The following is a 57,671-nucleotide window of genomic DNA, read 5'->3' on the forward strand; positions in this document are numbered from 1 at the left end:
GCCCTCGCCAAGGAGGGCCTGTCGCTCACCAACATGGGCGACATCATGGAGCAGACGGTCTCGGGCGCCACCAGCACCGGCACCCACGGGACCGGCCGCGACTCGGCCTCCATCGCCGCCCAGATCCGCGGCCTGGAGCTGGTCACGGCCGACGGACAGCTGCTGGCCTGCTCCGAGAAGGAGAATCCCGAGGTCTTCGCGGCGGCCCGGCTGGGCATCGGCGCGCTCGGCGTCGTCACCGCCCTCACCTTCGCCGTGGAGCCGCTCTTCTTCCTGACCGCCCGTGAGGAGCCCATGGCCTTCGACCGGGTGACCGCCGAGTTCGACCAGCTCCACGCGGAGAACGAGCACTTCGAGTTCTACTGGTTCCCGCACACCGGCAACTGCAACACCAAGCGCAACAACCGCAGCCAGGGCCCGGCCGCCCCGCCCGGAGCGGTCTCCGCCTGGGTCGAGGACGAGCTGCTGTCCAACGGCCTCTTCCAGGCCGTCAACTCCTTCGGCCGCGCCGTCCCGGCGGCCATCCCCTCCATCGCCCGGATCGCGAGCCGCGCCCTGTCGGCGCGCACCTACACGGACATCCCGTACAAGGTGTTCACCAGCCCGCGCCGGGTGCGGTTCGTGGAGATGGAGTACGCCCTTCCGCGCGAGCGCGTCGTCGAGGCGCTGCGGGAGCTGAAGGCCATGGTGGACCGCTCCGGGCTGCGGATCAGCTTCCCGGTGGAGGTGCGGACGGCTCCGGCGGACGACATCACCCTGTCGACCGCCTCGGGCCGCGAGAGCGCGTACATCGCGGTGCACATGTACAAGGGCACCCCGTACCAGGCCTACTTCACGGCCGCCGAGCGCATCTTCACCGAGTACGGCGGGCGCCCGCACTGGGGCAAGGTGCACACGCGGGACGCGGAGTACTTCAACGGGGTGTACCCGCGCTTCGGGGAGTTCACCGCGCTCCGGGACCGGCTGGACCCGGACCGGGTCTTCGGCAACGACTACCTGCGGCGGGTGCTTGGGGACTGAGCGGGGGCGCCGGGGCCGCCTCAGGGAGCCGCAGTGGCGGCGCTGGTGCCGCCCGTACCGGTGCCGCCCGGCGTCGCCCGGCCGCTGCTCGGCGTCGGGGACTTCGAGGGCGTGGTGCTCGGCGAAGGGTCGGGCTTCGGCGGGGTCGGGCTGGGGCTGGCCGACGGGCCGGGGGACGGCGAGGCGTCCGGGTCGGGCTTCGGGCTCCGACCGCCGTCCGACTGCGAGGGGTTCGGGGAGTTCCCGGTGTCCGGGGTCTTCCCGCCCTTCCCGCCCTTCTCGCCGGCGCCGGTTCCGGTGCCCTTGTCCGACGGGTCCTTGGGCGGGTCCGGCTTGTAGTCGCGGGCCTTGCCGACTCCGGCGGTGAAGATCGTGTCGCCACCGGCGCTGACCGAGGTGCCGGCCACCGCCTCGTAGGTGCCCAGCCCGCCGAGCGCTATCGCGAAGGCCGCACCGGATGCCACGGCCGTCCGCTTCCAGCCCCGTACCCGGGTGCCGTGGACGGTGGCCTCGCCGAAATCCTCGTCGGGCTGCGGGCCGCCGGCGGAGACGGTGCCCAGCAGCATCGTGCCGTCCGGCGCCCGCCCCGCGGGGGCGGACCCGGGCTCCTCGACGGGGACCTGACGGGCCTTCGGCCGGGCCGTCTCGCGGAGCTGGTCGCCGGTGCGGCGGAAGAAGTGCTGGATGACGGGTCCGCCCGCGGTGGCCACCACGCTCACCACGCCGGCGCCGAGGATGGTTCCGTAGACGCCCATCTGCGAGGCGAGCAGGGCCGCGGCGACCGTGGCGAGGGAGGAGCCCGCTACCTGAGCCGCACTCAGATCGAGCTTCTTCTTCTCCTTCTCCTGCTCCGGTCCCACGTCCAGCAGCGTCTTCTGACCCATCGCCATCCTCTGCGTGTCCTGCCCCTTGCGCTCCAACGCCTTCTCCCGTTACTGACACATCAGCGAAACGGATAGTTCCGTTTCCGGAGATTCTGTGAAGCAAGACACCCGAAAACGGGTGCACGCGCAGGTCCGGCCGGATGTGGACCCGATCCAGGGCAGCCCAACTCCCGCCGTCCGGGACAAGTTCGGCGGCGCGGCGGTCCACCCAGGTGGCCCGAATGGAGTACTGTGGCGAGCCCTGGGGCCGTCCTTCCTTTCGGATGTCCGGACTCGGGAGAGGGGGCCGGCAGATGGAAAAACGGCACTCGAGACCGGCGATGCCGCGGTATTGCACGGGATCCTGCTGCGCACAGTAATCATTCGGTCACTGTGCGTGCCCAACAGGTAACCGTGCCATAACAGCGATCAAGGGCGCATGCCCGACACGCCGGTTTAACTCGGCAAGGTAGTGGCAGGCTGCACCCGGGCAGGCCACACTCGACTAGCGGAAGCAGCGACGCACGTGACGTCGGCAGGCACCACCCGGGAGGTCCCCATGCCCGAACTGCGTGTCGTGGCCGTCTCAAATGACGGCACACGACTGGTGCTCAAGGCTGCGGACAGCACGGAGTACACGCTTCCGATCGACGAGCGTCTCCGGGCTGCCGTGCGCAACGACCGTGCGCGCCTGAACCAGATCGAGATCGAGGTGGAGAGCCACCTCCGCCCCCGCGACATCCAGGCCCGCATACGGGCCGGTGCCTCCGCTGAGGAGGTCGCTCAGCTCGCCGGCATCCCCGTCGACCGCGTACGCCGCTTCGAGGGCCCCGTCCTCGCCGAGCGCGCGTTCATGGCGGAGCGGGCCCGCAAGACCCCCGTGCGGCGGCCCGGCGAGAACACCGGACCCCAGCTCGGCGAGGCAGTGCAGGAACGGCTCTCGCTGCGCGGGGCCGAGAAGGAATCCGTCCAGTGGGACTCCTGGCGCCGCGACGACGGCACCTGGGAGGTCCTGCTGGTCTACCGGGTCGCGGGCGAACCGCACTCGGCGAGCTGGACGTACGACCCGCCGCGCCGGCTGGTCGTGGCCGTGGACGACGAGGCCCGCTCGCTGATCGGCGAATCGGACGACCTGCCGGCGACCCCGGAGCCGAGCTTCCCGTTCGTGCCGAGGATCGCGCGGCTGCCCCGCGACCGACCGCTGGACCGGGCGCTCGACCGGCAGATGGAACGACCCCCCAGCCATACGGCGCCCGCTCCCCCGCCGGAGCCGGAGCCCGAGGAAGAGCGGGACACGCTGACGGCACTGCTGGAGGCGGTACCGAGCTTCCGCGGCGACCTGGTGGTCCCGGAGCCGGTGTCCGAACCGGAGGTGGAGGAGCCGCCCGCCGCTTCGGCGTCGGCCGGTGCGGGTTCCGCGTACGCGGACGTCCTGATGCCGCGCACCGTGGCAGGACACCGGGACCGGCTGACGGGCACGACCGACCGGCAGGCGGAGGCCGACGGGGTGCGTCCCGGCCGCCGCGCGGCGGTGCCGAGCTGGGACGAGATCGTCTTCGGCACCCGCCGCAAGAAGCAGGAGTAACCCCGGACCCCCGGTCCGCGGCGGCGGACACAGCCGCCGCGGACCGACCCGGTGCGGTCCCGCCGCCAGGGGGTGTCCGCCTAGCCCGGCAGCTCGCCGACCGCCACCTCGCGCGTCGGGTCAGCCGACCATTCCGACCAGCTGCCCGCGTACAGCGCCGCCGGGATGCCCGCCGCCGCCAGCGCCAGCACCTCGTGGGCCCCCGAGACGCCCGAGCCGCAGTACACCCCGACCGGGGTGGAGGTGTCGGCGTGCACGCCGAGGCCTTCGAAGCGGGCCCGCAGGGCGTCGCGGTCCAGGAGCAGGCCGTCGGATCCCGTGTTCTCGGTGGTCGGCGCCGACAGCGCCCCCGGGATGTGGCCCCCGACCGGATCGATCGGTTCGACCTCGCCCCGGTACCGCTCGCCCGCCCGTGCGTCCAGCAGCACACCCGTCCGGGCCAGCGCCGCCGCTCCGTCCGCGTCCAGCAGTCCGATGGCACCGGGATTTGGCTTGAAATCACCCTCGCTCACAGGAGTGACCTCGGCCGACAGCGGACCGTCACCGGCCTGCCATGCGGCCAGTCCCCCGTCCAGGACCCGCACCCGCGGGTGACCCGTCCAGCGCAACAGCCACCACGCGCGCGCCGCCGCCCAGCCCAGGCCGCCGTCGTACACGACCACGGGCGTGTCCGCCGAGACGCCGGCCCGCCGCATCACCGCCCCGAACTCCTCGGGATCCGGCAGCGGGTGGCGGCCACCGGAGCCCGCCTGGCCTGCCAGTTCCGAGTCGAGGTCGACATAGACGGCGTTCGGGAGGTGTCCGGCCTCGTACGCGGGCCGCAGGTTCGGGCCGCCGAGCTGCCAGCGGACGTCGAGGAGCACCGGGGGTAGCGGGCCGGCCAGCTCCTCCTTCAGGTCGGCGGCGGAGACGAGCGGTGAGCGGGGCGGGTTCGCAGTCATGCGGGCCATTTTGCTCCCCGCCGCACACCCCGCGTAACAAGCCGGACATCAGCGGGGCCCGACGGGCCGCACTGATCCGGTCATCTCTCCCGGCTCCCGGAAAACCCGGCCGGTCGGGGCGCGCCGGGCCCGCCGGAGTGGAAGCATCAGCTCCGGGAAGGGTCACGATCGTGACGACGGAGGAGACGGCTGACATGACCGAGGCATCGGAAGCAACGCGGCGCACGCCCGGCACGCCGTGCTGGGCGAGCCTGATGGTGCACGGCCTCGGCACCACCGAGGAGTTCTACGCCGACCTGTTCGGCTGGGAGTACGAGCCCGGCCCCGAGCAGCTCGGCCCGTACGTCCGGGCCATGCTCGGCGGGCGGGAGGTGGCCGGCATCGGCGAGATGCCGCCGGACCGGCAGCTCCCGGTGGCCTGGACCACGTACCTCGCCACGGACGACGCCGACGCGACGGCCGAATCCATCCGCTCCTGCGGCGGCACCGTCGCGGTGGGCCCGCTCGATGCCGGGGTCGCGGGACGGGTGGCGATCTGCTCGGACCCGCTGGGCGCGATCTTCGGGCTCTGGCAGGCGGCGTCCCACCTCGGGACCCGCCTGGCCGGAGGTCCGGGCACCCCGGTGTGGCACGAGCTGGTCACGCAGGACACCTCGACGGTCGGCAAGTTCTACGAGCACGTCTTCGGCCACGAGGCCCGCGCGCACGCCGACTCCGGCGAGGACTTCGACTACCTCACCCTGTCCCTGCAGGGCGTGCCGGTGGCCGCCGTGCACGGGGTGGGCCGCTCCCTGCCCCACGACCGGGGGCCGCACTGGATGACGTACTTCGAGGTGGAGGACACCGACGCGGCCGCCGCCCGGGTCCAGCGGCTCGGCGGCGGGGTCGTCCAGCCGCCGCGCGACGGCCTGAGCGGCCGGCTGGCCGTGGTCACGGACCCGGAGGGCGCGGTGTTCACGCTCGTCCGCGGCCGGGGCTGACCGGCCCGGCCGCCTAGCGGGGCAGCCCGGCGGCCCGTTCCCCGGGGCCCTGGGGCTCCCTGGCGGTGACCAGCAGGCCGCCGATCAGGGCCGCGAGCAGCAGCGCGCCGAACCCGCACCAGAGCACCGTCGAGTAGCCGCCCAGCAGCGTGCGGTCCAGGTTCTGCGCCGCCTCGGCACGGGAGAGGGAGGCGAGGACGAGGGAGAGCAGCATGCCGCCGATCGCTTCGCCCAGGTGCTGGGCCGTGGCGATGGCGGCCGAGGCCCCACCGGCGTGCCGGGGTGCGACGCGGGCGGTCACGGTGGCGAAGAGCGGCACGAGGGCCATGCCGAGACCGAGGCCGGTGAGGACCATGCTGGGCAGGGACCGCTCCACGGAGAGGGGCCCGGGGTCGCCCGTCAGGAGCAGCAACCCGGCGGCCACGAGCACCAGCCCGCCCGCGATCAGGACCTGGGGCGCGGCACGGTGGGCCAGCCGGGCGGACACCTGGGTGGAGCCGATGACGATCGAGGCGATCAGCAGCAGGAGGGCGATCCAGGACGCGCCCGAGAGGTAGCCATGGAGCCGCCCCAGGTCGAAGGCCAGGGCCGAGAACAGGGCGAGGGTGCCGGTGCCCGCCAGGAGCAGGGCGAGGAGGGCGCCGATCCGGTTGCGGTCCGTGAAGACGTACGGCGCGAGGAGCGGGCTCGCCGTCCTGGTCTGCGACCACAGGAAGGCCACGAGGAGGGCGACGCCGACGGCGAGCAGGATCAGCACCAGGGGGTTGACCCCGCCGCTGGACCCGATCTCGCCGAGGCCGAAGGTGAGGGCGGCGAGTCCGCCGGAACCGAGCAGCACGCCGGGCACGTCGAGGCGGGAGCCGGCGGCGTCAGAACGGTCCTGCGGCAGGGTGAGCGTGCCGATCAGGGCGAGCACGGCGAGGGCGAGGGGGGCGTACAGGCACCAGCGCCAGCCCAGGCTTCCGAGGATCGATGCGCCCGCGAGCAGCGCGAGCACCGAACTGCCGCCTGCGAACGTCGCGTAGACCCCGAAGGCCCGGGCCCGCTCCTTGGGGTCGGTGAGGCCGGCGGTGACCAGGGAGAGCGCGGCCGGCGTCAACAGGGCGGCGGAAACGCCCTGCAGGACGCGGGCCGCGATCAGCAGGCCGGAATCGCCGGCCGTGCCTCCGAGCAGGCAGGCCGCCGCGAACCCGGCCAGGCCGATGAGCAGAGTCCGCTTGCGTCCCACGAGGTCCGCGAGGTGCCCGCCGAGCAGGAGCAGTGCGCCGAAGGAGACCACGTAGGCGGTGAACATCGCGCTCAGGCCGCCGGATCCGATGTCGAGGTCCGCCTGGACGTCCGGCAGCGCCATGCCGAAGACCGTCGCGGTGAGCACCACCATCAGCTGCACCAGGGCGGCCACCGCCAGGCCCCGCCGGCGCCCGGTGTGCGGGGCGGCGGAGTCCTGGGGGGCCGCGGAAGGGGCCGCGCTCCAGGCGCCGGCGGGTGCGCCCGGCGGCGGGCCGAAGCCCTGCGCAGGGCCGAACTGAGCCGGGGCCGTGGGGGCGTACGCGGGCGGCGGGGGGAGGTGGGGACGCGGTGAAGGGACCCTGGGGTCCGGCCGCCCCGCGGGGGCCTCGTCGGGGGTCGCGGGGGCGTAGTCCAGCAACTGAGCCGCGTGGCGGCCGAGTTGGGCCAGAACCGCGCCCGGCAGCCACTCCCCCGCGTGGTCCGCCGCCGTACGCTCGGCCACCTGCGCGGGGGTGGGCCGCCGGGTCGGGTCCTTGTGCAGGCAGTCGCGGACGAGCTCGACCAGCTCCTCCGGCACGCCGGTCAGGTCCGGCTCCTCCTCGGCGACCCGGAAGAGGTGGGCGTTCAGGCCGGTGTCCGCGGCGCCGAAGAGGAGCCGTCCGGTGGCGGCGTAGACGAGGACGGCTCCGAGGCAGAAGACGTCGCTGGCGGGCGTGAGTTCGAGGCCGCGGACCTGCTCCGGCGACATGAACCCGGCCGATCCGATCAGCATGCCGGTATGCGTCAGCAGACTGTCCCCGGCAAGGCTGTCCATCGCGCGGGCGATGCCGAAGTCGATGACGCGCGGGCCGTCGACGGTGATCAGGACGTTGGAGGGCTTGAGGTCGCGGTGGATCAGGCCCGCCTCGTGCACGGCCCGCAGGGCGAGGGCGAGCCGGTTGGCGAGGGTGCGCACGGAGTGCTCGGGCAGCGGCCCGAAGTCCTTGGCGACCACGGCGTGCAGGTCGGGCCCGGGGATGTACCGGGTCGCCACCCAGGGCACGGCGGCCTCGGGGTCGGCGTCGAGCACGGCCGCGGTCCAACTCCCGCCCACCCGCCGCGCGGCGGCCACCTCCCGGGCGAAGCGCCTGCGGAACTCCGGGTTGCCGGCGTACTCGGCCTGGACGACCTTCACGGCGACGGTGCGCCCGCCCTCGGACCGCCCCAGGTAGACCAGCCCCATGCCGCCGGCCCCCAGCCGGGCGATCAGACGGTACGGGCCGATACGGGCCGGGTCTTCGACGATCAGCTGATCCACGCGCCGAGGATAGTGGAGCTATCCAACACGCGGGGTCGCATCGGCGGAATCGATGGAATCAACACATTCGGTCAAGTGATCAGATACCAGACCGACGGTACGAAGCTCTTCGAATAGCCGCGCGCGGGGCACGCCCACGGGGACGGCCGGCGTCGTGCGTGCGGTCGGTCCTCGGCGCTGGGGCTGCGTGCGCCGTCCAGGGCGAGGACCGCGCTGTCCGTGCCAGTAGGGCGTGCGGGGACCGCTCGTGGCGCCGGGCGCGCCGTCGCGGGAGTCAGTTGTGGGGGGCCGTTCCGCTGACCCGGTGGTCGGCGTGGCTGAGGGCTTCGAGGACGAGTCGGCGCAGATGCCCGTCGCGCAGGCTGTAGTGGATGCGCCGGCCCTCGCGGCGGGTGTCCACGAGCCCCGCCAGCCGCAGTTTCGCCAGGTGTTGGCTCACCGCGGTCCTCGACGCGTCGCACCGCTCGGCGAGCGAGCCGACGTCCGACTCCTCCCGGGCGAGCAGCCACAGGAGGTGCAGCCGGGTGACGTCCGAAAGCATCGCGAAGACCTCGGTCGCCTCGATGAGGCGCGCCCTGTCGGGATCCCGCAGGTGCGCATCGGGTGCAGGTGGCTGGGGTTCGCGAGCGGGCATACCCCACAGAGTAGGCCGCTCCGGGGAGGGCCGGGGCGAGGGCGGAGCCGCAATCCACCAGACATGTGCGCAGGTGCGCAAGTGTGGATACATTGGAGGCCCCACCCCACCACCGGCTCGGAGAGGGATCGCATGCCGAGCGTGCTGCGCGACCGCACCTACCGCCGCCTGTTCGGCGCCCAGGTCATCGCCCTGACCGGCACGGGCCTGGCCACCGTGGCCCTCGGCCTGCTCGCGTACGAGCTGGCCGGCGCCGACGCCGGTTCGGTGCTCGGCACGGCGCTCGCGATCAAGATGGTGGCGTACGTGGTCATCGCCCCGGCGATCGCCGCGGTGGCCGACCGGCTGCCGCGCCGGGCCCTCCTGGCCGGCTCCGATCTGGTCCGGGCGGGGGTCGCGCTCTCCCTGCCGTTCGTGGGCCAGGTGTGGCAGGTCTACGTCCTGATCTTCCTGCTGCAAACCGCCTCGGCCGCCTTCACGCCGGCCTTCCAGGCCCTGATCCCCGAGGTCCTGCCCGAGGAGCGCGACTACACGCGGGCCCTGTCCCTGTCCCGGCTCGCCTACGACCTGGAGAGCCTCTTCAGCCCCGCACTCGCTGCCGCACTGCTGTCGGTGGTCACCTACGACCGGCTGTTCCTCGGTACGGCGGCCGGATTCCTCGGCTCGTCCGCGCTCATGCTGTCCGCCGTCCTGCCCCGCCGGGCGCGCGCCTCCGCCGGGTCCGGGCCGGGTGCGTACGCCAAGGCCACCGCGGGGACGCGCCTGTTCCTCGGCGCTCCGCAGCTGCGGTCCCTACTGGCGATGAACCTCGCGGTCGCGGCCGCCGGAGCCGTGGTCACGGTCAACTCCGTCGTGTACGTGCGGGATTTCCTGGGGCTGTCTCCCGAATCCGTCGCCCTCGCCCTCGGCGCGTACGGAGCCGGGTCCATGTCCGTGGCCCTGGCCCTGCCGCGGATCCTGGAGCACCGCCCGGACCGGCGGGTGATGCTCACCGGCGCCCTGCTGCTCCCCGCGGCGTTCGGCGCCCTCGGCGCCATCACCTCGGCGCACGGCGGCGGTTGGCGGTGGCCCGCGCTGCTGGGCACGTGGGCGGTGTTCGGGGCGGCGTGCTCGATGGTGCTCACGCCCGCCGGCCGGGTGCTCCGGCGGGCCGCGCCCGAGGGGGACCGCACCGCGGTGTTCGCCGCGCAGTTCTCCCTGTCGCACGCCGCCTGGCTGCTGACGTACCCGCTCGCGGGCTGGGTCGGCGCGAAGGCCGGGCTCGGGTGGGCGACGGCGGCCCTGGGCGCGATCGCGCTCGCCGCCGCGGCCCTCGCCGCCCGCCTCTGGCCGGCCGGGGCGGCGACGGAGGAGGCCCCGGGCCACGTACACGAGCACGAGCACCGGGGGCTGAGCCCCGGACATCCGCACCTCCGTGGGGCACGCCCGGCCGGTGCGGGGTGGCGGCACAGCCACCACCACTTCACGGACGAACTGCACGCCGCCCACGGCTGAGCCGGGCCGGGCGGCGACATAGGGCCGACGGACTGAATTCGATCACCCGTTAGTCATAAGCGATCACGGCAGCCGCACCCTTTCCGCCTATTTGTGTGAATAGATCACCGCACTGGTCCTCCTTGGGGCGAGTCCTCCTTCCCCGAAGGGCAGCCGATGCGACGTGTCGTGAGAAGCCGCGCCGGTGGCCCGTACCGGCGCCGGCGCACGGTGGCCGCGCTCTCCGCGGTGGCGGCGTGCTGTTTCCTCTCCACGGCTCCTTCCGCGGCATCGGGTCCGTCGGACCCCGGTACGGCCACGTCCGAGTCCCCCGAGTCCCCGGAGCCCGCCGCGTCCCCGGAGCCCGCCGCGTCCGCCGTACCGGCAGCGCCGGCTGCCGGTACGGGGCAGCCGTCCTCGGAAACGGCACCCGGCGGCGACGCGGGACGGGTGGAGGAGCCCGGGGAAGCGGACATCGGAGCCGCCGCCGCGCAGCTCCGGCTCCGGGAGAGCGCGGATCTGGCGGTGTCGGGCACCCTGCGGCCGACGGCGGCCGCCGACCGGGAAAGCGCCGCTTCGGCGGGGCGGGAGACCTTCGACTACGTCGTGACGGTGACCAACCGGGGTCCGTCCACCGCCCGGCAGGTGCGCGTCACCGACCGGTTGCCGCTCGCCCTGGAATTCGTCTCGTCCCGCGACGGCTGCACCGCGAGCGGCCGGACGGCGGTGTGCGGGCCGCTGGCCGCGCTGGCGGTGGGCGCCTCGCACGCGTGGGTGATCACCGTACGGCTCGCCGCCGGCTACCGCGGAGACGGCACGGACATCGTCAACGAAGCGGTCGTCGACTCGGCCACGTCGGACCCGGACTCCCGGAACAACACCGCCTCCCTGACCGGCCTGGAGATCCCGCCCAGTGCGCGGACGGCGGACCTGTCGCTCCGGAAGACGGCGGTGCTCCCGAGGGGACGGGAGCACGTCCGGCCGGGCGAGAAGTTCACGTACCTGATCACGGTGCGCAACGAGGGCCCGGCGACGGCGCGGCAGGTCCAGGTCACCGACCGGCTGCCCTCCTCGCTGGCCCTGCTCTCCTCACCCGACGACTGTGCGGTCGCGCAGGACGGGCAGGGGCTGGTGGTCTGCCCGCCGCTGGACCGTCTGGCGGCCGGAGCGAAGGCGGAGTACCGGATCACGGTGCGGGCCGTCACCGAGGACCGGGCTGCCCGGCCGCCGGCCGGCACGTGCACGCCCATCGAGAACGTCGCCCGCGTCACGTCGGCGAGCTTCGACCCCGACCTCTCGGACAACGCCAACCGGCCGGGGACCACCGGGCCGGGCGGCGGGCGGCTGTGTCTGGTGCCCGAAGGGCGCGGGGAGCAGCACGACGGGCATGGCGGACACGACGGACACGACGGTCGCGGGGACGGCCACCACGGCCACCACGGCCGCGACGACCACCACGACGGCCGGGAGCAGCACGGAGGTCGCGGCGACCTGGCCGACTCCGGGGCCACGGTCCCGGCCTGGCTGCTGTGGGCCTCCACCGCGCTGGTGGCCGCGGGAGCGGCGCTGCGGACGGCGTTCCGGGTGCGGCGCCCGTGACCGGCGGTTCGCCGCGGCCCCCGCGGCGGACGACCTCCGCACGCCCCGCCTCCGCCCGCCCCGCCTCAGCGCGAGAAGACGAGGAACGTTCCGGTATGACGATGCCCCGGAGTGCCCGGTGGCGCAGGGCCGCCGCCGCCCTGCTGTGCACGGCTGCGCTCGTCCTGCCCGCCGCCCTCGCCACGCCCGTGACGGCGGCCCCGGGCGCCGGGGCCGACCCTGCCGGGGGCGGTCCCGGACCCCGCGCGCTCGCCTTCCCCGTCAACGAGACCTTCGACAGTTCCACCAACCTGGGCAGCACCAGCGGCAACGCGGGCTATCCGGAGGGCGGCGGCTGGCTGCGGCTGACGTCCGCGAGCTCCACCCAGGCCGGCACCTGGAAGCTGAAGGACTCCTTCCCCTCCAGCCTCGGCATCCTCGCCGAGTTCAGCTACGCCACCTACGGGGGAACGGCCTTCGAGGGCAAGCGCGGTGACGGCCTGTCGTTCTACCTGGCCGACGGCGCGGCGGCCGACGGGGTCGGCGCTTCCGGCGGAGCCCTCGGCTACGCCTGCTCGGGCGCCGCGGACTCCTGCGCCGCCTCGGGCGTACCGGGCGCGTACCTCGGCATCGGGCTGGACGAGTTCGGCAACTTCTCCTCGAACACCGTCGGCAACGGCGGCCCGGGCGCCCAGCCCAACAAGATCGTGGTGCGCGGCGGAGGCAGCGGAAGGACGGGGTACCGCTTCGCGACGTCGGCCGACGGGCCGGGCAAGACCGTGGAGACCGGCAGCCGCGCCAAGGAGCGCACGGTGCGCGTGTCCCTCCTGCCCAGCGGTACGAAGATGCTGCTGTCGGTGTGGTCCGACAGCGGCCCCGGCACGGCCATGACCCAGCTGATCACGGACTTCGACGTCACGGGCATCACCGGCCAGCCGAAGCTTCCGGCCACCCTCAAGGTCGGATTCTCCGGGAGCACCGGTGGCGCGACGAACGTGCACGAGATCGACGGCCTCAAGATCAACGTGCCGGCCGACCTGACCCTCGCGAAGACGGGCTCCCCCGCGACCGTGCCCGCCGGCGGCGGACCGGTGACCTACACCCTGGCCGTCTCCAACAGCCAGGCCAACGAGGTCACCGGCGCCGCCGTGCGTGACACCGTGCCCGGGCTGACCGACGTGACCTGGACCTGCCGCGCCGGCACCGGCGGGACCTGTGGGCAGGCTTCCGGCAGCGGGAACGTCCTGAACACCACGGCCGACTTCCAGCGGGGCGGCTCCGTCACCTACACGGTCACCGGTACGGCCCCGGCCCAGCCCGTCACGCTGTCCAACACGGCCACCGTGACCGCCCCGGCGGACCGTACGGACACCAATCCGGCGGACAACAGCTCCACGGCCGCGGCCACCGTGGTGACGGCGCGCGCCGACGTGGCGGCGGAGAAGGAGGGGGTCGGCTCCGGACCGGTGGTCCCGGGCCAGGAGTTCGCGTACCGGATCACCGCACGGAACCTGGGGCCCTCCCACACGAGCGCCGTCCAGGTCTCCGACACCCTTCCCGGGCCGCTGCGGTTCGTCTCCTCCGCCGACGGGTGCACCGCCTCGGGACAGCAGCTGTCCTGCCCGGTCCGCGAGCAGCTGAGCGCCGGGACGAGCGCCTCGTGGACCGTACGGGTACGGCTGGACCCGGCCTACCAGGGGGACGGCTCGGACCTCGGGAACGTCGCCTCGGTCCGGCACGCCGTCCCCGATCCGCAGCGCGCGAACGACACCAGCGCGGCCGCCGCTCCGCCGGGCGGGGTGGCGGCCGCCCGGGCCGACCTCTCGCTGGTGAAGGCCGTCGAGGCCCGGTCGCCCGTGGCGCCCGGGGAGACCTTCACGTACACGGTGACCGTACGCAACGCCGGCCCGTCGGTGGCCCGGGAGGTCACGGTCGCCGACCCGCTGCCGGCGGCGCTCGCCTTCGTCGCGTCGGCCGGGGGCTGCACCGCCGTCGGCCGGGACGTCACCTGCGGTACGGCGGCGACGCTCGACCCGGGCGGGGAACGGTCGTGGACCTTCACCGTGCGCCTCGACCCGGCGTACACCGGCGACGGGACGGGCCTGCGGAACACGGCGACCGCCCGCGCGGACACGGCCGATCCGAACCCCCTCGACAACAGCGGCTCCGCCGGTGTGCCCGGCGGGCGCGTCCGCCCGCCGACCGCCGACATCGAGCTCGCCAAGCGCGCGACGGCGGGCTGACGGGGCGGCCCGCCCCTGCCCGCCCTCCCCGAACTCCCGTACAGCTCTCTCTGTACGGTCCTCTCCCGCACGAAACGGAAACGATGCGCGATGACGACGACACCAGGCCGGCGGCCGGCGGTGTGGGCCCTGGCTCCGCTGCTCTGCGCCGCGGCCCTGTGGGCCGGCCCGGTCCCCGGGGCCGCCGCCCTGACCGGCGGAGGGCCCAGGATCGAGGTGACGGCACAGCGGGCCAAGGCTCCCGGTGACCTGATCACCTACACGCTGACCGCGAGGAACAAGGGCCCGTCGGTGGCCCGCAAGGTCACCGCGACGGACAAGCTCCCCAACGGGATCTCCTTCGTCGGTTCCTCCGACGGCTGCACCGCCGTCGGCCAGACCGTCACGTGCGGGCCGGAACCGCAGCTCTCCGCCGGGGAGACCAAGAGCTGGAGCTTCCAGGCCCGGCTGAGCCCCTCGTACCAGGGCGACGGCTCCGACCTCGGCAACAGCGCCACGGGCAGCTCCGAGGCCACCGATCCCGACCCGGCCAACAACAAGCCGGATCCGGTGCTGCCTCCGGGGCCGTTCGATCCCGTGTCGGACCTGGCCACCGTCAAGACCCCGCTGGGCGCGGGACCGACGGTGCCGGGCCAGGAGTACGAGTACGAGGTCCGTACGACCAACAAGGGCCCCTCCGACGCGCGCAACGTCGTCGTGACCGACACCCTGCCCGTCGGGCTGGACTTCGTGTCCTCCGCCGACCCGTGCGCGGTGTCCGGGCGGACCGTCACCTGCGGTCCGCTGGCCCGGCTCGTCCCCGGCGGCGAGGTGGTGTGGACCTTCAAGGTGAAGCTGGACGCCGCCTACTCCGGTGACGGCAGCGACCTGCGCAACACGGCGACCTCCGCGTCCGCCTCCAAGGACCCGGAGCCCGCCGACAACACCTCGCGCGCCGTGCTGCCGCCGGGCGGGGTCACCGACCCGCAGGCCGACGTGTGGACGACCAAGCGGCCGGCCGACGACACCCCGGTCGCGCCCGGGCAGACCTTCGCGTACGTGGTGACCGCGACCAACGACGGCCCGTCCCGGGCGCTGGGCACCACCGTCACCGACAAGCTGCCCGCGCAGCTCGCCTTCGTCTCCTCCCCCGACGGCTGCTCGGTCACCGACGGTACGGTCAGCTGCGGCCCCGTGGCCGTACTCGAGCCCTCGGGGGCCCGGACCTGGCGGTTCGTCGTCCGGCTGGACAGCGGGTACACCGGCAACGGATCCGACATCCGCAATACGGCGACCGCCGCCTCGCGGACCAAGGACCCCAAGCCGGAGAACAACACGAGCAGCCCGGCGGGCCTGCCCGGCAGCACCGTCAACAAGCCGACCGCGGACCTGGAAGTGGTCAAGGAAGCCGTCGGCACCAAGCCTCCGGTGCCGGGCGAGGCCTTCGACTACCGCATCCGGATCACCAACAACGGCCCGTCGGCCGACGCCTTCAACGTCAAGCTCACCGACTCCCTTCCCGAGGGCCTCTCGTACGTGGCGTCCTCCCCGGCCGGGTGCACCGTCGCCGGTCGTCTGGTGGCGTGCAAGCGCACCAGCCCGCTCAGGGTGGGCGACACGGTCGAGTACCTGCTCACCGTGAAGGTGGATCCCGCCTACGCCGGAGACGGCAGCGACCTGCAGAACACCGCCCAGGTGACGGCCGACAACATCGACCCGGCGAGCGGGAACGACAAGAGCACCGCGACCGTGCCCGGCGGGCACGTCGCGGCTCCCGCCGCGGACCTCGCGATCACCAAGAAGCCCGTCCAGACCAGCCCCGTGGCCCCGGGCGAGACCTTCGACTACGCCCTGACCGCCACCAACAACGGCCCCTCCCAGGCCGAGCAGATCACGGTCTCCGACACGCTGCCGACCGCGCTGAGCTTCGTGTCCGGCGACGCCACCTGCACCTCGGGGCGGGCCGTCACCTGCGGCGCCCTGCCGCGGCTGGCGCCCGGAGCCTCGATGACCTGGGTGATCACGGTGAAGCTGGACCCGGAGTACACGGGGAACGGATCCGACATCCGCAACACCGCCACCGTCGACTCCCTGACCGGCGACCCCAAGCCCGCGAACAACACGAGCGCGGCCGCCGGCCCGCCCGGCGGCACGGTCAAGGACCCGACGGCCGACCTGGAGGTCGGCAAGACGACCCCCTGACCCCGTCCCCCACGGAAGGCCGGCAGGGCACCCCGCCCTGCCGGCCTTCCGGCGCACGCGGAGCCGTCCCGCCCTACGGATTCACCCGAACGGCGGCGCTCGAATGTCCCATCCCTCCCCCGCCACGGACGCTGGGCGCAACGCAGGACCCTCGGCGTCCCGCCCGACGAAGGAGCCTCTCGTGGCACAGGCAACGCCCCCCAGCAGGGCCCCCGGCAGCAGGTACACCGACGAGAACCCGTGGGCGGCGAGCGGCACCGTGTTCGCCGCAGTGCTGATGCTCGTGGAAGGCGTCCTCGGCATCCTGAAGGGAATCGTCGGCATCGCGAACGACGACGTCTACGCGAGGGTGGGCGACTACACCTTCAAGTTCGACGTCACCGCCTGGGGCTGGATCCACCTCGTCCTGGGCATCGTGCTCGTGGTCGTCGGCGCGGGCATCCTCAAGGGCGCGGACTGGGCCAGGGCCACGGGTGTGGTGCTCGTCGCGCTGGACATCATCCTCAACTTCCTGTGGCTGCCCTACACGCCGCTCTGGGGCCTCATCTCGATCGCCATCGGCGTCTTCATCATCTGGGCCCTGTGCACGGCGAAGGGCTCCCGCTCCCCCGTCTCCTGAACGGCGTACCGGCGTACCGGCGTACCGGGCGTCCTTCCCGATCCGCGCACCGAGCCGGCCACCAGCCGGACACGGCGGACGGGAAGGGCGCCCGCGGCGCGTTCATACCTCTGAGTGAGCCCGGTCCGGTTCGCGAGGGGCGCGGGCGATCATCGGCCTAGGGTGGCTTCCGGCGGCGGGCAGCCGCCCCAGATCGGCGCTTCGACTCATGTACGGGAGCCTGTGTGACGCAGCAGCACACGACGTCACTGCGGCTACGGCTCCGGTACCGCTTCGACCATCTGGTCTCGGGCGGAACGACCGCGCTCATCGGCTGGCTCGCCCTGGCCTGCCTGGCCGTCGTCGTTCCGGCGAGCACGGTCCTGGTCTGGTCCGACCGGTCCGCTCCGACCACGCTCTCCGGCCGGCTCACCGCCGTGTGGGTCAGCGTCGGCCAGACCCTGAAGATCGGGGGCGCCGTCGGCTCCCCGATCTACGTACTGGCCTCCGTGTCCCTCGCCCTCGTGGCGCTGCTCTTCGTGTCGACGCTGGTCAGTCTGATCACCACGGGGATCAACCGGCGCATCATGTCGCTGCGCCTGGGGCACTCCACCGTGCTGGAGACGCGGCACACGGTCGTACTGGGCTGGTCGGACCAGGTCTTTCCGGTGATCGGGGAGCTGGTGGCCGCGAACGCCAACCAGCGCAGGTCCGCCATCGCCGTGCTCGCCCCGCAGGACAAGGTGTGGATGGAGACCGAGATCTCCACCCGCGTCGGCGACAGTGGCCGGACACGGATCGTCTGCCGCAACGGGAGCACCACCGACCCCATCGAGCTGTGCCGGGTGAGTCCGCACACCGCGAAGGCCGTGCTGGTGCTGCCCCCCACCGGGGACGGCGGTGACGCCCACGTGGTGAAGACGCTCCTCGCCCTCGACGCGGCCGTCCCCGGTCCCGGTCCGGGGGAAGCGGTGGCGGGCCGGGGGCAAGCGGTGGTGGTCGCCGCCGTCCGTGACTCCCGCAACCACGTCACCGCCAGGCTGGCCGCCGGGCCCGCGGGGCACGTCCTGTGCGTCGACGACATCGTCGCGCGGCTGCTCGTCCAGACCGCCCGGCAGCCCGGACTCTCCCTCGTCTACTCGGAGTTGCTGGACTTCGCGGGAGACGAGTTCTACCCGGTCGACGCGGGGGACCTCGTGGGACGGACCTTCGGCGAGGCGCTGTTGTCGTTCGCCACGTCCTGCGCGGTCGGTCTGCTGCACGGCGACGGAAGCGTCGCCCTCAATCCTGATCCGGGGGCGGTGATCGGCCCGGCCGACCGGATCGTCGTCATCTCCCGGGACGACGACACGGCCGTACGGGAGGACCCGGCCCGCCTCGCCTCCCTGGTCGACGAGGAGGCGATCGCGTCGGCCGGGCCCAGACCCGCCCCGGCCGAACGCCTCCTCCTGCTCGGCTGGAACCGTCGCGCCCCGCTCGTCATCGAGCAGCTCGACCAGTACGTGAGCCCGGGGACGACCCTGGACGTCGTGGCGCTCGGCGAGTACGCGGCCACGCACGCCGCCCGCGCCGTCACGGCCGCCCGGTCCCGCCTCGAAGTCGCCCTCCACACCGGCGACATCACCGACCCGCTCACCCTGGCCAAGCTGGACGTGCCCTCGTACGACGCCGTGATCGTGATCGGTGAGACGGAGCACGCGGCCCCGGACGCGCCCGGCGCCCTGCTCCCTGCGGCGCCGGATCCGGATCCGGAGGGACGTGCGGACGACAGGACGCTGGTGACCCTGCTGCACCTGCGGGCCATCGGGGACGCCGCGCAGCGGGAACTCGCGCTCACCACCGAGATGTCCGACGACGGCAACCGTCTCCTCGCACCTGCCCGGGGCGGCGCGGACTTCATCGTGAGCGGCCGGCTGATCAGTCTGCTGATGACCCAGATCTCGGAAAGCCCCTATCTCGCCGAGGTCTTCGAGGAGCTCTTCAAGGCGGAGGGCCACGAGTTCCACCTCAAGCCGGCCGCGGACTACGTCCGAACCGGCTCCGAGGTCTCGTTCGCCACGGTCGTCGAGTCGGCGCGAAGGCGCCGCGCATGCGCGGTCGGCTACCGCCTGCGCGCCCGGAGCGCCACGGCCCCCGACCACGGGGTCCGCATCAACCCCGACAAGCGGCACCGCATCCGGTTCTCCGAGGACGACTGGGTGATCGTGCTCGCCGAAAGCTGAGGCTGCACCGGAGTCACCGGTGCAGCCGGGGCCGTCGCTATGCGGTGTGGACCTCCAGGGCGGTGCGGATTGCCGATTCGAGGGCGCCTTCGATCCATGCGGGCTTGATGGACGTGTGGCAGCCGGCGAAGTGGAGGTTGCCCTCGGCCTTTCGGACGTGGGGGAAGAGCTCGGTGTGCTGGCCGGGCAGGAGGACGGAGGCCTCTCCGTAGGCGTACGGGTCGCGCATCCAGGACTGGGTGCGGCCGACGCCGGTGTAGAACACCTCGATGCGCTGTCCGAACACCTCCTGGACACCCGCGAGGGCGCGCGGGTAGCGCTCCTCGTCGTCCAGGGAGTCCCACTTCAGGGCGTCGTCCGACCAGCTGTAGGAGGCGAGGACGACTCCGCCGGCGCTGCCTTCGACGGGGTACGAGGGCTGGAACATGAAGCGGTTGGGGTTGTCCGTGGCCGAGCCGCCGCCGATGACGCCGGCCGCTTCGGGCTGGTCGCGGGCGACGACGCGGCAGGCGGCGTAATGGGCGCGCTGGGCGTCGGAGATGTGGCCGTCGGGTACGGAGGGGTGGGCGCCCAGCAGGGCCCCGTCCGCCGGGGTCTTCGCGACCTGGTAGCTCCGGTAGAGGCCGGTCTTCACGGCCTCCAGTTCGCGCTTCCAGTCGGCCTCGTCGAACTCCCACCAGCGGCGGCTGAATTCGAGCAGCACCTTGGTGGCGGCGTCGTAGTGCAGCTCGGTGACCGCCCGCCGCTTGCCGTAGGAGAGGGCGGGGGTGATGGGGATGTGGCGCAGCCCGGAGAAGGGGACCGTGATGATGGCGGAGTCCGCGGTGAAGGTCTCGCGGCGTACGGGACTGCCGCCGCGCCCCTCGGAGACGGTCTCGACGGTGACCTTGCCCTCGCCGTGGGTGATGCGGGTGGCGCGGCGGTCGAGCCGTACGAGGTCCTTGACGCGGGCGTACATGGCGTCGGCCAAGGTGGCGGTGCCGTCGGGCAGTTCGTAGAAGGCGGTGTCGGGGCTGATCAGCGAGGCACCGATGAAGCTGTGCACGAAGGCGAGGTGCAAGCGGGAGGTGAGGTTCTCGACGGTTCCGATCAGGTCGATGGTCCGCTCGTCGAGCTTGGCCTCCTCCGTGAGGAAGCGATACATCGACATGTGGCCATAGCGCTGGATGACGCGTGCCCAGCCCTCGACGAGTTCCTTGTCCTTCTTGCCCTCGATCTCCTTGCGTACGGGGGCGAAGGCCTCGCGGACGATCTGCGAGGCGGGCACGGACTCGTAGGCCTGCGGCACTCCGAAGGAACGATTGAGCGTCTGCGGGGCGCGCGCGTAGTCGGCGCGGCGGACGCGGATGCCGTTGACGTGGATCCACGTCCGGTACGCGGGGCGGCCGGTGGCGTCCACGTCGACCAGGTGGAAGCGCCTGCGCTTGAGGCCGAGGCCGTCCATCAGGCCGGTGACCAGCGGGTGGCTGTCGGGGATGCGCATCGCGCCGGCCTCGGCGTACTGCTTCGGGTCGGCGAAGGGCTGGGCGGCGTTCTCGTGGCCGCCGGTGCGGAAGGTTTTGATCCGGCCGCCCACCCGGTTGCCGTTGGCCTCGATGACGGTGACCTGGTGGCCGGCTTCGCGCAGGAGGTGTGCGGCGGTGAGGCCGGCCGGCCCGGCGCCGACGATCAGCACCTTCTTCCCGGGCCGGCGCGAGCGGGGCAGGCCGTTCTTCAGGAGGATGTCGGCGTAGCGCGGTACGAGCGGCTGGTCCTCCTCGTCACGGACGAGGATGGCCCGCGCGATCGTCAGGCAGGTGCCCCAGTCGGCGACCGCGGCGCCTGGGACGGCCTGCGAGGTCTCGGCGGAGGTGACGGCGACCGTCAGCCCGCCGGTCGCGGCGACGGCGGCCGCGCCGGCGATGACGGTCCGGCGGGAGGGACGGCGGGAGGGACGGCCGGAGAGTGCCGGTGCACCGTCGCCCGAGGTTCCGGACGGTTCGGGGGATTCGGAGCGGGAATCGGGATCCATGATCATGAACCCACCTTCGCCCTCCGCGCGGGCCCGATCGGCCGGATCGCGCCCGCGCGGGCAAGGACCACCCGGACGTGCGTAGCGCGCTGCCCCGTGCTGACGAACTGGGTTTCGTACGGGCACTCTTGGGGCCGTCCGGCGCGGTGGACCGGGACGGCGCCCAACCCGCCCCGGCTACAGGGGAGGCAGCAAGCCGAACCGGCCGAGCACCCCGGCGAGCGTCAGGAGGGCGAGGTCGTCCGCAGGATGGACGAGAGGGTGCGGTCCAGGATGTCGGGGACGTCCTTGACCTTGAGGTGCCGTGCGTCGGTCTCGGCGCCCGCCGCGTGCAGCAGGCTGTAGAAGGTGGTGACCAGCCAGGGGAGCGGGAGGTCGGTGCGGAACACGCCCTCCGCCTGACCGCGGACCAGGACCCGTTCCACGCGCGCGAGGACCTTCTCGTGGTGCGCACGCCGGCGGGCCGGCGTGATGACCCCTTCGGAGGCGGCGAGCAGGAACGCGTGGCGCTCCAGGATCCGCCAGCCGGACCGGACGAGGCGGGAGAACGCCTCGTCCGCCGGGCCCTCGTCGAGGCCCTGGGCCTGGAGGGCGGCGTCCGCCTGTCCGACGGAGTGGTCCAGTACCGCGTCGACCAGCGCCTCGCGGGACGGGAAGTGCGCGTACAGCGTGACCCGGCTGACCCCGGCCGCACTGGCGACGGCGGTCAGACTCACGTTGGGGTCCTGCCGGAAGCAGTCGATCGCGGCGGCGACGATGGCCGCGATGCTCCGCTCCGCATCCGCCCGGCGGCGGGGTTCCTCACGGTCTGCTGCAGGGGTGCGGCGGGCTTTCTGAGACGGCGTGGACATGGGTCGGAGCGTATGTCACCTCCTTCGCGGCGCGCCAGGTCGCTCCCTCCCCCCTGCGTGCCGGGCCGGCGGGGGCGTACGGCCGGCACGCGGGAGCATCCCGGCGGATCCTTGCCGCGCAGCCCTTCACTGGACTCCTCGAACTCCCGCCCAGCAATGGACCGTTCGACGATCCCCGGCACGGCGCCGCCGCAGAGCTAACCTGAACAGCACTGTACAAAATACGGGCGACGTGGCCTACAGTAACTCTGACAGCACTGTTCAAGTTAAGGGAGTGTGCGGTGAACCTGGAGAGTCATACCCACGCCACGAGCGCGCACCACGGGCACGCGGAGGCCGGAGTACCCCCGGTCCCGCACCGGTGGCTGATCCTCGCGCTACTGTGCACGGCGCAGTTCATGCTCATCGTCGACGTCACCGTGGTGAACGTCGCACTGCCCACCATCGGCGCCGAACTGGAGCTGAACGCGGGCGCGTTGACCTGGGTCGTCACCGCGTACACGCTGTTCTTCGGCAGCCTGCTGCTCCTCGGCGGCCGACTCGGCGACCTGCTCGGCCGGCGCCGGATGTTCCTGGCGGGCCTCACGCTCTTCACCGCGGCCTCGCTCGCCTCCGGGCTGGCCGAGAGCGGCGGCGTACTGATCACCGCGAGGGCCGTGCAGGGCATCGGCGCGGCCGTGATGTCGCCCGCGGCCATGGCGCTGATCATGACGGTGTTCCAAGGGCCCGAACGCAACCGGGCGCTCGGCGTCTGGGCCGCGATCGGCGCCACCGGCGCCGCCTTCGGCGTCCTGCTGGGCGGGGTGCTGGTGTCCGGTCCGGGCTGGGAGTCGATCTTCTTCGTCAACGTGCCGATCGGCCTCGCCGTCCTGGCGGCGGTTCCCGCCCTCGCCAAGGAGGCGACGACCGCCCGGCACGGAACAGGCCACGGACACGGACACGCCGCCGCCCCCACCGGGTTCGACATGCCGGGCGCGCTGACGATGACGGCAACCCCCGCCCTGCTCATCTACGGCCTCGCCCAGGCCCGGGACAACGGATTCGGCGACATCGGCACGTGGCTCCCGCTCCTGGGCGCGCTCGTCGGAGCCGTGCTGTTCGTCGTCGCGGAGCGCTCCGCCGCCGCACCCCTGGTACGGCTTCCATTCCTGGCCCGGCGCTCGCTCATCGGTGGCTGCCTGCTGATGCTCGCCGCGTCCGGGGTCCTGATCTCGGCGTTCTTCCTCTGCTCGCTCTACCTCCAGCACGTCCTCGGCTTCAGCGCACTGCGCACCGGCCTGACGTTCCTGCCGGCCGCCCTGGCCACCCTCGTCGGCGCACACTTCGGCTCGCGGGCCGTGGCGCGGCTGGGATGGCGGGCGACCGCCGCCGGCGGCATGGCGGTCACCGTGGCCGGTGCACTCCTGCTGACCGGCCTGGAGCGGGACGGCAACGCGTGGACCCAGGTCATGCCGGGCTTCATCCTGCTCTCGTTCGGGCTGGGCATCGGCTTCGTCTGCGCCATCACCAGCTCCGTGCACGGCGTCGAGCACAAGGACGCGGGGCTGGGCTCCGGCCTGGTCAACACCTGCCACGAGCTGGGCGCGTCCCTGGGCATCGCCCTGGTCGCGGCGGTGGCCGGCGCGAGCCTCGAGGGCACCACCCCGTCGGTCGACGGTTTCGGCAGCGCCTTCGCCACCTGCGCGGTCATCGCCGCCGTGGCGGCCGGGGCCGGCCTGACGCTGCTCCCCAAGGGTCGGCCCGACCCCTCGGCCGGGCCGGTGTTCGCCCACTGAACCAGCTGAACTAGGAGAGCGGGACGGCGGCGGTCAGGACGGCGCCCTCTCCCGGTGCCGACTCGATGGTCAGGGTTCCGCCGAGTTGGCGTATCCGGGCCCGCATCGCCGGGACGCCGTGTCCGCGCACGCCCGACGGGGCCTCGGGGAGGGCGGTGGGGTCGAACCCGTGCCCGTTGTCGGCCACGTCGAGGACGACCTGGTCGTCGAGCCGGGTGAGGGTGAGCGCGGCGGCGGTGGCGCCGGAGTGCTCCCGTACGTTGGCCAGCGCGCCCTGGGCGATGCGGAGCAGTGCGGACTGCACGCGTTCGGGCAGCGGCGTGGTCCGCCCGCCCCCGTCGATGTGGACGCGCACCGTGAGGCCGGCGCCGGATTCCCGTTCCGCGAGGGCGTGCAGCGCGGCGTCGAGCCCGCCGCCGTGGGCGAGGTCGGCGGGTGCGAGGTCGTGCACGAAGCGGCGGGCTTCGGCGAGGTTGAGCTCGGCGATGGACGCGGCAGCACGGACATGGCCACGGGCCTTGGCCGGGTCGGTGTCCCAGGTCCGGTCGGCGGCCTGGAGCAGCATCTGCTGGCTGGACAGGCCCTGAGCGAGCGTGTCGTGGATCTCCATCGACAGCCGTTGGCGTTCGGCGAGGGTGCCTTCGCGGCGCTCGGTGGCGGCGAGCTCGCGGCGGGTGCGGACGAGGTCGTCGATGAGGGCGTGCTGGCGGGCGGCTTGCCGCTGCATGTGGAGGAAGACGGCGGTGGTGAGCGCAGAGACGGCGGCCGGTCCGATCACCAGGTCGAGGTTGAAGCGGGGGGCCAGCGTCAGCTGCGCGAAGATCACGAAGAGCGTCAGGAGCGCGACGAGGACGTACGCGGCCACCGGCGGCAGGGTGCGCAGCACGGAGTAGAAGAGGGGGACCGCGACCCACGCGAAGCTGGGCGCGAGGAGGACGAGGACCGCCCACGCGGTGACGACCATGCCCAGCCAGGCCAGCCGGGGGGCCGGGGGCCACGGCGCGCGGCCGCGGGCCGGGTGCGCCTTGACCTCGGTGGCGGGGCCCAGCAGGTAGAGGACGGCGAGCACGACGGCGAGGGCGATCACCCAGGGGGCGCGGGCTTCCTCGGTGTGCCGCTGGACGAAGCGGGCCATCGACGTGCCGATCAGCACGAAGAAGGTGACGCGCATGACCAGCGCCAGCCACCGGTCGTCAGGGGCGCTGCCGGAGCCGGAGGGGTCGCTGGGGTCGGGCCGCACGTGCACCTCTTGACATAGGGTCCCTGAACTGGACAAACAGTCACATTGTCGCCGAGTCGGACCGTGCCGGGTCGACCGATCGGATGACCCGCGTGTCCCCCTCCTGCCTGCCGCACGCAGCCGCCCAGTCGACGGGTCGGGGCCGCCGCCGGGCCCAGGATTGATCTCAGAGCGGGGCAGCCGGAACGGACGCCCCCCACCCCCCATCAAGGAGTCGGTCCACATGAAGCAGGTCAAGAAGGTCTCCCAGCGCACCCGTGCGATCACCGGCGGCGCCCTGGTCGCGGCCCTCGCCCTCGGCGGCTTCGGCGCCTACGCCGCCAGCGCCGCCCCGGCCCAGGCCCAGGCCCAGGCCCAGGCCCCGGCCGCCCAGGCCGACGCGAAGACGGATGCCAAGAACAAGAACCTGACCGAGTCGACCCACCTGACCATCGACGCCGCCACGAAGGCCGCCCAGACGGCGCTCGACGCCGCGAAGAAGGAGAACCAGCGCGTCACCGTCGCGGTGGTGGACCGCAACGGCAACACCATCGTCACGCTCCGCGGCGACGGCGCCGGCCCGCAGTCCTACGACGCCGCCCAGCGCAAGGCCTACACCGCCGTGTCCTGGAACGCCCCGACCTCCGTACTGGCCGGCCGCCTCGCCCAGACGCCGACCCTGAAGGACATCCCCGGCACCCTCTTCCTCGGCGGCGGGGCCCCGGTCACCGCCAAGAACGCCCCCGTCGCGGGCATCGGTGTCGCGGGCGCACCCTCCGGCGACCTGGACGAGAAGTTCGCGCAGGCCGGTGTCGCGGCGCTGAACAAGTAGGCGCGGTCGCTGAACACGTAGGCGCGGCGCTGAACAAGTAGCCGTGCGAGCCTGACGGCGCGACTCACCCCGACCCACCCGAGGAGGACCCCCATGCCCGCTGCCGACCGAGGCCTGCTGGCCGCCGCCGACGAGGGCGACGCCGACGCCGTGAGGGCGGCACTCGCCGCCGGCGCCGCCGTCGAGGCGCGCGACGAACACCGCCGCACCCCGCTCCTGCTCGCCGCCCTCGGCGACCACGTGGAGGCGGCCGAGGTCCTCGTCGCCGCCGGCGCCGACCCGAACGCCCAGGACGACCGCGACGACAGCGCCTGGCTGGTCACCGGTGTCACCGGCAGCGTCCGCATGATGCGCACCCTGCTCCCGGCCCGTCCCGACCTCACCCGGCGCAACCGCTTCGGCGGCATCGCCCTGATCCCCGCCGCCGAACGCGGCCACGTCGACTACGTGCGGGCCCTGCTCCGGGAAACTGACATCGACGTCGACCACGTCAACCGGCTCGGCTGGACCGCACTGCTCGAAGCCGTCATCCTCGGCGACGGCGGCCGCGCGCATGAGGAGATCGTGGAACTGCTCGTCACCGCCGGCGCCACGGCGCACCTTCCGGACGGCGACGGGGTGACCGCGCTCGAACACGCGGAACGCCGCGGATTCACCCGGATCGCCGGCCTGCTCAGGTCCGTACGGTAGGAACGGCCACGGGACGAGCGAGGGGCGGGCGAGGGGCGGGACGGACCTCGGCGGACGCTCCCGAGCGCGCTCTGTCCTGTGTAGGACATGTCGATTCCAGGACACCCAGGAACCCTGGAACACCCCTTTCACCTGCGGCAATCTGATCGAGCACCCGGCGCTTGTGCCCCGTCCCCGCCCCGGGGCCTGAGCACATGGGCGAGTTGCTCGTTCTCCCTCCTCATTGCCGCCGCGGCACCGCCCGCTCGGTGCCTACTTCCTGGAGCCTGTCTTGAAGAGATCTGCTGTGGCCGTCGCGATGGCCGCGGGCCTCCTGCTCGGCGCCCTGCCGGTGGGCCTGGTGCCCCTGGTCGGGGCGGCCCCGGCGGCGGCCGAAGAGGTCCCGGTGGACCCGGCGTTGGAGACCGGGACCGACGGCACGGGCACGGTCCGGGTGAACGTGGTGACCCAGACCCGCTCCGACGTGGCCGCGGCCGCCGCGGCGGGCGAGACGGAAGTGGCGTACGACCGGCTGCCGATGGTCACCCTCACGGTGGACCGCGCGGGGCTCACCGCACTCCGCTCCAACCCGGACGTGGTGAGCGTGACGGAGGACGTCCCGGTTCCCCCGATGCTGGACAGCTCGACGGTCCGGATCGGCGCGGACAAGGCGTTCGCCGGCGGTGCCACCGGGGCGGGCACCGCGGTCGCGGTCATCGACACCGGTGTCGCGAAGAACCACCCCTTCCTGAGCGGCCGGGTGACGGCCGAGGCCTGCTTCTCGGTGAACGACGAGACTTACGGCGCGACCAGCCTCTGCCCGAACGGCGGGACCGCCCAGGAGGGCACCGGCAGCGCCGACGCCGACGCCGGCAGCTGCGCCGAACTGGGCGCGGGCTGCTCGCACGGCACCCACGTGGCGGGCATAGCCGCCGGCAACGGGACGGGCCTGAGCGGCGCCCCGAAGCGCGGGGTGGCCCCGGGCGCGAACATCGTGGCGATGCAGGTGTTCTCCCGCGTCAACTCCGACGCCTACTGCGGCGCCGGCAAGAGCCCCTGCGTGCTGAGCTTCACCAGCTCGCAGATCAAGGCGCTGGAGAAGGTGTACGCGCTGAAGCAGTCCGGCATGGACATCGTCGCGGCCAACATGTCGCTGGGCGCGGGCCGTTGGACCGCGGCCTGCAACACCGACCCCCGCAAGTCCGCGATCGACAGCCTGTACGCGGTGGGCGTGGCGACGGTGGTCGCGGCCGGCAACAACGGGTACGGCGACGCGGTCAACGCCCCCGGCTGCGTCCCGTCGGCGGTGACGGTCGGCGCGACGACCAACGACGACCAGGTGGCCACGTTCAGCAACCGCGGCCCGCTGCTGGACGTGATGGCACCCGGCGCGGCCGTGGTGTCCTCGGTCCCGGGCGGCGGCTACGCGGCGAAGAGCGGCACCTCGATGGCGGCCCCGCACGTGGCGGGATCCCTGGCGGTGCTGCGCCAGAAGCACCCCGCGAAGAACATCGGGGACCTGGTGGCGATGCTGGGCACCACCGGTACGCCGATCACGTACACCGGGGCCGTCACCCCCCGGACCGACCTCGGCAAGGCCGTCGGCGGCACGCCCGCCCCGGAGCCGGCGCCGGCCGCCCGGCCGCGTCCCTCCCAGGTCTTCGACGACACCGACCGGCCGATCCCGGACCCGGGCACCGTGGAGGCCCCGCTGACCGTCACCGGGGTGCCCGGCAACGCGCCCAAGGCGCTCCGGGTCGAGCTGGAGGGCACCCACTCCTGGCGCGGTGACCTCAAGATCGACCTGGTGGCCCCCGACGGGAAGCTGTACCGCCTGAAGTCCGCCTCCGGCACCGAGGAGGCCGGCGCGCTCGGCGGCTTCACCGTAGACGCCTCCGCCTCCCCCGCCTCCGGCACCTGGAAGCTCCAGGTCCAGGACACCTCGGCCGGCTCCTCCGGCACCCTCCTCGGCTGGTCGCTGGACTTCTCCACCCCCTTCGCCATGACCGGCAACCTCAGCATCCCGGACGGCGGCTCGGTCAACTCCGCCCTCGCGGTGGCCGGCATCGGCGGCCAGGCCCCTGCAGCCCTCCAGGTCTCGGTGGACATCACCCACGAATGGCGCGGCGACGTCCTGATCGACCTGGTCTCCCCGGACGGCAGGACCTACCCGCTGCGTTCGGCCTCCACCGCCGCCACCGAGAACGGCGGGGTGCTCCGCGAGACCTACCGGGTGGACGCCTCCGCGTCGCCCGCGGACGGCACGTGGACGCTGAAGGTCTCCGACCCGTCCACCGGCGCCGTCGGCACCCTCAACGCCTGGTCGATGAAGTTCCCCTCGTACGAGGTGCAGACCCCGCACTCGGTCCCGGACCCGGGCACCGTCGAGGTCCCGGTCACCGTCACCGGCATCGCGGGCAACGCGCCGAAGAACCTCCAGGTGTACGTGCACGCCACCCACGAATGGCGCGGTGACCTGGACGTCAACCTGGTCGCGCCGGACGGCAAGGTGTACGTGGTCAAGGACTCCGTGGAGGACGAGGGCGAGGGCGTGATCCAGCAGATCTACACCGTGGACGCCTCCGCCTCCCCGGCGAGCGGGGTCTGGAAGCTCCGGGTCGAGGACATCTCGGCCGGCTCCGCCGGGACGCTCGACCACTGGACCCTGAAGTTCTGACCGGTCCCGACCGGACCACTCCCGAACCACTCCCGCACTCCCGAACCACTCCCGAACGCGCGGCCCCCGGCATCCCCCGCCGGGGGCCACTGCTGCATCCGGCACACAATCCTTCCCCCAGTCCCTACGATCTGGGGCATGGGGGATGACATGTTCGCGCCGGGCGGTTACGTGGCCGGCGGGCGTTACCGCATCGACGGGGCACTAGGGAGCGGGGGCATGGCCGCGGTCCACCGGGCCTGGGACACCTCGCTGTCCCGGCCCGTCGCGATCAAGACCTTGCTGGTGCGCCCGGAGGCGGACAGCGAGGCCGCGACCCGCTTCCAGCGCGAGGCCCGGGCCATGGCAGGGCTGGCGCACCCGCACGTGGTCACCGTGTTCGACACCGGCGCGGAGCCGCAGGCGGACGGGCCGCCCGTACCGTACTTCGTCATGGAACTGGTGACGGGGCCGTCCCTCGCCGACTCGCTTCGCGAGCGGGGTGCGTTACCCGTCGCCGAGGCGGTGCGGATCGCGGACCAGGTGCTGGCAGCGCTGGAGGCCAGCCACGCGCGCGGGATGGTGCACCGGGACATCAAGCCCGCGAACGTCCTGCTCTCCGAGGACGGCACCGCGAAGGTCGCCGATTTCGGCATCGTCCGCGCGGGCGCGGGCGACGGCACCGCCCTGACCGGCACGGGATTCACCATCGGCACACCGGAGTACATGTCTCCCGAGCAGATCCAAGGGCTGGCGGAGATCGACGGCCGCTCGGACCTGTACGCCGTCGGGTTGCTGCTGTTCGAGATGCTGACCGGCCTCCGGCCCTTCGCCGGGGCGAACCGGCTGACGATCGGCTACCACCACGTGCACGAGCCCCCGCCGACGCTCACGGCCGCAGGTCTACCGGGCCAACCCGGCCTGGAGCGCATACTCACCGCCGCCCTGGCCAAGCTTCCCGAACACCGCCCGCGTGACGCCGCCACGCTGCGCACCGCACTCACGGCGGCGACTGCGCCCCACCCGGCCACGGAGCTCGCCCGCCCGGCCACGGAACCCGCCCACCCGGCTCCGCTTGCCGAAACCCTGACCGCCGCGGCCGCCGCCCCGCAGTCCCTCGGAGCCCTCGCGCCCCCACCCCGGCCCCCGTTCCCGCCCACCCCGACGGCGACCGCCTGGCAGCCGCCGGGCCGCCCCGGCCGATGGCGCCCGCGCTTGCGGACACCCCGCGCCCTCTGGGCCAGGGCCCTCTTCCTCCTGGTCGCACTGCTGCTGGCCTTCGTGCACCTCGCGGAAGCCGGCACGCTGGACGGGCCGCCCCGCCCGGCCGTGTTCCTCCTCGCCGGCATACTCGGGCTGCTCTGCACTTTCTACGGCAGGTCCCGCTCCCGGAAGGGGCCCTCCACCGGCTGCTTGATCATGCTGTACGACACCCTCACCGGAGTCATCCTGGTCGGGCACTGCATCGCGGTGCTGTGGGCACTGGCCACGCTCGGCGGGCTGGAATGAGGCACGGCCCCCACCGTACGGAGAGTCCGATCGGCCGCCTTGACCGTCGTCCAAGCCGGCGGTCCGCACTTCGCACGTCCTGGCCAAGCTCGAAGTGACCGGCCGCGTCCAGGCCGCGCTCCGCGCCGAACGAGCCGGAATCCTCACGGGCGACGCCCGCCACTGAACGTCACGGGTGAAGATCACGCCCTACCCGAGGCTGACGCTCCAGAGGTCCCCGTGGCCCGGCCAGTCGTCCCGCTCATCCTCACCGTCGACGACCAGTACGGACACTTTGGTGTCCGGGTTTCGGTATTCCAGGTAGTCGCCCTGTGTCGTGCGCTCCAAGGCCGCCTCGGCCAGACCAGCGGCGGCGAGGGCGCCTCTCACCTCCGACCATGCCGTGTACGGCGCGAAGTCCACACCCGTCGCCGAGCTCCACTCGGCCGCGAGGGCCGGTTCGCCGGGCAGTCGGTGCAACTCCAGCGAGCCGCCCGTCAGAAGCCGGTCGGGCTCGCCCGAGAAGTACAGCTCGACCAGCCCGTAGTCCCGCCGGAGCATGCCGCCCGGGCCGTCCTCCTCGATGAAGTCCACCGGCAGCGCGAGATCGGCCTCCGCCACGGCCGATCCGGGCCGCAACCCACGCAGACCACCGGCGGCCAGGAATGCTGCGACGAACTCGGGTCCGGTCACGCCCAGTTCTCCAGTTTGTCGATGAGGGCTTGCATGTCGGTCACGGTGATCCCTGCAAGTAGACGCGGATCCCGTCGAGCCGGGAGGCCTCGGCGGTGAAGGAGATCGAGCGGGTCGCGCTGGTCACCGACACCCGCTGGCGACCCGTCACCGTCTCGGTGAGGCACACCGTGCGGTCGTGGAGATCCGGGTGCTCCGCGGCGATGCCCGCCATCCGCAGTTCGTCCACGCCACTGAACACGACGAAGAAGCGCAGGGTGTTGTACGTCCCCTCCTGCCAGTCCGGCTCGGGGTGATCGGGCAGCCGCGAGCTCTCGAAGCCAAGGGTGACCGACGTGTCGCGCTCGTCCACGTGCACGTAGTACAGCGGGCAGGAGGAAAGATCCGGTGGCGCGTCGTACAGCACCGCGAGTTGCGGCCACGGGGGAAGGCTCAGGCTCATCTCGGACTCTCAGACCCGCTCGTAGAAGGTGTTGTCGTGGGTGGGCGGCAGCGCCGGGTAGAGCCTGCGCTCGATCAGGCGCGTGAAATGGCGCGGCCCGCCGTCGCCGCCGTCCGCGCCCCGGGTGAAAACTCCGAGCCGCCCGGCGACCACGGAGGCGTTCGCCGTGAATGCCACCTCGGCCCCGGCCGCCGCCACCCGTACCGCGATCCGGTGCTCCGGCGGCCCGACGAGCGCGGCCAGCTCCACGTCCGCCGTCACCGGCGGGCGCCACCCGTCCATCACGAAGTCTTCGACGTGCGAGAACTGGAGCTGACACTGCATCGTATCGCCGGGCCCCGCCTCCCACCGGTCCGGGAAACGGGGCAGGTCGAGCCTGAGCGTCACGGCCGAAGCCCAGCCGTCCAGGTGGACGGAACGGAGCAGGACGGCCGTCAGCGGGGGTAGCTCGTCGTAGTACGGGGCGAAGACCTCCGCGTTTACGACGAAATCATTCCAGGTCATAGTAGTAATGCTCCTCCGTGCCCGGGATCTGGCCGTTCCGGGTGTCCTCTCCGGGGCGGACGTGTACGTGCGGCGGCTGGTATCCGGGCTCACCCGGCTTCTGGTGGCCGAACCAATGGTCCTGGAAGACGACGATGTCCCCGTTGGGCAGCTCGTACCACTCCTCGGTGTACCAGATCGGTTTGCCGTCCGGCCCCATCAGCTGCTTGCCCCCCTGCCATTCGGGCGTGGTCGCCTTCGTCCACGGGTACACGTCTGAGGGTTCCAGCCCCTCGGGCACGCCCGCCTCCCGCAGCGCGAGCGCCTTCGTCTCCTCGAGGGTCCGGCCGACCTTCGGGCATTCGGGGGCGAGACCCAGCGCGTCCGTCCAGGTCAGCGGGTTCGCCACGTAGGTACGGGGGTTGGGCGCCGGGCCCAGGCCCAGGGGGTCGCCGGAGAGGTAACGGGCAGTTTCGGGGTCGTAGTGCCGGAAGCAGTTGTAGTGCAGCCCCGATTCCGGGTCGAAGTACTGCCCGGGGAAGCGCAACGGTGTGTAGCCGCGCGCGTCGGTGTTCCACGTGGTCGCCCCCCACACCGTCGCACGGGTGCGCCAGGCGATCCCGCCGTTCTCGTCGACGAGTTCCAGAGGGGTGCCGATCAGGTCGGTGACGATCGCGAAGAACCGCCTGTCGACCTCTCCGTCGCCGGCCCCCAGCCGTTCCGTTTGCGCGAGCGGCTGGAGTCCGTGGTGGTCCCAGGTCAGGGTGACCGACGGCGGCGGTGCGTCGACACCGGGCTCCGGGACCCTGGTGGAGGTCTCTTCGCACAGGGTCATGCCGTCCCAGACGAAGGTGACCTCCTCCGCCACCGTGACCCCGTCCGCCGCCATGCGCTGTTTGGCGCTGCGCCGGCCCATGGGGTCGTAGCGGTACCGCCACAGTGTGCCGTCCGGGGTGGTCACGGCCGTGAGCCGGTCCTCGGCGTCCCACGCGTACTGCCAGGTGTCCGGTCTGCGCGAGAGCCGGGTGCGCGTGCGCCGGACGGCCCGCCCCATGGCGTCGTACGTGTAGGCCGTGCGGCCCGCCCCGACGAGGTGGGTGCCCTCGTACGTGCGGGGTCCGGTGGCCTCGGATCCGCCCGGGTGCGTGGCGGGCCAGGAGGCCTCGGTCTGGTTGCCCGCCGCGTCGTAGGCGTACCGCTCGCTCCAGCCGGAGGCCGTGACGGCGGTGACCCGTCCCGCCGGGTCCAGTTCGTAGCTCCGCTCGCCCCCGAGCTCGTCGGTGACCGCCAGCAGGCTGCCGTCCGCATGGTAGGAGTAGCTCCGGCGTCGCGGCGGCCGGCCCTCGCCGCCGGTGACGCGCTGCTCCACCAGGCGTCCCAGCTCGTCGCGCACGAGGTCCAGCGCGAGCGCGTCGCCGACGCGGCGGCCCGTCTCCCGGCCGAGGGCGTCCCGCTCGAAGACGAGCCGGTGACCGGAGGTGGTCAGCGCGGTGCGGTGGCCCGCGGCGTCGTAGGTCCACTCGGCGGTCGCACCGGACGGGGTGGTGCGGGACAGGACGCGGCTGAGTTCGTCGTACGAGCGCGTCAGGGTCCGGCCGTCGAAGGTCTCCCGGCAGATGCGGCCGGCACGGTCGCGCAGGTACGTCAGGGTGCCGCCCGGTCCGGTCACCGACGCCAGCCGGTCCGAGAAATCGTACGTGTAGTGGGTGGTCTCCCCATCCGCCTCCTTCAGCACCCGGTTGTCGAGGACGTCGTACTCCAGGCGGACGGCCTGGCCCACGGCGTTGATCCGGGTGACCAGGCGGCCGCCCGCGTCGTGGACGTAGCGGACGGTGCGTCCGTCGAAGTCGGTCTCCGACTCCGGCATGCCCGCGGCGTCGTAGGTGTAGCGCCAGGTCAGTCCCCGGGGGTCCAGCACCTCGGTGAGCCGCAGTCCGGCGTCGTGGGTGAAGGTGTAGCGGGCGCCGTCGGGGCCGGTGCGGGCCGTTACCAGGTCGAAGTCGCCGTATTCGTAGCGGACGGTGGCACCTGCCGCGTCCGTGTGGGTGAGGCAGTTTCCCTCGCCGTCGTACGTCCACTCCTGGGCGGAGCCGTCCGCTTCGACCCGCCGGGCCAGCCGTCCTTCCGGTGTCCAGTGCAGCTCGGTGGCGTGTCCCAGGGCGTCGACGATGCGGATGGCCCGGCCGAAGGCGTCCCGTTCGTACCGGGTGACCGCACCGACCGGGTCGGTGATCTCGACGGGGAGGCCTGCCCGGTTGCAGCGGAGCCGGGTGGTGCCGCCGAGGGCGTCGGTGGACGAGGTCAGGGCGCCCGCGTCGTCGTAGGCGTAGCGGGTGGTGCCGCCCACGGGGCCGGTGCGGGTGACCGGATTCCCACGCTCGTCGTAGGCGAACCGCCAGGTGGTCCGGTCTGCCCGGATCTGGAGCACCGGTCGTCCCGCGGCGTCGTACTCGGTGCTCAGTTCCTTGCCGTCCGGCCGGACCACGTGGACCAGACGGCCTTCGGCATCGCGACCGAAGACCGTGGTGCGGCCCAGCGCGTCCGTGAGCGAGGCCAGTCGGCCGCGGGCATCGTACGAGGAGCGGGTCACGGCGCCGAGCGCGCCGACCGACTCCACCACGCGGTAGGAGGCGTCCACCAGATAGCGGCGCACCTCACCGGTGGGCGTGGAGGTCGTGGTGGTGCGCATGCCCGTCGACGGGTCCGGCCGGCCGTAGGCGATGCTGAGCGTGAGGTGGCCGGCGTCCCCGCCCTGCGCGACACAGCGGTCCTCGTCGTCGTAGGTGTACGAGTAGCGGCGGTCGTTGGTGTCCGTCCACGAGGTGATGCGGCCGCGCTCGTCGTAGGCGAGGCGCAGCGGCAGGCCCGATGAGTTGACGACCTCGGTGAGGTTTCCGTCGGTGTAGCCGTACGCGAGGACGCGCGGGCCTCCGGTCAGGTGGAGGCCGGTGACCCGGCCCCCGGAGGTCTCGAAGCGCAGGTGGTAGCCGCCGCTGTGGGCCATGCCCAGCGGGGTGCCATCGGCGTCGTACTCGAAGGTGATCGTGTTGCCGTTGCGGTCCTCGACGCGTTCGATGACCGCGTGTCCGTACCCGTCACCGTCATCCTCGGCGCCGACGGGAGCGGTGAAGTGCCGGGTGAGACCCCCGGCCGGGTCGGTGACGCTGTAACCGCCCTCCGGGGTGCGGTCCAGCGACCACCGGGGGCCACTGGTGGCAAACACCGGAACACCGGGGGCGGGGTGCGGGTACGGGACGACCAGGCCGTCCGCGGTGACCAGGACGACGCCCTCGGGGTCTGTCTCCAGGTGTTCGTCGACGGTCGAGGACCATGACGGGCCGAACCAGCGGCCCGCCGTGTACCCGGACTCCGCGCGGCGGGTGAAGACCAGCGGCAGCGTGCCCGGCAGGACGATGTCGGTCTGTGGCAGGAACATCCGGCCGGTCGCCAGGTCGACCGGGTCGGTCCCGTCGCACCGCTTGTCGCAGTCCGGCTTGTCCCGCTGGTTCGGACCGTCCTTGTCGAGGCCGGTGCGGCCGGGTCCCTTGAGGTCGTCGAGGTGCGAGGCTGCCGAGCCGACCTTCTTCAAGGAGCCCAGGCCCTTGGAGCCGATCAGCTCCGGGATCATCTTGCCGAAGCCCTCGGAGGGGTCCTTCATGAACTCGTCGAGCATCTTCTTGCCCGCACCGAGCGGGTCGTTGGCCATCGTGACCAGACCCGCCGCCGTCGAGTTCAGGTTCGTCACGTACTCGGCGGGATGCGTCAGGTTGTACGGATCCATCGGGTTCAGCGCGCGGGCGAAGTTCACGATCCCCGCCGTGCCCTTGATCACGCCGCCCGCCAGATGCGTCCTGGCCAAGTCCATGTAGTCCATGCCATCGCCGAGCTGCTGCGCGTACGAAGGCTTCGGCGGAGCCGCATCCCGCGCCGCCCGCACCGCCGTACGGACCGTCTCCGCGACCTCGTTGCGCTGCTTGCGGGCGCTGTCGAGCTTGTCCTGCGCCGCCGTCGCGATCGCGGTGCCCGGGTCGGTGAAGTTCTCCGAGGGCCGGGGCGGCAACGGATCCTTCTTCGCCTTCAAGGCATCGTTGTAGGTGTCGACCAGCTTGTTGTGCGCGGTGCGGGCCTCGGTGGACGCCTTCTTCGCCCGGTTGTACTCCTCCAGGGCCTCCTTGGCCTGCCCCTGCGCCCACTCCACCGTCTCGGCGAACCGGCCCATCGCGTCGGCGGCCTTCCCGAAGGCCTCGGCCGCCTTGAACCAGCGCGGCGGCTCCTTCGCCACAGCCTCCCTGAACGACTCGGCCGTCTTGCCCTTCAGACCGTCCGGCTCCCCCATCCCCTTCAGGCCGTTGCCGACCTTGTCGAAGGAGGCCTTGAAATCGTTCAGGTGGGACACCTGCGCGCGGATCTTCGACACACTGCCGTAGACCAGCTTGTTCGGGTCCTCGGTCTGGCCCAGCTCCAGCTCCGCGACGTCCGCGCCGAGTTGATTGGCGGCAGAGCGGCTCTTGTCACGGATCCAGTCGCCCGCACCGTCCAGGCCGACGTCCTCGGCGAAGTCGGCCGTCTTGTCGCCGGCCCACTCGACCGCGTCACCGACCTTCTCCGCACCCTTCTCGACGCCGTCCTCGATGACGTCCGGAACGAAATCCCGCCAGCCCATCAGCGACCGCCCCCGTCACGCTTCGCCTGCTCCAGCAGATCGTTGATCGAACCGATCTTCCCGTTGGACTTCAACTCCTCCCCCGTGTCCGACCAGGTCTGCCCCATGTCCTTCCTGCTCTTCTCGAAGGACTCCGCGCTGTAATCCGGCTTGTAGACGTCCGCGGAGAAGATCTCCCCCCACGGCTTCTTCTCGATCTCGTCCTCACTCGCGTGCGGATTGCCGTACGCCGCGTTCGCGACCACCCGGAAGGTGCCGTGGAGGTACTGCTCCTCCTCCCACACCGTGCCCGCCGCGATCCCCAGCGACTGGGCGAGGGTGCTCGCGTCCTGCACCAGGCTGCGCACGCCCCACTCCCAGCGTTCGCAGAAATCCTCGAAGTCGGTGGCCAGACCCGGATGCCCGGTCTCCATCCCCGTCATCGACAGATTCTCGAAACCCGCCCCCATGGAGGCGCCGGCCGCGTCCCCGGACTCGCGCAGCTCCCCGATCGCCGCCCGCAGGCCGTCCTGGATGTTCTTGACCGCCGCCGGCGAAACTTCGAGATCTCCGTCCCCCGCCATCAGGCCACCGCCCCGGCCAGGTCCACGGCACTCCCGTCGGGGACGATCCCCGCGACCGGCGGGAAGAACATCGACCCGTCCTCGTCCGCCACGTTCACCACCACGCCCGCCGGACCGTCCGCCGCCGGAATCACCGCATCGACCAGCCGCGCACCCAGCACCGCGAGGAACTCCCACTCCCGGCCCGCCTCACCGCGCGCCTGCGCGAACCGGGCCAGCGCCTCCTCATCCGTGAACGCGTATATCCACCGGATTCCACCCGAAACCGCCGACATCAGGCCGGCGTCGGGGCCATCGGCGAGCGGCACCAGCAGGACGGCCCGCCGGAACTCCCCCAGCAGGCGTGCCGGATCACCCGATCCGTCCCGTATCGCCGTGATCTCTGCGGTCAGTTCCATGGGCTGCATCCCCTCAAGCGCCGGTCAGCGTCCTGGAGGAACACGCTATCGGGAACCCCACCGGTTCCCTCAGGCCCCCTGGACGGGCCCTGTCAGGCGTGGTTGACCGGGAGGACGTCCGGGGAGAGGGCACCGGCCTGGGCCGATGCCGAGGTCATCAGCTTGCGGTGGTGACGGCGGCAGAGGACCTCGTAACCGATCTCCCCCGCCGGACGGTTCACGTCGCCGACGACGACCTGGGCGCCTTCGACGACCATCTCGCCACCCACCGTGCGGGCGTTGTGCGTGGCACGGGCCCCGCACCAGCACAGGGCCTCGACCTGGAGCTGCTCCAGGCGGTCCGCCAGCTCGATCAGGCGCTGGGAGCCGGGGAAGAGCTTCGTGCGGAAGTCCGTGGTGATGCCGAAGGCGAAGACGTCCAGGCCCAGGTCGTCCACGATCCGGGCCAGCTGGTCGATCTGGACGGGGGCCAGGAACTGGGCCTCGTCCACGATCACGTAGTCGGCCTTGCCACCCTGCGAGAGCTGGTTCACCAGGTACGCGTACAGGTCCATGCCCTCCGGCGCCTCCACCGCCTCCGTCACCAGACCCAGACGGGAGGACAGCTTGCCCTCCCCCGCACGGTCGTCACGGGTGAAGATCACACCCTGCAAGCCCCGCGCATCCCGGTTGTGGGCGATCTGGAGCGCCAGCGTGCTCTTTCCGCAGTCCATCGTTCCGGAGAAGAACACGAGCTCGGGCATGGGGAGTACAGCGCCTTTCGAAAGGAGGGTGAGGAGGGCGGGGGCAGCGGCGGGAGCGTCAGGAGCGGATTTCGAGCAGCGGGACGAGCTGCTCGGCCGGGGTCATCGAGCCGTGCATGCCCGCGAGGGCCGACTCGTTGGGCTCCGCCCGCGAGGCGGTGATCGCCACGTCGGCCTGGGCTGCCGCGATCACGTCGCCGATGCGGCCGAGGACCCGCTCGTCGCATTCGCCCGGTGCCCCGAACCAGCCCAGTTCCAGGGCTTCCGCGCGGCTCGCGACCCAAAAGCGGTCACCGAGCACCTCGCGCCAGACGGTCAGGACGTCGGCCTCGGCGCCCGGTACGGCGTACACGTGCCGGGCCCGGCCCTCGCCGCCCAGCAGGGCCACGCCCGCGCCGAGTTCCCAGTCGTCGTCGTAGTCGATGCGGGAGTCCTCGTCGAAGGGGACGTCCACCATGCCGTGGTCGGCGGTCACGTACAGCGCGGTGCGGGGCGGGAGTTGCTCGGCGAGGCGCTGGACGAGACGGTCCACGTACATCAGCTGGCCGCGCCAGGCGTCGGAGTCGACGCCGTGCCGGTGGCCGGCCCCGTCGAGCTCGCTGTAGTACGTGTACACGAGCGAGCGGTCGCCGGCCGCGAGCCGCTCGGCCGCGAGGTCCATGCGCTCCTCGCCGGTCATCCGGCCGAGGAAGGTGCCGCCGCTCAGCGCGACCTTCGTGAGCGGGGTGGTCTGGAAGGCGGGCGAGGACACCTGCGCCGTGGCCACTCCGGCCGCGTCCGCCTGCTGGAAGACCGTCGGGTACGGCTGCCAGGGCTTGGGCGAGGTCCACGGGTGCCAGCGGAGCTGGTTCATCAGTTCGCCGGTGGCCGGATTGCGCACGGTGTAGCCGGGCAGGCCGTGCCGCGCGGGCGGCAGGCCGGTGCCGACGGAGGCCAGCGAGGTGGCGGTGGTCGCCGGGAACCCCGCGGTGATCGGGCGGCCGGTGCCGCCGCGCGAGCTGCCGAGCAGGGAGGTGAGGTACGGAGCCTCGTCCGGGTGGGCCTTGATCTGCTCCCAGCCCATGCCGTCGACCAGGAACACGCAGTTCCGGTCGGCCGGGGTCAGCTCGGCGATCGAGGCCTCGAAGCCGGGGACGCCCTGGCCGGCCACGAGGGTGGGCAGCAGGTCGGCGAGCGAGCCGGTGCCGTAGTGCGGCACCGGGGCGCCGGCCAGGTCCAGCAGCTCGGGCTCGTCCTGCCAGCTCTGCGCGGCGGAGTACGCCATCAGCGGGCGGGGGTGGAGGTGGCCGCGGTCGCTTCGCTGAGTGCCTGCGCGAAGACCAGGGTCTGGCGGACCGCCTCGGGACCGTCCCCGGCCTCGCTCACGCGCAGGCTGAGGTCGTCCGCGGTGGAGTTGCCGGTGTAGCCGTGGTCGGCGTCGCAGTTGGCGTCGCCGCAGGCGGCGGGCTCCAGGTCGATGCGCGAGACCGCGCCCCAGCCGATGGTCAGGACGACCTCGCGGGGCAGGGTGCCCGGGGTGTAGGACTCCGGGTTGGCGACGACGCGGCTGAGCACCACGGAGGAGATGCTGGCCAGCTTGACCGACTCGGTGGAGGTGGTCGCGTACGGCGACGGGGAACCGGCGTCGGCGGCCTGCTCGTCGGTGTGGCTGACGATGAAGCGGTTGCCGGTCAGGACCAGCACGGTGACGTGCCGGCGCACCTCGTTGGAGTCGAAGGTCGTCTCCTGGTGGACCAGGTACGACGAAATCGGCTCGCCGCCCACCGCGGCCTCCACGGCCTCGGCCACGAGGGCCGGGTAGTAGCCGCTGCGCTCGATCGCCGTGCGCAGCCCCTGGGTCGTCGTACCGGATTTCGCCATGAGGTCCATCCTAAGGCCCGTAAGGGGCACCTCGGCCGCCCCGGGACCTGTCGCCGGACCTCAGTAGCTGGGCAGGGTCCGCGGGCCGAGGTCGCCGCGGGCGGGCGGGTGGGCGACGCGGACCGTCGCGCTGAGCACGGACAGCCCCTCGGTGGCGACGACGACGGGCTCCAGGGCGACACCGACGACCTCGGGGTGGTCGTCGACGAGGCGGGAGAGGCGCAGCAGCAGTTCCTCCAGGGCGGGGGTGTCCACGGGGTCGCTGCCGCGCCAGCCGAAGAGCAGCGGGGCGGTGCGGATCGAGCGGATCAGGCTCGCCGCGTCCTTGTCCGTGGCGGGAACCAGCCGGTGGGCGGTGTCGCCGAGGAGTTCGGAGGCGACCCCGGAGAGCCCGAAGGACAGCACGGCGCCGGCGGCGGGGTCGATGACGGAACGGATGACGGTGTCGACGCCCCGCGGGACCATCGACTGGACCACGGGGAGCAGCTCCTGCGGTTTGCCCAGCGCGTGGGTGAGCTCCTCGTACGAGCGGCGCAGCTCGGCCTCGGTGGTGAGGTCGAGGCGGACCCCGCCCAGGTCGGCGCGGTGGCGCAGGTGCGGGGCGGTGGTCTTGAGCGCGACGGGATAGCCGAGGACCCGGGCGGCGCGGACCGCGGCGTCGGCGCTGGGGGCCGGGAGCGTGGAGAGCACCCGGATCCCGTACCGGGCGAGCAGCTCGCGGGCATCGGGGTCGTCCAGGGTGGCCACCTCCTCCTCCCCTACGCCGGCCAGCAGGCGGGAGAGCTGCCCGGCGGCCCCGCTCTCGTCGATGTCCTCGAACTCGGGCACCTGCCCGACCTCGGCGAGGCCCCGGCGCCACTGCCCGTACCGGACGGCTTCGGCGACGGCCTTGACGGCCCGCTCGGCGGCGGGGTAGCTCGGGATCCGGGCGGTTCCGGGAGCGGGTACGGCCGCGCTCCCCGCACCGTCGGAGGCCGGCTCCGACTGGAAGGGCGCCGCCGCGGTGGCGGGCACGGCGGCGGCGGGCACGGCATCGGCGGCAGGCGTGGCGTCGGAAGCGGGCACCGCGTCGGAGGCGGACCCGGAGCCCAGGGCCGCCAGGGCCGTCGCGGGGGTCGGCAGCGTGGCGGGCGCTGCGTCCGCGAGGTCCGTCGCGACGGTCGGCGCCGTGGCCGCGGAGAGCGCCTCCGCGAGGGCGCCCAGCTCCACGTGGACCACCGCCACCGGCTTGCCGGGGTGCGCTGCGGCGGCCGCCCGCAGGGCCTCCGCCAGGTCGTCGGCGAGCGCGTGCTCGCTCACCCAGGGGATCGCGGTGACGACGACGGCGTCGGTGTCCGGCGAGGCCAGCGCGGCGGAGACGGCGGTACGGAAGTCCTCCGGCGAGGCGGCCGTGGTCAGGTCGAGCGGCGGCAGCGGTCGCAGCCCCTCGGTCAGGCAGGCGTCGTAGGTGAGCACTCCGAGCGATTCGGAGTTGCCGAGGATGGCCACCCGCGGCCCGGCCGGTACGGGCTGCGAGGCCAGCAGCAGGCCGACGTCCACGAGCTCGGTCACCGTGTCGACCCGGATGACGCCGGCCTGCCGCAGCAGCTCCGAGACCGTCGCCTCGGGCAGCCGGGTGCCGGGGACCACGTGTCCGGCGGGGGTGTGCCGGCCCCCCTTGGCGACGACCACGGGCTTGACGGCCGCGGTGCGCCGGGCGAGCCGGGTGAACTTCCTCGGGTTGCCCAGGGTCTCCAGGTACATGAGCGCGACGTCGGTCGCCTCGTCGTCGTACCAGTACTGGAGGATGTCGTTGCCGGAGACGTCGGCCCGGTTCCCGGCGGAGACGAAGGAGGACAGCCCCTCCCCGCGCCGCAGCAGCCCGGAGAGCAGCGCGATGCCGATCGCTCCGGACTGGGTGAAGAGGCCGACCCTTCCCCGCGCGGGAGCCGGAGCGGGGGCCAGGGAGGCGTTCAGTTCCACCTCGGGGGCCGTGTTGATCACCCCGAAGGCGTTCGGTCCGATCAGCCGCATCCCGTACGAGCGCACCTGGCGCACCAGTTCGCGCTGGCGGGCCATGCCCTCGGGCCCGCTCTCCCCGTATCCGGCGGACAGCACGACCAGCCCCTGCACCCCGTGTTCACCGCAGGCCGCCACCGCGTCCGGGACCCGGTCCGCCGGGACCGCGATGACGGCGAGGTCGACCGGGGCGCCGACGGCGCCGAGCGTGGGGTAGGCCCGTACGCCGTCGAGCAGATCTCGGGTGACCGCCTCGTTGACGGCGTAGAGGTGGCCGTGGAAGCCGCTGTCGCGCAGGTTGCGCAGGGCCGCCGCGCCCACGCCCGCGAGGGAACGGCTGACTCCGATCACCGCCACCGAGCCGGGGGACAGCAGCCGCTGGACGGAGCGGGCCTCGGCGCGCTGTTCGCGGGCGCGCTGGACGGCGAGGGACTCGGCGGTCGGTTCGAGGTCGAGGGTGAGGTGGACGGAGCCGTCTTCGAAGCTGCGCTTCTGCTGGTAGCCGGCGTCGGTGAACACCTTGATCATCTTGCTGTTGGCCGGCAGCACTTCGGCCGCGAAGCGGCGGATCCCGCGTTCACGGGCCACGGCGCCGATGTGTTCGAGCAGGGCGGAGGCGACTCCGCGCCCCTGGTGGGCGTCCTGGACGAGGAAGGCGACCTCGGCCTCGTCGGAGGGCCCGGTGGCCGAGCGGCCGTCGGCGCCGATCCGGTCGTAGCGGACGGTGGCGATGAACTCGCCGCCGATCGTCGCGGCGAGGCCGACGCGGTCCACGTAGTCGTGGTGCGTGAAGCGGTGCACGTCGCGGTCGGAGAGCCGGGGGTAGGGGGCGAAGAACCGGTAGTACTTGGACTCGTCCGAGACCTGCTCGTAGAAGCTGACCAGCCGGCCCGCGTCGTCGGTGGTGATGGGCCGGATCCGGGCGGTGCCGCCGTCCCGAAGGACGACGTCGGCTTCCCAGTGATCCGGGTACGAGGGGTCGGACGCGGTCGTCATGGGGTCACCTTAAGGCTCGAACGCTTCGAGTGGCCCGGGCGCGGCGCATCAGGCAAGCTGGCTCGAATCAGGGCAAGCTGGGGTAGGTCGAACGGCGGGAAAGTCGGGCCGAAGGTCGGTTCGACCATTCCGGACGTCGTGAGAGACTGGTCTAGACAACCCGTAAGAACCTGAAGGGCATCACCATGGCAGAGCGCCGCGTCAACGTCGGCTGGGCCGAGGGCCTGCACGCTCGTCCCGCCTCGATCTTCGTCCGCGCGACGACCGCTTCCGGCGTCCCGGTGACCATCGCGAAGGCCGGCGGCGACCCCGTCAACGCCGCCTCCATGCTGGCGGTTCTGGGCCTGGGCGCCCAGGGCGGCGAGGAGATCGTCCTCTCGTCCGAGGCCGACGGCGCCGAGGCCGCACTGGACCGCCTCGCGAAGCTGGTCGCCGAGGGCCTCGAGGAGCTCCCCGAGACCGTCTGACCCCTTCGGGTTCGACCCGCAGGACTTGCTGGACTTACTGGACTTGCACGGCGAAGCCGTTGCCCCCGACCACCACGGTCGAGGGCAACGGCTTCACTGCTTTCCGCACGGGAGTCCGGCCGGACATACGCGCGCCGCCATTCCGGCGCACTCCATTCCGGCGGATCCATTCCGGCGGCCGGAATTCAGACAGCAAAAGCCGCGCGGGGCGCCGGGCGCACGGGCCGAATTACCCGGCCCGGATATCCCCCCTTTGTATACGGCGTTTGTTAATGCGGAACGCTTGCCGTGTTTACGGCAGGTTGCAAAGTCCTCACGCGCATCCGGTGCGCCCCCGCCGCCCGGTCCACGTGCGCCGCGGTCAGCGCCCGGGCCCGCTCGGCGTCACCCCGGGCCACCGCGTCCACGATCGCGCCGTGCTCCGCCCAGGACTCCACGGGCCGCACCGGGGCCTCCACCACGTACATCCAGGCCACCTTGTGACGCATCTGGGTGAGCAGCGCGATGAGCCCGGGACTGCCCGAGGCCTGGGAGAGCGTCTCGTGGAACCAGCCGCCCAGGGACCGCAGATCCTCCCCCTGGCCCCTCCTGGCCCGCTCCTGGCCCAGTCTGACCAGGCCGCGCAGCACCTTGAGGTGGGCCTCGCTGCGCCGCCGGGCCGCCCGGGCGGCCGCGAGGGGCTCCAGGAGCATCCGCAGCTCCAGGAGGTCGGCGGCCTCCTGTTCGGTCGGCTCGGCCACGCAGGCACCCGCATGCCGGCGGGTGGTCACGAACCCCTCGGACTCCAGCGTGCGCAGCGCCTCGCGCACCGGGACGCGCGAGACCCCGTACCGGCGGGCCAGCACCTCCTCGGTCAGCCGGGCGCCGGGCCCGAACACCCCGGAGACGATGTCGTCGCGGATCGCTGTGCATACCGTGTGCGCGGGAATACGCAAGACCGGACCTCCGCCTATTTTCGTATGGCTGTGCGCGTTGCGACTCTATTGCAACACACGATAATTTCCGAGGACGGCCGGAAATACGAAACATTCACACATCGCGCAACGCGAAGGCCGAAGTACGACGAAGGCCCCGGCTCTCAAAGAGCCGGGGCCTTCGCGGAAGACGCGTGGTGCGGAGCGCAGCGGGTCAGACGGTGACGCCGTGCGAGCGCAGGTACGTGATCGGGTTGATGTCCGTGCCGTAGTCGGCGCCGGTGCGGGCCTCGAAGTGCAGGTGCGGGCCGCTGGAGTTGCCCGTGGAGCCCGACAGGCCGATCTTCTGGCCCGGGGTGACCTGCTGGCCGACGGAGACGCTCAGCGAGGACATGTGGCCGTACTGGGTGTACGTGCCGTCGGCGTGCTTGATGACGACGTTGTTGCCGTACGCGCCGCCGTAGCCCGCCTCGACCACGGTGCCGAGGCCCACGGCGTGCACCTCGGTGCCGGAGGCGGCGTGGAAGTCGATGCCGGTGTGGCTGCCGGAGGACCACATGCCGCCACCCGCGTGGTACTGGGTGCTGACGTAGGTGTCGTCGAGCGGGGAGACGAAGGTGTTGAGGCGCTTGCGCTCCTCTTCGCGGGCGGCGCGCTCGGCGGCCTCGCGCTCGGCCTTGGCCTGGGCTTCGGCCTGCGCCTTGGCCTCGGCGGCCCGCTGCCTGGCGTCGGCCTCGGCCTGCGCCTTGGCGGCGGCGGCCTCGGCGGCCCGCTGCTGGGACTGGGCCTGGGCCTCGACGTCACCGGCGAGCTCGTCGGCCACCACGATGGTGTTGAGGGTGCCGGTGTCCTCGATGGAGGGGCTGTGGTCCGCGGCGAACGCGGGGCCGGCCAGGGAGCCGACGACACCAGTGGTGGCGAGGGCGGCTATGCCGGCGTAGCCGGCGGTCCTGCGGCTGAGACGACTCGAACCACGGTGCTTGCCGGAACCGGAACCGGCTGCACGACTGCCAAACGCCATGAAGGGGTTGATCCTTTCCTTCCCTCTCGCCTACCGGGTTAGCTGACGGGTTCGGAGCAGGAAGGTCTCCTACGGGCCCCCTCTTGCGAGGCGGTCCGATTCACCCCAGGGACACAAGTGGGTCCCCGGCTCCCCAGGCTCGCGCCTGACGGGGACTCGGCGATCGCTGTCCGGTGCCGCGGACGCGGCGGTTACAACTGACGAACAGCACGGCCGACGCTAGGCGGATCATCAGTCAATCGCCAAACAGACACGCCCTTTTGTTGCGTACGCCACACCACATACAAGCAACCACACCACTAAAGGCCAAATAAAGGACAAAAGGGACCCCGGCGGACAAGCCGCCGGAGCCCCTTGAGCGGCGGGCCAGTTGACGGCCCGCCGGAGATCAACTGACGATCAGTTGGTGACCACGGTCACGTCGCCGATCCCGAGGGCCCGCACCGGCTCCTCGATCTGCGAGGCGTCGCCGACCAGGACCGTGACCAGACGGTCCACCGGGAAGGCGTTGACGACCGCCGAAGTGGCCTCCACCGTCCCGGTTTCAGCGAGCCGCGCGTACAACTGCGCCTGGTAGTCGTCCGGCAGCTCCTGCTCGACCTGGTCGGCGAGCGTGCCCGCGACGGAGGCGGCCGTCTCGAACTTCAGCGGGGCCACCCCCACCAAGTTCTGCACGGCCACGTCCCGTTCGGCGTCGGTCAGGCCGCCCTCGGCGAGGGTGCGCAGCACCGTCCAGAGGTCGTCCAGCGCCGGGCCGGTGTTGGGGGTGTCCACCGAGCCGCTGATGGCGAGCATCGAGGCGCCCTTGCCGTCGGCGGTGGAGCGCAGCACCTGGCCGAAGGCGCGCACGCCGTACGTGTACCCCTTCTCCTCGCGCAGCACCTTGTCCAGCCGGGAGGTGAGCGTGCCGCCGAGGCAGTACGTACCGAGCACCTGGGGCGCCCAGACCCGGTCGTGCCGGTCCGCGCCGATGCGGCCGATCAGCAACTGCGTCTGGACCGCGCCGGGCCGGTCCACGATGACCACGCGGCCCGTGTCGTCGGCGGTGATCGGCGGGACCGGGCGCGGGGCGGTGGTGTCACCGGTCCACGCGCCCAGGGTGTCGGCCAAGACGGCGTCCAGGTCGATGCCGGTCAGGTCGCCGACGACCACCGCGGTGGCGGTCGCGGGGCGCACATGGGCCTCGTAGAAGGCCCGTACGGCCGCGGAGTCGATGCGGGCGACGGTCTCCTCGGTGCCCTGACGCGGGCGCGACATCCGCAGGGTGGCCGGGAAGAGCTCCTTCGAGAGCTCCTTGGCGGCGCGGCGCTGCGGGTTGGCGCTCTCGTGCGGGATCTCGTCGAGCCGGTTGCGCACCAGGCGGTCGACCTCGGCGTCGGCGAAGGCCGGCGCGCGCAGCGCCTCGGCGACCAGCCCCAGCGCCTTGTGCAGGCGGGAGGCCGGAACCTCCAGGGAGACCCGCAGGCCCGGGTGGTCGGCGTGCGCGTCGAGGGTGGCGCCGCAGCGCTCCAGCTCGGCGGCGAACTCCTCGGCGGAGCGCTTGTCGGTGCCCTCGGACAGGGCGCGCACCATGATCGTGGCCACGCCGTCGAGGCCCTCGGGCTCCGCGTCGAGCGGAGCGGCGAGGTTGATCTCGACCGCGACCACCTGCTGGCCCGGGCGGTGGCAGCGCAGCAGGGTCAGGCCGTTGGCCAGCGCCCCGCGCTCGGGGGCCGGGAAGGCCCACGGCTGCGGCTCCCCGGCCTCGGGGCGCGGGTGGAAGGTCATCGTGACGGCTGCGGTGTCGCTCACTGCTCCGCCCCCTCGTTCTCGTCGCTCGCGTCGGTCTCGTCAGTGTCATCAGCTGCGTTGGCTTCGAGCGGCTCGTAGACGAGCACCGCCCGGTTGTCAGGGCGCAGTCGGGCCGCGGCCACGGCCTGCACTTCCTCGGCGGTGACGTCGAGGACGCGCTGGACGGCGGTCAGGGCGAGCTGCGGGTCGCCGAACAGCACCGCGAAGCGGCACAGTTCGTCGGCGCGGCCGGCCACCGTGCTCAGCCGGTCCAGCCATTCGCGCTCCAGCTGGGCCTGCGCGCGCTCCATCTCCTCGGCCGTCGGGCCCTCGGCGGCGAACCGCGCGAGCTCCTCGTCGACGGCCGCCTCGATGGCGGGCACCTCGACGCCGCTGGAGGTCTTGACGTCCAGCCAGCCCAGCGAGGGGGCGCCGGCGAGGCGCAGCATGCCGAAGCCGGCCGCGACGGCGCTCTGGTCGCGGCGCACCAGGCGGTTGTGCAGACGGGAGGACTCGCCGCTGCCCAGCACGGTCAGCGCCACGTCGGCGGCGTCGCACTCGCGGGTGCCGTCGTGCGGGAGCCGGTAGGCCGCCATCAGCGCGCGGGCCGGAACCTCCTCGACGACCTCCTCGCGCAGCTGCTCGCCCATGATCTCGGGCAGCGAGCCGTCGCGCGGCGGCTGCTTGCCGTCGTGGCCGGGGATGGTGCCGAAGTACTTCTCGACCCAGGCGAGCGTCTTCTCGGGGTCGATGTCGCCGACGACCGAGAGCACCGCGTTGTTGGGCGCGTAGTACGTACGGAAGAACGCGCGGGCGTCCTCCAGGGACGCGGCGTCCAGATCGGCCATGGAACCGATCGGGGTGTGGTGGTACGGGTGGCCCTCCGGGTAGGCCAGGGCCGTCAGCTTCTCGAAGGCCGTGCCGTACGGGACGTTGTCGTACCGCTGGCGGCGCTCGTTCTTGACGACGTCGCGCTGGTTCTCCATGGACTCGTCGTCCAGGGCGGCCAGCAGCGAGCCCATCCGGTCCGCCTCCAGCCACAGCGCGAGCTCCAGCTGGTGGGTCGGCATCGTCTCGAAGTAGTTGGTCCGCTCGAAGCTGGTGGTCCCGTTGAGGGAGCCGCCGGCGCCCTGGACCAGTTCGAAGTGGCCGTTGCCGGAGACGTTCTTCGAGCCCTGGAACATCAGGTGCTCGAAGAGGTGAGCCAGGCCCGTACGTCCCTTGACTTCGTGGCGCGAGCCGACGTCGTACCAGAGGCAGACCGCGGCGACCGGGGTCAGGTGGTCCTCGGACAGCACCACGCGCAGGCCGTTGGCCAGCCGGTGCTCGGTCGCTGTGAGGCCGCCGGAGCCGGCGTGAGCTGTGGCCGTGTGACCCATGGGCATGTGGTCCCTTCGATCGCGATGCAGAGATTCCTGTCAGACCTGCCACTGTATGCAAGCGTGTCGGCCGGCGGAGAAGTTCCCGGCCCAGTCCTGGGTCGGAGTCGGCGTTGTCGGTGCCTCGGGCCACAATGGTCCGCGTCACCCCTGTCCGAAACCGGTCCGCCCCCCGTACCGCCCCCGTCCCAGCCCAGTCCCAGCCCCACCCCCCGTCCCACCCCGTGAGAGCTCAGCTCATCCCGATTCTTGGTTAAGGAGCCGCGCAGCGATGGCCCGCCGCAGCACGAAGACCCCGCCGCCGGAGGATTTCGAGGAGAAGATCCTCGACATCGACGTCGTCGACGAAATGCAGGGCTCCTTCCTCGAGTACGCGTACTCGGTGATCTACTCCCGCGCCCTGCCCGACGCCCGCGACGGCATGAAGCCGGTGCACCGGCGCATCGTCTACCAGATGAACGAGATGGGCCTGCGCCCCGACCGCGGCTACGTGAAGTGCGCCCGCGTCGTCGGCGAGGTCATGGGCAAGCTGCACCCGCACGGCGACGCGTCGATCTACGACGCCCTCGTGCGCATGGCGCAGCCCTTCTCCATGCGGCTCCCGCTGGTCGACGGCCACGGCAACTTCGGCTCGCTCGGCAACGACGACCCGCCGGCCGCGATGCGGTACACCGAGTCGAAGATGGCCGACGCCGCCTCGTTGATGACGGACGGGATCGACGAGAACACCGTCGACTTCGCCGCGAACTACGACGGCCAGGAGCGCGAACCGGTCGTCCTTCCGGCCGCGTACCCGAACCTGCTGGTCAACGGCGCGTCCGGGATCGCGGTGGGCATGGCCACCAACATGGCCCCGCACAACCTCGGCGAGGTCATCGCGGCCGCCCGCCACCTGATCCGCTACCCCGAGGCGGACCTGGACGCGCTGATGCGCTTCGTGCCGGGTCCCGACCTGCCCACGGGCGGCCGGATCGTCGGCCTCGCGGGCATCAAGGACGCCTACGAGAACGGCCGCGGCACCTTCAAGATCCGCGCCACGGTGGCCCTGGAGGACGTGACCCCGCGCCGCAAGGGGCTGGTCGTCACCGAACTGCCCTTCACGGTCGGTCCCGAGAAGGTCATCGCGAAGATCAAGGACCTGGTCGGCTCGAAGAAGCTCCAGGGCATCGCGGACGTCAAGGACCTCACGGACCGCTCGCACGGCCTGCGCCTGGTCATCGAGATCAAGAACGGCTTCCACCCCGAGGCCGTGCTGGAGCAGCTGTACAAGCTGACGCCGATGGAGGAGACCTTCGGCATCAACAACGTCGCGCTGGTCGACGGGCAGCCGCTGACGCTGGGCCTCAAGGAGCTGCTGGAGGTCTACCTCGACCACCGCTTCGAGGTCGTCCGCCGGCGCAGCGAGTTCCGCCGCGGCAAGCGGCGCGACCGCCTGCACCTCGTCGAGGGCCTGCTCGTGGCCCTGCTCGACATCGACGAGGTCATCCGGATCATCCGGGACAGCGACAACTCCGCGCAGGCCAAGGAGCGCCTGATGGAGCGCTTCTCGCTGAGCGAGATCCAGACCCAGTACATCCTGGACACCCCGCTGCGCCGGCTCACCCGCTTCGACCGGATCGAGCTGGAGTCCGAGCGGGACCGGCTGGCCGGAGAGATCGACGAGCTGACCGGGATCCTGGACTCCGACAGCGAGCTGCGCAAGCTCGTCTCGGCGGAACTGGCCGCGGTGTCGAAGAAGTTCGGCACGGAGCGCCGTACGGTGCTGCTGGAATCGGCGGGGACGCCGGTGGCGGCGGTCCCGCTCGAGGTCGAGGACACCCCGTGCCGGGTGCTGCTGTCCTCCACCGGTCTGCTGGCCCGCACGCCGAACGCCGAGCCGCTTCCCGAGGAGGAGGGCGGCGCCCGCGCCAAGCACGACCTGATCGTCTCGCAGGTCGCGGCGACCGCGCGGGCGGAGATCGGCGTGGTCACCTCGTACGGCCGGCTCCTGCGGCTGTCGGTGATCGACCTGCCGCAGCTGCCGGACACCCACGCCGCGCCGAACCTGGCCGGCGGGGCCCCGGTCTCGGAGTTCCTCTCCGGACTGGAGGCCGACGAGAAGGTCGTCTGCCTGACCTCGCTGGACGAGTCGGGGCAGGGCCTGGCGCTCGGCACCGAGCAGGGCGTGGTCAAGCGGGTCGTGCCGGACTATCCGGCCAACAAGGACGAGCTGGAGGTCATCACCCTCAAGGACGGTGACCGGATCATCGGGGCGGTCGAGCTGCGCACGGGCGAGGAGGACCTCGTCTTCATCACCGACGACGCCCAGCTGCTGCGCTACCCGGCGGGCCAGGTCCGCCCGCAGGGCCGCCCCGCGGGCGGCATGGCGGGCATCAAGCTCGCGGACGGCGCCAAGGTGATCCACTTCTCGGCGGTGGACCCGGCGCGCGAGGCCGTGGTGTTCACGGTGGCGGGGTCGTACGGGACGCTGGACGACTCGATGCAGTCCGGCAAGCTGACCCCGTTCGACCAGTACCCGCGCAAGGGCCGGGCCACCGGCGGCGTGCGCTGCCAGCGCTTCCTGAAGGGCGAGGACGTCCTGCTGCTGGCCTGGGCGGGCGGTTCCCCGGTCCGCGCGGCGGCGGCGAACGGCACTCCGGCCGCGCTGCCCGCGGTCGACCCGCGCCGCGACGGCTCGGGCACGGCCCTGCCGGCCGTGGTCACGGCGCTGGCGGGTGCGGCGCTGTAGGAAGGCCGTAGGCAGTACGCGATCATTCGGGTGGTACGTCCGGGGGACGTACCACCCGAATGGCGACTAGTGTTTTCCCTCTTGGCACTGTCGGGTGGGGCGGGGAGACACAGAACTGATGAGTCGTCGGGCGGGCGGATTGATCAGTGACTGGGCGGAGGCCCAGCGCCGGACGCAGCAGACGCAGCTGATCCAGCAGCGCGAGGCCGAACGTCGGCAGCGGACGTACGAACGGGACGTGGCCCGAGGTCAGCGCGAGCAGCAGGCCGCCTACAAACAGCACCGCGAGGCCGAGGCCCGGCGGGCGACCGAGCGGCTCGACGCCCAGGTCGCGGCCCTGCAGGGGCTGTTGGCGGCGGGCTGCCGGACCCCGGCGTTCCGGCTGGCCGACCTGGTCAGGCCCGATCGGCTCGACCCCTTCGATCCGGGGACCCTGGCTCACCCCGTGCCGCTGCCGCAGTTGCACCACTTCCAGCAGCAGAGCAGCGGCTGGACGCTGGGCTCGAACCGGCGGGCGCAAGCGGAGCGGGAGGCTCACGCCCGGTACACGCAGGCCTGGCAGGCGGCTCAGGCCGCTGAGGCACAGCGGCGGCAGCAGCTGGCGGCGTACCGGCAGCAGTACGACCGCTGGGCGACCGAGCAGCTCGCCGGGATCCGCGGGCACAACCGCGGGCTCACCGAGCTGGCCGGGGCGCTGCGCGCGGGCGACGCCGAGGCCGCGGTGGAGTACTTCTCGGCGGCCCTGTACGCCTCGGCCGGATGGCCGGAGAACCTGCCGCGACAGGTGTCGGCGGCCTACGACCCCGCACGGCGCCAGCTCGTACTGGACTGGAACTGCCGGGGTACGAGGTGGTGCCGGAGGCCAAGTCGGTGCGGTACGTACCGAGCACGGACCAGGACAAGGAGACGGCCCGCCCGGCCACGCAGCGGCGGGCGGTCTACCGGGACCTGCTGGCGCAGTGCGTGCTGCTGGTGGTCCACGATCTGTACGCCGCCGACGAGTTCGGCGTGCTGGAGTCGGTCGTCGTCAACGGTTTCGTGGACGCCCACGATCCGGTGACGGGACGGGAGGCGCAGCTCGTACTGGCCTCCGTGTCGGCGGCGCGGTCCGCCTTCACCGGTCTGCGCCTGGAGCTGGTGAGCGCGGTGGACTGCCTGGTGGAGGGGCTGGGCGGGCAGTTGTCGACGCGGCCGGACCAGTCGGCCGTCGTCCGCCCGGAACGCCGGCCAGGTGAGGTCGGCGGCGTCGTCAGCCACGGCGGGCAGGCGGGCCGCGACGAGGACGGGGACGAGCCGGACCTCTTCGCGATGGACCCGATCGCCTTCGAGAACCTGGTCGCCGAGCTGTTCCGGGCGATGGGCATGGAGGCGGTGACCACGCAGCGGTCCGGTGACGGCGGGGTGGACATCGAGGCGAACGACCCGTCCCCGATCACGGGCGGGCGGATCGTGGTGCAGGTCAAGCGCTACCGCAACACCGTGTCACCGACGGCGGTCCGGGATCTTTACGGCACGGTGCAGGACAAGGGGGCGAACAAGGGGGTGCTGGTCACCACCGCGACCTTCGGACCCACGTCGTACGCCTTCGCCGACGGCAAGCCGCTGGAGCTGGTTCACGGCGCCGCCCTCGTGGAGCTGCTGCACCGGCACGGACTGCGCGGCCGTCTCGGCCCGGGCGCGGCGCCCTCGGTCCCGGCCCAGCGGACGGCCCAGCCCGAGCCCGCCGCGGACCACAACGTGCTCGGCATGTCCTGGGCCGGATCGGTCGCGCTGGACGTGTGCGCGCTGGTCTGCGAAGGCGGCCGGGTGCTGAGCGAGGACCACTTCGTGTTCTTCAACAACCCGAACAGCCCGGACGGTTCGGTACGGACCCACGCGCACGCGGCGCCCGACAAGGCGGCGCTGCTGGTCGCCTTCGACGCGTTGCCGCAGCGGGCCGACCGGCTGGTCCTCGTCGCCGCGATCGACCCCGAGGTCAATCCGCACGCCGATCTGGCCGGCTTCACCGACGCCCGGATCCGGCTGCTGGGGCCGGCCGGCGAGGAGCTGGGCCAGTTGGAGGTCTCCGACGGCCGCGCCGGCGAAACAGCCCTGGTCCTGGGCTCCTTCCGGCGCCGCCCGGGCGGCGACTGGGACTTCGTCCTCGGCGGCAGGGGCTACCCGGGTGGCCTGGCACCCCTCCTCGGCGACTTCGGCATCGAGGTCGCCTGACGCAGCCGGCGCAGGGGCCGCCGCCAGGCCGCGCACACCAGCCAGACCCAGGTCGACGGCTGCGCCCAGTGGTACGCCCACAGCCACCCCGGCAGCCTCCGGTGCGGGATGAAGCTCCACAGGTCGTCGTCGGCCTCGTTGCCCCGCGGCTGGTCACGCAGCAGGTCCAGGGACTCCCGGTCGAGGGTGCCGTGGAGCCGGGCCGTGTGGGCCAGGGCGATGACGCCCTAGCGGCGGATCTCCGGGGCGGGCGATCGCATGGCGCGGGCGACCCGGGGCAGTATCGCCCCCGGGTCCGCGTGGTGGAGCGCGAGCCCGATCACCATTTCTCCGGCGTGGGGCTCACCGCGGTCGAAGGCAGCGTCCACGTCCGAGGGGTCGTCGGTCTCGATCCACACGGGGCTGCCCCTAGAAGTCGTCGGGATCGGGACCGGCCGCCTCGGCCGGGTCGGGGTCCGAGGCCGGCTCGGCCGGGCGGTCCACGTAGCGCAGGACGCCCCACATGCTCTCCGGGGTCCCGCGCCACGGCTCCGGTTCGCGGCAGCTCTCCAGTTCGCGGAGCAGGGCGGGGCCGTCGGTGCCCGAGCCGATCAGGACGAGCTGCGTCCGGCGCGACTCGCCCCGGCCCCAGGGGTGCGGGGCGAAGCGGAGGAAGCGGCCGACCGCGTGGATCTCGTAGCGCTCCTCGTGGCCGGGGACGCCGAAGTAGACGGAGCCCTTGATCCGGTAGAGCCCGGCCGGGCGGCGGTCGAGGAACTCGATGAACCGGCGCGGGCCGAGGGCCTGGTCGGACACGAACTCCGTGCTCTCGTAGGCCGCGTGGACGTGGTCCGCGTGATCATCCCCGTCGTGATCGCCGTCGTGGTCGTGTGCCTGGGCCAGCAGGTCCTCGAAGGACAGCTGCCCGCGCGTCTCCGTCCAGGGGCGGCGGTCGAAGAGCAGCTCCGGGTCGATCCGCCCGTGGTCCGCGCCGACGACCGGGATGCCCGGTGCGCAGAGCGCGGCGAGCGCGGCCTCGATCCGGGTGCGTTCGGCGGCGTCGATCCGGTCGGTCTTGTTGAGCACCACCAGGTCGGCGACGGCCAGGTGCCGGTCGGTCTCGGGGTGCCTGGTCCGGGTCGCGTCGAACTCCGCCGCGTCGACGACGTGCACCATCCCGCCGTAGCGGACGGCCGGGTTCTCGTTGGCGACGAGCATCCGGACCATCTCCTGCGGCTCCGCCAGCCCGCTCGCCTCGATGACGATCACGTCGATGCGGTGGACGGGGTCGGCGAGCTTCTCCAGGTACGCGTCCAGCTCGCTGCCGTCCACGGCGCAGCACAGGCAGCCGCCGCCGAGGGAGACCATCGAGTCCCCGACCTGGCCGGCCACCGCCATCGCGTCGACCTCGATGGAGCCGAAGTCGTTGACGACGACCCCGATCCGGGTGCCGCCCCGGTTGCCGAGCAGGTGGTTGAGGACGGTCGTCTTGCCGGATCCGAGGAATCCTGCGAGGACGACGACGGGGATGCTGTTCACCCGGTCGATCGTAGCCAGTGCTTCCCGGTCACAGCACCGGCCTCAGCCGAGGGCGGGCACCGGCCGGGGCGGGGTCGGACCGGTGTAGCGGGCTGCCGGCCGGATGATCTTCGAGTCGGCGGCCTGTTCCAGGACGTTCGCGCTCCAGCCGACCACGCGGGCCGCGCAGAAGGTCGGCGTGAACATCTCGCGCGGCAGCCCGCACAGCTCCATGACCACGCCCGCGTAGAACTCCACGTTGGTGTGCAGTTCCCGGCCGGGCTTGAGCTCGGCGAGGATCTCTTCGACGTACCGCTCGACCTCCACGGCGAAGTCCACGAGCGGGCCGCCGAACTGCAGGGCGATCCCGCGCAGCATCCGCGAGCGCGGGTCCTCGGTGCGGTAGACGGGGTGCCCGAAGCCCATGATCCGGTCGCCCGCGAGGACCCGCTCGCGGATCCACGGATCGATCCGGTCCGCCGTGCCGATGGCGTCGAGGGTGTCCAGGGCCCGGCTGGGGGCGCCGCCGTGCAGCGGGCCGGAGAGCGCGCCGATCGCCCCGGTGAGGCAGGCCGCGACGTCGGCGCCGGTGGAGGCGATCACGCGGGCGGTGAAGGTGGAGGCGTTGAAGCCGTGGTCGATCGTGGAGATCAGGTACCGCTCCACCGCGCGGGCCCTCACCGGCTCGGGTTCCCGTCCGGTCAGCATGTAGAGGTAGTTGGCCGCGTACGGGAGTTCGTCCCGCGGTTCCACCGGCTCCAGCCCCTGGCCGATCCGGTACAGGGCGGTGAGCAGGGTCGGTACGGCGGCGCAGGCGGCCAGCGCGTCGGCGGCACGGCGTTCGGGGGTCAGGTCGTAGACCGGGCGGAAGCCCGCGGAGGCGCCGAGCAGGGAGAGCGCCGTGCGCAGCCCGGCGAGCGGGCCGGACAGGGCGGTGGCGCGGGCCAGGGCGGGCAGGGCGTCCCGGACCTCGGCGGGGAGCCGGCGCAACGGGGCGATCTCGGCGGTGAAGGCGGCGCGCTCGGCGGCGTCGGCGGGCAGTGCGCCGCGGAACATCAGGTGCCACACGTCCTCGAAGGTGCGGCTCTCGGCGAGCTCGACCGCCGAGTACTGGCGGTAGTGGTAGAAGCCCTCACGGCCTCTCACGTCACCGAGCTGGGTCTCGGTGACCACGACTCCCGCGAGTCCGCGGGGGGTTTCGGCGGGTGCGACGGTGGTGTTCATGGATCGACCATCCATGATGCACTCAATCACTGTCAATATTGATTGAATCAATATATGTAGGGTGTGCGTCATGAGCGGCATGAACGACGAGTCCGGTGAGCGAAGGATCGGCACCCAGGAAGCGGCCCGGCTGCTGGGGGTGAAGCCCGCGACCGTGTACGCGTACGTCAGCCGCGGCCAGCTCACGAGCCGCCGCGACCCGGTCGGACGCTCCAGCAGTTTCGACGCCCGCGAGGTGGAGGCCCTGGCCCGGCGCAGCCGGCGCGAGGCGGCGGGTCCCCCCGGGTTCGCCGCCTCGGCCGCCTCCGCCGGGGAGCTCTCCGTACGCACCGCGCTCACCCTCATCGAGTCCGACCGGTACTACTTCCGTGGCGTGGACGCCGTGGAACTGGCCTCGCGGTACCGCTACGAGGAGGTCGCCGAGTGGCTCTGGACGGGGACCCTGGTCCGCGGCGCCCGGTTCACCGCTCCCCCGGAGTCCCTCGCCGCGGCCCGCCGGGCGGTCGCAGCGCTCCCCGAGCACAGCGGTCCGATCGACCGGCTGCGGGTGGCCGTCGCCGCCGCGGCGGTCGCGGATCCGCTGCGCTTCGACCTGTCCGAGCCGTCCGTACTGGACTCCGCGCGTGCCCTGATCCCCACCCTGGTCGGCGCCCTGCCGGAGGTGGGACCGGCGCAGTGGGGCGGGGACGGCCGCCTCTCCCGGCAGCTGTGGCCCCGGCTCTCCGCCCTGGACCCCGATCCGGACGCCCTGGCCGTCCTGGACCTGGCCCTGGCCCTGCTGACGGACCACGACCTGGCCGCCTCGACCCTGGCCGTACGGGTGGCCGCGTCGGCGCGCGCGCATCCGTACGCGGTGGTCTCGGCCGGGCTCGGCGCGCTCGAAGGCCCCCTGCACGGAGCGGCCGGGCGGCTCGCGCACCGGATGCTGGTGGAGGTGCTGGAGCGCGGCGGCGCGGCTCCGGTGGTGGCGGAGTACCTGCGGGCCGGACGCAGGGTGCCCGGGCTCGGGCACCGGCTGTACGAGGGCGAGGATCCGCGGGCGACGGCGCTGTTCGCCCGGCTGGAGCCGCTGGCGCAGGCCGGTCCGGCGCTGGGCGCGGCGCGCGAGGTGGCCGGGGTGATGGCCCGGCACGGCGGCGGCCTGTACCCCAATGTGGACCTGGCGCTCGCGGTGCTGACGGTCTCCTGCGGGATGGCCCCGGAGGCCGGGGAGACGGTCTTCGCGGTGGCCCGTACGGCCGGGTGGATCGCGCACGCGTTGGAGGAGTACGAGGA

At 72.7% G+C, this 57,671-nt stretch carries 41 protein-coding genes, 1 pseudogene and 1 riboswitch (2 of these 43 running past the window's edge); of the genes and pseudogenes, 18 read left to right on the forward strand and 24 right to left on the reverse strand.

Annotated elements, in window-relative coordinates; all coding sequences use genetic code 11:
- On the forward strand, positions 1-1,020 hold the 3' portion of the coding sequence (locus tag ACE1OC_RS10875; protein ID WP_407836859.1) for a D-arabinono-1,4-lactone oxidase. The gene continues 315 nt to the left of window position 1, outside the view; only the last 1,020 of its 1,335 coding nucleotides appear in the window; its start codon lies off the left edge, out of view; the stop codon is at positions 1,018-1,020.
- Between the two features lie 20 nt (positions 1,021-1,040).
- Here ACE1OC_RS10875 and ACE1OC_RS10880 read toward each other — a convergent pair whose 3' ends face one another.
- Positions 1,041-1,904 carry a hypothetical protein gene (locus tag ACE1OC_RS10880; RefSeq protein WP_407836860.1) on the reverse strand — a complete coding sequence of 288 codons (864 nt, stop codon included), beginning with the start codon at positions 1,902-1,904 and terminating at the stop codon, positions 1,041-1,043.
- 538 nt (positions 1,905-2,442) lie between these two features.
- Here ACE1OC_RS10880 and sepH point away from each other — a divergent pair.
- Positions 2,443-3,468: a septation protein SepH gene (gene sepH / locus ACE1OC_RS10885; protein ID WP_407836861.1), complete on the forward strand. Its 1,026-nt coding sequence runs from the start codon at positions 2,443-2,445 to the stop codon at positions 3,466-3,468.
- An 80-nt stretch (positions 3,469-3,548) separates the two neighbouring features.
- Here sepH and ACE1OC_RS10890 read toward each other — a convergent pair whose 3' ends face one another.
- Positions 3,549-4,409 carry a sulfurtransferase gene (locus ACE1OC_RS10890; protein WP_407836862.1) on the reverse strand — a complete coding sequence of 287 codons (861 nt, stop codon included), beginning with the start codon at positions 4,407-4,409 and terminating at the stop codon, positions 3,549-3,551.
- Between the two features lie 194 nt (positions 4,410-4,603).
- On the opposite strand from ACE1OC_RS10890, the gene ACE1OC_RS10895 reads away from it, so the two are divergent.
- Positions 4,604-5,389, forward strand: coding sequence for a VOC family protein (locus tag ACE1OC_RS10895; RefSeq protein ID WP_407836863.1), 786 nt, complete (start codon positions 4,604-4,606; stop codon positions 5,387-5,389).
- Positions 5,390-5,402: 13 nt separating this feature from the next.
- On the opposite strand, the gene ACE1OC_RS10900 is transcribed toward ACE1OC_RS10895, so the two are convergent.
- The gene (locus tag ACE1OC_RS10900; protein WP_407836864.1) at positions 5,403-7,916 is read right to left on the reverse strand and encodes a bifunctional serine/threonine protein kinase/MFS transporter; all 2,514 of its coding nucleotides are present in this window, start codon (positions 7,914-7,916) and stop codon (positions 5,403-5,405) included.
- Between the two features lie 274 nt (positions 7,917-8,190).
- Entirely contained in the window at positions 8,191-8,550 is a 360-nt protein-coding gene (locus ACE1OC_RS10905) for an ArsR/SmtB family transcription factor (RefSeq protein WP_250742946.1), read from the reverse strand.
- A 132-nt stretch (positions 8,551-8,682) separates the two neighbouring features.
- Between ACE1OC_RS10905 and ACE1OC_RS10910 the strand changes: the two genes are divergently transcribed.
- From ACE1OC_RS10910 to ACE1OC_RS10935, 6 genes are all read left to right on the forward strand, one after another.
- Positions 8,683-10,044 (forward strand): MFS transporter, encoded by a 1,362-nt coding sequence (locus ACE1OC_RS10910; protein ID WP_407836865.1) that lies wholly within the window; start codon positions 8,683-8,685, stop codon positions 10,042-10,044.
- Positions 10,045-10,212: 168 nt separating this feature from the next.
- Entirely contained in the window at positions 10,213-11,622 is a 1,410-nt protein-coding gene (locus ACE1OC_RS10915; protein WP_407836866.1) for a hypothetical protein, read from the forward strand.
- Between the two features lie 95 nt (positions 11,623-11,717).
- Positions 11,718-13,844 (forward strand): lectin-like domain-containing protein, encoded by a 2,127-nt coding sequence (locus ACE1OC_RS10920; RefSeq protein ID WP_407836867.1) that lies wholly within the window; start codon positions 11,718-11,720, stop codon positions 13,842-13,844.
- A gap of 90 nt (positions 13,845-13,934) precedes the next feature.
- The gene (locus ACE1OC_RS10925; RefSeq protein ID WP_407836868.1) at positions 13,935-16,025 is read left to right on the forward strand and encodes a DUF11 domain-containing protein; all 2,091 of its coding nucleotides are present in this window, start codon (positions 13,935-13,937) and stop codon (positions 16,023-16,025) included.
- Between the two features lie 181 nt (positions 16,026-16,206).
- Positions 16,207-16,644 (forward strand): DUF7144 family membrane protein, encoded by a 438-nt coding sequence (locus tag ACE1OC_RS10930; RefSeq protein ID WP_407836869.1) that lies wholly within the window; start codon positions 16,207-16,209, stop codon positions 16,642-16,644.
- A 224-nt stretch (positions 16,645-16,868) separates the two neighbouring features.
- Positions 16,869-18,845 carry a CASTOR/POLLUX-related putative ion channel gene (locus ACE1OC_RS10935; RefSeq protein WP_407836870.1) on the forward strand — a complete coding sequence of 659 codons (1,977 nt, stop codon included), beginning with the start codon at positions 16,869-16,871 and terminating at the stop codon, positions 18,843-18,845.
- Positions 18,846-18,882: 37 nt separating this feature from the next.
- Here ACE1OC_RS10935 and ACE1OC_RS10940 read toward each other — a convergent pair whose 3' ends face one another.
- Both ACE1OC_RS10940 and ACE1OC_RS10945 read right to left on the reverse strand, forming a co-directional pair.
- A complete protein-coding gene (locus ACE1OC_RS10940; RefSeq protein WP_407836871.1) occupies positions 18,883-20,856 on the reverse strand; it encodes a flavin monoamine oxidase family protein in 1,974 nt (657 codons plus the stop codon).
- 224 nt (positions 20,857-21,080) lie between these two features.
- Positions 21,081-21,707: a TetR/AcrR family transcriptional regulator gene (locus tag ACE1OC_RS10945; protein WP_407836872.1), complete on the reverse strand. Its 627-nt coding sequence runs from the start codon at positions 21,705-21,707 to the stop codon at positions 21,081-21,083.
- A gap of 281 nt (positions 21,708-21,988) precedes the next feature.
- Here ACE1OC_RS10945 and ACE1OC_RS10950 point away from each other — a divergent pair, with 281 nt between their 5' ends.
- Positions 21,989-23,482, forward strand: coding sequence for an MFS transporter (locus tag ACE1OC_RS10950; RefSeq protein ID WP_407836873.1), 1,494 nt, complete (start codon positions 21,989-21,991; stop codon positions 23,480-23,482).
- Positions 23,483-23,492: 10 nt separating this feature from the next.
- Here ACE1OC_RS10950 and ACE1OC_RS10955 read toward each other — a convergent pair whose 3' ends face one another.
- Positions 23,493-24,653: a sensor histidine kinase gene (locus tag ACE1OC_RS10955; protein ID WP_407841529.1), complete on the reverse strand. Its 1,161-nt coding sequence runs from the start codon at positions 24,651-24,653 to the stop codon at positions 23,493-23,495.
- Positions 24,654-24,945: 292 nt separating this feature from the next.
- Between ACE1OC_RS10955 and ACE1OC_RS10960 the strand changes: the two genes are divergently transcribed.
- From ACE1OC_RS10960 to ACE1OC_RS10975, 4 genes are all read left to right on the forward strand, one after another.
- Complete coding sequence (locus ACE1OC_RS10960) at positions 24,946-25,533, forward strand: GlcG/HbpS family heme-binding protein (RefSeq protein ID WP_407836874.1); 588 nt, start codon at positions 24,946-24,948, stop codon at positions 25,531-25,533.
- A 93-nt stretch (positions 25,534-25,626) separates the two neighbouring features.
- Positions 25,627-26,223 (forward strand): ankyrin repeat domain-containing protein, encoded by a 597-nt coding sequence (locus ACE1OC_RS10965; protein ID WP_407836875.1) that lies wholly within the window; start codon positions 25,627-25,629, stop codon positions 26,221-26,223.
- Positions 26,224-26,494: 271 nt separating this feature from the next.
- Entirely contained in the window at positions 26,495-28,879 is a 2,385-nt protein-coding gene (locus tag ACE1OC_RS10970) for a proprotein convertase P-domain-containing protein (protein WP_407836876.1), read from the forward strand.
- 138 nt (positions 28,880-29,017) lie between these two features.
- Complete coding sequence (locus ACE1OC_RS10975) at positions 29,018-30,367, forward strand: protein kinase domain-containing protein (protein WP_407836877.1); 1,350 nt, start codon at positions 29,018-29,020, stop codon at positions 30,365-30,367.
- A gap of 189 nt (positions 30,368-30,556) precedes the next feature.
- Here the strand turns inward: ACE1OC_RS10975 and ACE1OC_RS10980 are convergent, their stop codons facing one another.
- From ACE1OC_RS10980 to ACE1OC_RS11025, 10 genes are all read right to left on the reverse strand, one after another.
- Positions 30,557-31,039 (reverse strand): hypothetical protein, encoded by a 483-nt coding sequence (locus tag ACE1OC_RS10980; protein WP_407836878.1) that lies wholly within the window; start codon positions 31,037-31,039, stop codon positions 30,557-30,559.
- Between the two features lie 40 nt (positions 31,040-31,079).
- Positions 31,080-31,481, reverse strand: a complete 402-nt coding sequence (locus tag ACE1OC_RS10985; protein ID WP_407836879.1) for an Imm50 family immunity protein — start codon at positions 31,479-31,481, stop codon at positions 31,080-31,082.
- A 9-nt stretch (positions 31,482-31,490) separates the two neighbouring features.
- Entirely contained in the window at positions 31,491-31,985 is a 495-nt protein-coding gene (locus ACE1OC_RS10990) for a hypothetical protein (RefSeq protein ID WP_389690149.1), read from the reverse strand.
- Positions 31,972-36,627, reverse strand: a complete 4,656-nt coding sequence (locus ACE1OC_RS10995; protein ID WP_407836880.1) for a putative T7SS-secreted protein — start codon at positions 36,625-36,627, stop codon at positions 31,972-31,974. The genes ACE1OC_RS10990 and ACE1OC_RS10995 overlap by 14 nt, the downstream gene beginning before the upstream one ends.
- Positions 36,627-37,190, reverse strand: coding sequence for a hypothetical protein (locus ACE1OC_RS11000; protein WP_407836881.1), 564 nt, complete (start codon positions 37,188-37,190; stop codon positions 36,627-36,629). The genes ACE1OC_RS10995 and ACE1OC_RS11000 overlap by 1 nt, the downstream gene beginning before the upstream one ends.
- On the reverse strand, positions 37,190-37,588 hold the full coding sequence (locus tag ACE1OC_RS11005) for an SseB family protein (protein ID WP_407836882.1): 399 nt from the start codon (positions 37,586-37,588) through the stop codon (positions 37,190-37,192). The genes ACE1OC_RS11000 and ACE1OC_RS11005 overlap by 1 nt, the downstream gene beginning before the upstream one ends.
- Before the next feature lie 92 nt (positions 37,589-37,680).
- Complete coding sequence (locus tag ACE1OC_RS11010) at positions 37,681-38,331, reverse strand: thymidine kinase (RefSeq protein ID WP_407836883.1); 651 nt, start codon at positions 38,329-38,331, stop codon at positions 37,681-37,683.
- Between the two features lie 58 nt (positions 38,332-38,389).
- Positions 38,390-39,595 carry an alkaline phosphatase family protein gene (locus ACE1OC_RS11015; RefSeq protein WP_351370568.1) on the reverse strand — a complete coding sequence of 402 codons (1,206 nt, stop codon included), beginning with the start codon at positions 39,593-39,595 and terminating at the stop codon, positions 38,390-38,392.
- Positions 39,595-40,191, reverse strand: a complete 597-nt coding sequence (locus ACE1OC_RS11020; protein WP_250746479.1) for a DUF5998 family protein — start codon at positions 40,189-40,191, stop codon at positions 39,595-39,597. Before ACE1OC_RS11020 ends, ACE1OC_RS11015 begins: the two co-directional genes overlap by 1 nt.
- A 60-nt stretch (positions 40,192-40,251) precedes the next feature.
- Complete coding sequence (locus tag ACE1OC_RS11025; RefSeq protein ID WP_407836884.1) at positions 40,252-43,185, reverse strand: GNAT family N-acetyltransferase; 2,934 nt, start codon at positions 43,183-43,185, stop codon at positions 40,252-40,254.
- Between the two features lie 185 nt (positions 43,186-43,370).
- Here ACE1OC_RS11025 and ACE1OC_RS11030 point away from each other — a divergent pair, with 185 nt between their 5' ends.
- Positions 43,371-43,652, forward strand: coding sequence for an HPr family phosphocarrier protein (locus ACE1OC_RS11030; RefSeq protein ID WP_250746483.1), 282 nt, complete (start codon positions 43,371-43,373; stop codon positions 43,650-43,652).
- A 269-nt stretch (positions 43,653-43,921) separates the two neighbouring features.
- Here the strand turns inward: ACE1OC_RS11030 and ACE1OC_RS11035 are convergent, their stop codons facing one another.
- The 4 genes from ACE1OC_RS11035 to ACE1OC_RS11050 all read right to left on the reverse strand — a co-directional run bounded on the left by ACE1OC_RS11035 (position 43,922) and on the right by ACE1OC_RS11050 (position 48,742).
- On the reverse strand, positions 43,922-44,587 hold the full coding sequence (locus ACE1OC_RS11035) for a GntR family transcriptional regulator (protein WP_250746485.1): 666 nt from the start codon (positions 44,585-44,587) through the stop codon (positions 43,922-43,924).
- 193 nt (positions 44,588-44,780) lie between these two features.
- Positions 44,781-45,587: a M23 family metallopeptidase gene (locus ACE1OC_RS11040; protein ID WP_407836885.1), complete on the reverse strand. Its 807-nt coding sequence runs from the start codon at positions 45,585-45,587 to the stop codon at positions 44,781-44,783.
- A 12-nt stretch (positions 45,588-45,599) separates the two neighbouring features.
- A riboswitch (cyclic di-AMP (ydaO/yuaA leader) is annotated at positions 45,600-45,759 on the reverse strand.
- A gap of 227 nt (positions 45,760-45,986) precedes the next feature.
- The gene (locus ACE1OC_RS11045) at positions 45,987-47,354 is read right to left on the reverse strand and encodes a M16 family metallopeptidase (protein ID WP_407841530.1); all 1,368 of its coding nucleotides are present in this window, start codon (positions 47,352-47,354) and stop codon (positions 45,987-45,989) included.
- A gap of 20 nt (positions 47,355-47,374) precedes the next feature.
- Positions 47,375-48,742, reverse strand: a complete 1,368-nt coding sequence (locus ACE1OC_RS11050; protein WP_407836886.1) for a M16 family metallopeptidase — start codon at positions 48,740-48,742, stop codon at positions 47,375-47,377.
- A 265-nt stretch (positions 48,743-49,007) separates the two neighbouring features.
- Here ACE1OC_RS11050 and ACE1OC_RS11055 point away from each other — a divergent pair, with 265 nt between their 5' ends.
- Positions 49,008-51,464: a DNA gyrase/topoisomerase IV subunit A gene (locus ACE1OC_RS11055; protein WP_407836887.1), complete on the forward strand. Its 2,457-nt coding sequence runs from the start codon at positions 49,008-49,010 to the stop codon at positions 51,462-51,464.
- Positions 51,465-51,582: 118 nt separating this feature from the next.
- Positions 51,583-53,675: pseudogene (locus tag ACE1OC_RS11060) on the forward strand (restriction endonuclease).
- 227 nt (positions 53,676-53,902) lie between these two features.
- Here the strand turns inward: ACE1OC_RS11060 and ACE1OC_RS11065 are convergent.
- Genes ACE1OC_RS11065 through ACE1OC_RS11075 form a run of 3 tightly spaced genes read right to left on the reverse strand, consistent with a single transcriptional unit; the run spans position 53,903 to position 56,411 of the window.
- Positions 53,903-54,073: a hypothetical protein gene (locus ACE1OC_RS11065; protein WP_407836888.1), complete on the reverse strand. Its 171-nt coding sequence runs from the start codon at positions 54,071-54,073 to the stop codon at positions 53,903-53,905.
- Between the two features lie 10 nt (positions 54,074-54,083).
- Positions 54,084-55,193, reverse strand: a complete 1,110-nt coding sequence (locus ACE1OC_RS11070) for a CobW family GTP-binding protein (RefSeq protein ID WP_407836889.1) — start codon at positions 55,191-55,193, stop codon at positions 54,084-54,086.
- Between the two features lie 42 nt (positions 55,194-55,235).
- Positions 55,236-56,411 carry a citrate synthase gene (locus ACE1OC_RS11075; protein ID WP_407836890.1) on the reverse strand — a complete coding sequence of 392 codons (1,176 nt, stop codon included), beginning with the start codon at positions 56,409-56,411 and terminating at the stop codon, positions 55,236-55,238.
- A 64-nt stretch (positions 56,412-56,475) separates the two neighbouring features.
- On the opposite strand from ACE1OC_RS11075, the gene ACE1OC_RS11080 reads away from it, so the two are divergent.
- Positions 56,476-57,671, forward strand: the 5' portion of a protein-coding gene (locus ACE1OC_RS11080) for a citrate synthase (protein WP_407841531.1). 67 nt of this gene lie beyond the right edge of the window; only the first 1,196 of its 1,263 coding nucleotides appear in the window; the start codon lies at positions 56,476-56,478; its stop codon lies off the right edge, out of view.

Origin of the sequence: Streptomyces stoeckheimensis (genome assembly GCF_045822005.1) — a bacterium.
Classification (GTDB): Bacteria; Actinomycetota; Actinomycetes; order Streptomycetales; family Streptomycetaceae; genus Streptomyces; species Streptomyces stoeckheimensis.

Coding starts and splice junctions, on each gene's coding strand:
- ACE1OC_RS11045 (WP_407841530.1), bottom strand. CDS start 47,354: ATGACCTTCCACCCGCGCCCCGAGGCCGGGGAGCCGCAGCCGTGGGCC.
- ACE1OC_RS11015 (WP_351370568.1), bottom strand. CDS start 39,595: ATGGCGTACTCCGCCGCGCAGAGCTGGCAGGACGAGCCCGAGCTGCTG.
- ACE1OC_RS10940 (WP_407836871.1), bottom strand. CDS start 20,856: ATGGATCCCGATTCCCGCTCCGAATCCCCCGAACCGTCCGGAACCTCG.
- ACE1OC_RS10945 (WP_407836872.1), bottom strand. CDS start 21,707: ATGTCCACGCCGTCTCAGAAAGCCCGCCGCACCCCTGCAGCAGACCGT.
- ACE1OC_RS11000 (WP_407836881.1), bottom strand. CDS start 37,190: ATGGCGGGGGACGGAGATCTCGAAGTTTCGCCGGCGGCGGTCAAGAAC.
- ACE1OC_RS10995 (WP_407836880.1), bottom strand. CDS start 36,627: ATGGGCTGGCGGGATTTCGTTCCGGACGTCATCGAGGACGGCGTCGAG.
- ACE1OC_RS11020 (WP_250746479.1), bottom strand. CDS start 40,191: ATGGCGAAATCCGGTACGACGACCCAGGGGCTGCGCACGGCGATCGAG.
- ACE1OC_RS11005 (WP_407836882.1), bottom strand. CDS start 37,588: ATGGAACTGACCGCAGAGATCACGGCGATACGGGACGGATCGGGTGAT.
- ACE1OC_RS10890 (WP_407836862.1), bottom strand. CDS start 4,409: ATGACTGCGAACCCGCCCCGCTCACCGCTCGTCTCCGCCGCCGACCTG.
- ACE1OC_RS10975 (WP_407836877.1), top strand. CDS start 29,018: ATGGGGGATGACATGTTCGCGCCGGGCGGTTACGTGGCCGGCGGGCGT.
- ACE1OC_RS10880 (WP_407836860.1), bottom strand. CDS start 1,904: ATGGGTCAGAAGACGCTGCTGGACGTGGGACCGGAGCAGGAGAAGGAG.
- ACE1OC_RS10925 (WP_407836868.1), top strand. CDS start 13,935: ATGACGACGACACCAGGCCGGCGGCCGGCGGTGTGGGCCCTGGCTCCG.
- ACE1OC_RS11040 (WP_407836885.1), bottom strand. CDS start 45,587: ATGGCGTTTGGCAGTCGTGCAGCCGGTTCCGGTTCCGGCAAGCACCGT.
- ACE1OC_RS10955 (WP_407841529.1), bottom strand. CDS start 24,653: ATGCGCGTCACCTTCTTCGTGCTGATCGGCACGTCGATGGCCCGCTTC.
- ACE1OC_RS11030 (WP_250746483.1), top strand. CDS start 43,371: ATGGCAGAGCGCCGCGTCAACGTCGGCTGGGCCGAGGGCCTGCACGCT.
- ACE1OC_RS10895 (WP_407836863.1), top strand. CDS start 4,604: ATGACCGAGGCATCGGAAGCAACGCGGCGCACGCCCGGCACGCCGTGC.
- ACE1OC_RS11050 (WP_407836886.1), bottom strand. CDS start 48,742: ATGCCCATGGGTCACACGGCCACAGCTCACGCCGGCTCCGGCGGCCTC.
- ACE1OC_RS11075 (WP_407836890.1), bottom strand. CDS start 56,411: ATGGATGGTCGATCCATGAACACCACCGTCGCACCCGCCGAAACCCCC.
- ACE1OC_RS10985 (WP_407836879.1), bottom strand. CDS start 31,481: ATGAGCCTGAGCCTTCCCCCGTGGCCGCAACTCGCGGTGCTGTACGAC.
- sepH (WP_407836861.1), top strand. CDS start 2,443: ATGCCCGAACTGCGTGTCGTGGCCGTCTCAAATGACGGCACACGACTG.
- ACE1OC_RS11010 (WP_407836883.1), bottom strand. CDS start 38,331: ATGCCCGAGCTCGTGTTCTTCTCCGGAACGATGGACTGCGGAAAGAGC.
- ACE1OC_RS10965 (WP_407836875.1), top strand. CDS start 25,627: ATGCCCGCTGCCGACCGAGGCCTGCTGGCCGCCGCCGACGAGGGCGAC.
- ACE1OC_RS11025 (WP_407836884.1), bottom strand. CDS start 43,185: ATGACGACCGCGTCCGACCCCTCGTACCCGGATCACTGGGAAGCCGAC.
- ACE1OC_RS10960 (WP_407836874.1), top strand. CDS start 24,946: ATGAAGCAGGTCAAGAAGGTCTCCCAGCGCACCCGTGCGATCACCGGC.
- ACE1OC_RS10905 (WP_250742946.1), bottom strand. CDS start 8,550: ATGCCCGCTCGCGAACCCCAGCCACCTGCACCCGATGCGCACCTGCGG.
- ACE1OC_RS11055 (WP_407836887.1), top strand. CDS start 49,008: ATGGCCCGCCGCAGCACGAAGACCCCGCCGCCGGAGGATTTCGAGGAG.
- ACE1OC_RS10920 (WP_407836867.1), top strand. CDS start 11,718: ATGACGATGCCCCGGAGTGCCCGGTGGCGCAGGGCCGCCGCCGCCCTG.
- ACE1OC_RS10990 (WP_389690149.1), bottom strand. CDS start 31,985: ATGACCTGGAATGATTTCGTCGTAAACGCGGAGGTCTTCGCCCCGTAC.
- ACE1OC_RS10910 (WP_407836865.1), top strand. CDS start 8,683: ATGCCGAGCGTGCTGCGCGACCGCACCTACCGCCGCCTGTTCGGCGCC.